46 protein-coding genes and 1 tRNA gene are annotated in these 46744 nt (G+C 61.5%); 22 read left to right on the top strand and 25 right to left on the bottom strand.

The window, feature by feature from the left end; genetic code table 11:
- The 6 genes from L598_RS16040 to L598_RS16015 all read right to left on the bottom strand — a co-directional run.
- Nucleotides 1-1161 (bottom strand): AMP-binding protein (locus L598_RS16040; RefSeq protein ID WP_144864132.1); only part of this gene is annotated, 1161 nt, incomplete at its 3' end.
- A 2-nt stretch (nucleotides 1162-1163) separates the two neighbouring features.
- On the bottom strand, nucleotides 1164-2312 hold the full coding sequence (locus tag L598_RS16035) for an acyl-CoA dehydrogenase family protein (protein ID WP_144864130.1): 1149 nt from the start codon (nucleotides 2310-2312) through the stop codon (nucleotides 1164-1166).
- Nucleotides 2312-3124 (bottom strand): enoyl-CoA hydratase family protein, encoded by an 813-nt coding sequence (locus tag L598_RS16030; protein ID WP_144864128.1) that lies wholly within the window; start codon nucleotides 3122-3124, stop codon nucleotides 2312-2314. The genes L598_RS16035 and L598_RS16030 overlap by 1 nt, the downstream gene beginning before the upstream one ends.
- On the bottom strand, nucleotides 3121-3597 hold the full coding sequence (locus L598_RS16025; protein ID WP_144864126.1) for a MarR family transcriptional regulator: 477 nt from the start codon (nucleotides 3595-3597) through the stop codon (nucleotides 3121-3123). The genes L598_RS16030 and L598_RS16025 overlap by 4 nt, the downstream gene beginning before the upstream one ends.
- Nucleotides 3591-4349, bottom strand: a complete 759-nt coding sequence (locus L598_RS16020; RefSeq protein WP_144864124.1) for an SDR family NAD(P)-dependent oxidoreductase — start codon at nucleotides 4347-4349, stop codon at nucleotides 3591-3593. The genes L598_RS16025 and L598_RS16020 overlap by 7 nt, the downstream gene beginning before the upstream one ends.
- Nucleotides 4350-4351: 2 nt before the next feature.
- The gene (locus L598_RS16015) at nucleotides 4352-6643 is read right to left on the bottom strand and encodes a bifunctional salicylyl-CoA 5-hydroxylase/oxidoreductase (protein WP_144864122.1); all 2292 of its coding nucleotides are present in this window, start codon (nucleotides 6641-6643) and stop codon (nucleotides 4352-4354) included.
- Between the two features lie 167 nt (nucleotides 6644-6810).
- On the opposite strand from L598_RS16015, the gene L598_RS16010 reads away from it, so the two are divergent.
- The 6 genes from L598_RS16010 to L598_RS15985 all read left to right on the top strand — a co-directional run bounded on the left by L598_RS16010 (nucleotide 6811) and on the right by L598_RS15985 (nucleotide 11056).
- A complete protein-coding gene (locus L598_RS16010; protein ID WP_144864120.1) occupies nucleotides 6811-7641 on the top strand; it encodes an alpha/beta hydrolase in 831 nt (276 codons plus the stop codon).
- A gap of 38 nt (nucleotides 7642-7679) precedes the next feature.
- Entirely contained in the window at nucleotides 7680-7916 is a 237-nt protein-coding gene (locus L598_RS16005) for an Lrp/AsnC ligand binding domain-containing protein (protein ID WP_144864117.1), read from the top strand.
- A 116-nt stretch (nucleotides 7917-8032) separates the two neighbouring features.
- Nucleotides 8033-8647, top strand: a complete 615-nt coding sequence (locus tag L598_RS16000) for a nucleoside triphosphate hydrolase (protein ID WP_144864115.1) — start codon at nucleotides 8033-8035, stop codon at nucleotides 8645-8647.
- A gap of 183 nt (nucleotides 8648-8830) precedes the next feature.
- Nucleotides 8831-9343 carry a hypothetical protein gene (locus L598_RS15995; RefSeq protein ID WP_246658782.1) on the top strand — a complete coding sequence of 171 codons (513 nt, stop codon included), beginning with the start codon at nucleotides 8831-8833 and terminating at the stop codon, nucleotides 9341-9343.
- A gap of 230 nt (nucleotides 9344-9573) precedes the next feature.
- Nucleotides 9574-9843 carry an acyl carrier protein gene (locus L598_RS15990; protein WP_144864158.1) on the top strand — a complete coding sequence of 90 codons (270 nt, stop codon included), beginning with the start codon at nucleotides 9574-9576 and terminating at the stop codon, nucleotides 9841-9843.
- Nucleotide 9844: 1 nt separating this feature from the next.
- Nucleotides 9845-11056 (top strand): beta-ketoacyl-[acyl-carrier-protein] synthase family protein, encoded by a 1212-nt coding sequence (locus L598_RS15985; protein WP_144864113.1) that lies wholly within the window; start codon nucleotides 9845-9847, stop codon nucleotides 11054-11056.
- Between the two features lie 10 nt (nucleotides 11057-11066).
- On the opposite strand, the gene L598_RS15980 is transcribed toward L598_RS15985, so the two are convergent.
- Nucleotides 11067-11588 carry an Lrp/AsnC family transcriptional regulator gene (locus tag L598_RS15980; RefSeq protein WP_144864111.1) on the bottom strand — a complete coding sequence of 174 codons (522 nt, stop codon included), beginning with the start codon at nucleotides 11586-11588 and terminating at the stop codon, nucleotides 11067-11069.
- Nucleotides 11585-12439, bottom strand: a complete 855-nt coding sequence (locus tag L598_RS15975) for a VOC family protein (protein ID WP_144864110.1) — start codon at nucleotides 12437-12439, stop codon at nucleotides 11585-11587. Before L598_RS15975 ends, L598_RS15980 begins: the two co-directional genes overlap by 4 nt.
- A gap of 297 nt (nucleotides 12440-12736) precedes the next feature.
- Here L598_RS15975 and L598_RS15970 point away from each other — a divergent pair, with 297 nt between their 5' ends.
- From L598_RS15970 to L598_RS15935, 8 genes are all read left to right on the top strand, one after another.
- Nucleotides 12737-14293, top strand: a complete 1557-nt coding sequence (locus tag L598_RS15970) for an ABC transporter substrate-binding protein (protein ID WP_348642768.1) — start codon at nucleotides 12737-12739, stop codon at nucleotides 14291-14293.
- Between the two features lie 66 nt (nucleotides 14294-14359).
- Nucleotides 14360-15334 carry an ABC transporter permease gene (locus tag L598_RS15965; RefSeq protein WP_144864106.1) on the top strand — a complete coding sequence of 325 codons (975 nt, stop codon included), beginning with the start codon at nucleotides 14360-14362 and terminating at the stop codon, nucleotides 15332-15334.
- Nucleotides 15335-15384: 50 nt separating this feature from the next.
- On the top strand, nucleotides 15385-16209 hold the full coding sequence (locus L598_RS15960) for an ABC transporter permease (RefSeq protein ID WP_144864156.1): 825 nt from the start codon (nucleotides 15385-15387) through the stop codon (nucleotides 16207-16209).
- Entirely contained in the window at nucleotides 16206-17858 is a 1653-nt protein-coding gene (locus L598_RS15955; protein WP_144864105.1) for an ABC transporter ATP-binding protein, read from the top strand. Before L598_RS15960 ends, L598_RS15955 begins: the two co-directional genes overlap by 4 nt.
- Nucleotides 17855-19507, top strand: coding sequence for an aminotransferase class V-fold PLP-dependent enzyme (locus L598_RS15950; RefSeq protein WP_210245008.1), 1653 nt, complete (start codon nucleotides 17855-17857; stop codon nucleotides 19505-19507). The genes L598_RS15955 and L598_RS15950 overlap by 4 nt, the downstream gene beginning before the upstream one ends.
- A complete protein-coding gene (locus L598_RS15945) occupies nucleotides 19504-20811 on the top strand; it encodes an FAD-dependent oxidoreductase (protein WP_144864104.1) in 1308 nt (435 codons plus the stop codon). The genes L598_RS15950 and L598_RS15945 overlap by 4 nt, the downstream gene beginning before the upstream one ends.
- Before the next feature lie 20 nt (nucleotides 20812-20831).
- Nucleotides 20832-21305: an L-2-amino-thiazoline-4-carboxylic acid hydrolase gene (locus L598_RS15940; RefSeq protein ID WP_144864102.1), complete on the top strand. Its 474-nt coding sequence runs from the start codon at nucleotides 20832-20834 to the stop codon at nucleotides 21303-21305.
- Nucleotides 21306-21360: 55 nt separating this feature from the next.
- Nucleotides 21361-21951 (top strand): hypothetical protein, encoded by a 591-nt coding sequence (locus tag L598_RS15935; RefSeq protein ID WP_144864100.1) that lies wholly within the window; start codon nucleotides 21361-21363, stop codon nucleotides 21949-21951.
- A 13-nt stretch (nucleotides 21952-21964) separates the two neighbouring features.
- Here L598_RS15935 and L598_RS15930 read toward each other — a convergent pair whose 3' ends face one another.
- From L598_RS15930 to L598_RS15910, 5 genes are all read right to left on the bottom strand, one after another.
- Complete coding sequence (locus L598_RS15930; RefSeq protein ID WP_246658786.1) at nucleotides 21965-22810, bottom strand: carbohydrate ABC transporter permease; 846 nt, start codon at nucleotides 22808-22810, stop codon at nucleotides 21965-21967.
- Between the two features lie 61 nt (nucleotides 22811-22871).
- Entirely contained in the window at nucleotides 22872-23822 is a 951-nt protein-coding gene (locus tag L598_RS15925; RefSeq protein WP_144864097.1) for a sugar ABC transporter permease, read from the bottom strand.
- Between the two features lie 129 nt (nucleotides 23823-23951).
- The gene (locus L598_RS15920; protein ID WP_144864095.1) at nucleotides 23952-25271 is read right to left on the bottom strand and encodes an extracellular solute-binding protein; all 1320 of its coding nucleotides are present in this window, start codon (nucleotides 25269-25271) and stop codon (nucleotides 23952-23954) included.
- 128 nt (nucleotides 25272-25399) lie between these two features.
- Nucleotides 25400-26464, bottom strand: a complete 1065-nt coding sequence (gene ugpC / locus L598_RS15915) for a sn-glycerol-3-phosphate ABC transporter ATP-binding protein UgpC (protein ID WP_144864092.1) — start codon at nucleotides 26462-26464, stop codon at nucleotides 25400-25402.
- 63 nt (nucleotides 26465-26527) lie between these two features.
- Nucleotides 26528-27298 (bottom strand): SDR family oxidoreductase, encoded by a 771-nt coding sequence (locus L598_RS15910; protein ID WP_144864091.1) that lies wholly within the window; start codon nucleotides 27296-27298, stop codon nucleotides 26528-26530.
- A gap of 199 nt (nucleotides 27299-27497) precedes the next feature.
- Between L598_RS15910 and L598_RS15905 the strand changes: the two genes are divergently transcribed.
- The 4 genes from L598_RS15905 to L598_RS15890 all read left to right on the top strand — a co-directional run bounded on the left by L598_RS15905 (nucleotide 27498) and on the right by L598_RS15890 (nucleotide 31616).
- Nucleotides 27498-28511 (top strand): LacI family DNA-binding transcriptional regulator, encoded by a 1014-nt coding sequence (locus L598_RS15905; protein ID WP_144864089.1) that lies wholly within the window; start codon nucleotides 27498-27500, stop codon nucleotides 28509-28511.
- 69 nt (nucleotides 28512-28580) lie between these two features.
- Nucleotides 28581-29558 (top strand): tripartite tricarboxylate transporter substrate binding protein, encoded by a 978-nt coding sequence (locus L598_RS15900; RefSeq protein ID WP_144864087.1) that lies wholly within the window; start codon nucleotides 28581-28583, stop codon nucleotides 29556-29558.
- An 87-nt stretch (nucleotides 29559-29645) separates the two neighbouring features.
- Nucleotides 29646-30116, top strand: coding sequence for a tripartite tricarboxylate transporter TctB family protein (locus tag L598_RS15895; protein WP_144864085.1), 471 nt, complete (start codon nucleotides 29646-29648; stop codon nucleotides 30114-30116).
- Between the two features lie 15 nt (nucleotides 30117-30131).
- The gene (locus L598_RS15890; protein ID WP_144864083.1) at nucleotides 30132-31616 is read left to right on the top strand and encodes a tripartite tricarboxylate transporter permease; all 1485 of its coding nucleotides are present in this window, start codon (nucleotides 30132-30134) and stop codon (nucleotides 31614-31616) included.
- A gap of 13 nt (nucleotides 31617-31629) precedes the next feature.
- Here the strand turns inward: L598_RS15890 and L598_RS15885 are convergent, their stop codons facing one another.
- From L598_RS15885 to L598_RS15845, 9 genes are all read right to left on the bottom strand, one after another.
- On the bottom strand, nucleotides 31630-32376 hold the full coding sequence (locus tag L598_RS15885) for an SDR family NAD(P)-dependent oxidoreductase (RefSeq protein WP_144864081.1): 747 nt from the start codon (nucleotides 32374-32376) through the stop codon (nucleotides 31630-31632).
- A gap of 33 nt (nucleotides 32377-32409) precedes the next feature.
- On the bottom strand, nucleotides 32410-33315 hold the full coding sequence (locus tag L598_RS15880; RefSeq protein WP_144864079.1) for an NAD(P)-dependent oxidoreductase: 906 nt from the start codon (nucleotides 33313-33315) through the stop codon (nucleotides 32410-32412).
- A complete protein-coding gene (gene denD, locus L598_RS15875; protein WP_144864077.1) occupies nucleotides 33312-34283 on the bottom strand; it encodes a D-erythronate dehydrogenase in 972 nt (323 codons plus the stop codon). The genes L598_RS15880 and denD overlap by 4 nt, the downstream gene beginning before the upstream one ends.
- A gap of 95 nt (nucleotides 34284-34378) precedes the next feature.
- Nucleotides 34379-36196 (bottom strand): IlvD/Edd family dehydratase, encoded by a 1818-nt coding sequence (locus L598_RS15870; protein WP_144864075.1) that lies wholly within the window; start codon nucleotides 36194-36196, stop codon nucleotides 34379-34381.
- 172 nt (nucleotides 36197-36368) lie between these two features.
- Nucleotides 36369-37328 (bottom strand): ABC transporter permease, encoded by a 960-nt coding sequence (locus tag L598_RS15865; RefSeq protein ID WP_144864073.1) that lies wholly within the window; start codon nucleotides 37326-37328, stop codon nucleotides 36369-36371.
- On the bottom strand, nucleotides 37312-38253 hold the full coding sequence (locus tag L598_RS15860) for an ABC transporter ATP-binding protein (protein WP_144864071.1): 942 nt from the start codon (nucleotides 38251-38253) through the stop codon (nucleotides 37312-37314). The genes L598_RS15865 and L598_RS15860 overlap by 17 nt, the downstream gene beginning before the upstream one ends.
- The gene (locus tag L598_RS15855; RefSeq protein ID WP_246658780.1) at nucleotides 38250-39464 is read right to left on the bottom strand and encodes an NEW3 domain-containing protein; all 1215 of its coding nucleotides are present in this window, start codon (nucleotides 39462-39464) and stop codon (nucleotides 38250-38252) included. Before L598_RS15855 ends, L598_RS15860 begins: the two co-directional genes overlap by 4 nt.
- A 215-nt stretch (nucleotides 39465-39679) precedes the next feature.
- A tRNA-Ala gene (locus L598_RS15850) sits at nucleotides 39680-39755 on the bottom strand.
- 156 nt (nucleotides 39756-39911) lie between these two features.
- Entirely contained in the window at nucleotides 39912-40301 is a 390-nt protein-coding gene (locus tag L598_RS15845; RefSeq protein WP_144864067.1) for a TIGR02300 family protein, read from the bottom strand.
- A gap of 258 nt (nucleotides 40302-40559) precedes the next feature.
- Here L598_RS15845 and aroA point away from each other — a divergent pair, with 258 nt between their 5' ends.
- The 4 genes from aroA to rpsA all read left to right on the top strand — a co-directional run bounded on the left by aroA (nucleotide 40560) and on the right by rpsA (nucleotide 45200).
- Nucleotides 40560-41900: a 3-phosphoshikimate 1-carboxyvinyltransferase gene (gene aroA / locus L598_RS15840; RefSeq protein WP_144864065.1), complete on the top strand. Its 1341-nt coding sequence runs from the start codon at nucleotides 40560-40562 to the stop codon at nucleotides 41898-41900.
- Between the two features lie 21 nt (nucleotides 41901-41921).
- A complete protein-coding gene (locus tag L598_RS15835; protein ID WP_144864063.1) occupies nucleotides 41922-42626 on the top strand; it encodes an SDR family oxidoreductase in 705 nt (234 codons plus the stop codon).
- A gap of 3 nt (nucleotides 42627-42629) precedes the next feature.
- The gene (gene cmk / locus L598_RS15830) at nucleotides 42630-43274 is read left to right on the top strand and encodes a (d)CMP kinase (protein WP_144864061.1); all 645 of its coding nucleotides are present in this window, start codon (nucleotides 42630-42632) and stop codon (nucleotides 43272-43274) included.
- Between the two features lie 219 nt (nucleotides 43275-43493).
- Nucleotides 43494-45200 carry a 30S ribosomal protein S1 gene (gene rpsA, locus L598_RS15825; RefSeq protein WP_144864059.1) on the top strand — a complete coding sequence of 569 codons (1707 nt, stop codon included), beginning with the start codon at nucleotides 43494-43496 and terminating at the stop codon, nucleotides 45198-45200.
- Nucleotides 45201-45332: 132 nt separating this feature from the next.
- Here the strand turns inward: rpsA and L598_RS15820 are convergent, their stop codons facing one another.
- The 3 genes from L598_RS15820 to L598_RS15810 form a co-directional block, all read right to left on the bottom strand.
- Complete coding sequence (locus L598_RS15820) at nucleotides 45333-45536, bottom strand: SlyX family protein (RefSeq protein WP_144864057.1); 204 nt, start codon at nucleotides 45534-45536, stop codon at nucleotides 45333-45335.
- Nucleotides 45533-45970 (bottom strand): thioesterase family protein, encoded by a 438-nt coding sequence (locus L598_RS15815; RefSeq protein WP_144864056.1) that lies wholly within the window; start codon nucleotides 45968-45970, stop codon nucleotides 45533-45535. Before L598_RS15815 ends, L598_RS15820 begins: the two co-directional genes overlap by 4 nt.
- Nucleotides 45971-45976: 6 nt before the next feature.
- Nucleotides 45977-46744: iron-containing alcohol dehydrogenase (locus L598_RS15810; protein WP_144864152.1), on the bottom strand; the 768-nt coding region annotated here is incomplete at its 5' end.

Raw genomic sequence — 46744 nt, 5'->3', positions numbered from 1 at the left:
CTGGCCACGCGGAACCTCGTTCATGTCCTTGTCGACCACCTTTGCCTCATAGCCGGTCACGGGCCGGCCCGTGGTGGCCGGTGCCATGTCGTCAAAGCGATTGGTGATGAAGATGTGCAGCATCTCGGTCGAGCCGATGCCGTCGAGAATCGGCTTGCCGGTSTTCCTTATCCATTCCTCAAAGACCGGACCGGGTAATGTCTCGCCAGCTGAAACCGCAACGCGCAGCGACGAAAGATCTGCCCCTTCATCCATCGCCGCCAGCATGGCGCGATAGGCGGTCGGCGCGGTGAAGCTCACGGTGGCGCGATAACGCTCGATGATCTCGACCATGTTCGGCGGTGAAGCGTTTTCGAGAAGCGTTGCGGCGGCGCCGAAACGCAGCGGGAAGATCGCCAGGCCCCCCAGTCCGAAGGTGAAGGCGAGCGGAGGCGAGCCCACGAAAATGTCCTCCGGGGTTACCTTCAGCACTTCCCTGGCATAGCCGTCGGCTACGATCAGCAGATCGCGATGGAAATGCATGGTCGCCTTGGGAATGCCCGTGGTACCGGACGTAAAGCCGAGCAGCGCCACGTCGTCGCGGCCGGTCTTCACAGCATCGAAACGCACTGGCTTGTCCAGCGCGATCCTGTCAAGTTCGGCGTCGAAATTCGCTGTGCCGTCAAAGCCCACGACCTGCTTCAGGAAACGGCTTTCCTTGGCGCAGGCGACCAGCTCGTCCTTGATCCGTGTGTCGCAGAGCGCAAGGCCGATCTCCGCCTTGTCGACGATCTTGGCGAGTTCACCCGCGCGCAGCATGGGCATGGTGTTGACGACCACGGCCCCTGCTTTCGTCGCCGCCAGCCAGCAGGCAACCATGGCGGGATTGTTGGCGGAACGGATCAGTACGCGATCGCCGGGCTTGACGTCGTAATTCTCGACCAGGGCATGGGCCAGCCTGCTGGTCCAATCGGCAAGCTCCTTGTAGGTGCGGCGGCGGCCATTGCCGATCAGGGCAATATTGTCGCCGAAGCCGCGTTCGACCATCCGGTCTGTCAGCTCAACCCCCGCGTTCAGATATTCAGGATAGTCGAAGCCTTCGAGAAGGAAATCAGGCCACTGATCCTGCGGCGGGAGATTATCCCGGGTGAAAGTATCGATATGCGCCGAAGGTCCAAGCATGGTCAGCCCCCTGCCATCATTTGCCTTGCAATCACGACTTTCTGGACGTCGGAAGCGCCCTCATAGATCCTGAGCGCGCGAATCTCCCGATAAAGGCTCTCGACAATATGCCCGCGACGCACGCCGTCGCCGCCGTGAAGCTGTACGGCCTTGTCGATAACTGCCTGAGCCTGATCGGTCGCGTAGAGCTTGGCCATAGCGGCCTCGCGCGTGACGCGCTGGGCTCCGGAATCCTTGGTCCAGGCGGCGCGGTAGACGAGAAGCGCGGCCGCATCGACGTCGAGAGCCATTTCGGCGATATGCCCCTGGACCATCTGGAGATCGAAAAGCGGCGCGCCGAAGAGTTGACGGTCGCGCACACGGCTGATGGATTCGTCGAGGGCTCGCTTGGCGAAGCCGAGAGCGGCGGCACCCACCGTCGACCGGAACACGTCGAGGACGGACATGGCGATGCGGAAGCCTTCGCCGGGCTTGCCGATCATCGCCGATGCAGGAATCCGCACATCCTCGAAAGAAAGCCGCGCAAGAGGATGCGGAGCGATGACCTCCAGCCGTTCGGCGATCCTCACTCCCGGCGTGTCGGCGGGCACCAGGAAGGCGGAAATGCCCTTGGCTCCAGAGGCTTCGCCAGTCCGTGCGAAGACGACATAGAAATCCGCGATGCCGCCATTGGATATCCATGTCTTCTCGCCGGAAAGCACGTAACCGTCGCCATCGCGTGTGGCGGCCATATCCATGTTGGCGACGTCCGAGCCGGACCGGGGCTCGGAAAGGGCAAAGGCGGAGATCGCCTTGCCGGCGCGTGTCCTGTTCAGCCATTCCCGCTGCTCCGACGTGCCGAAAAGGCTGATCGCGCCCGTCCCCAGCCCCTGCATGGCAAAGGCGAAGTCCGCCAGCCCGTCATGGCGCGCCAGCGTCTCGCGGGTGAGGCACAGCGTGCGGACATCAAGCGGCTGGGGATCGGCAGGGTCAACGGCGGTCGGCAGGAGAAAGCCTGCCTCGCCCAGCATGGCGACGAGCCGGCGGCAGGCAGCATCGACATCGGAATGGTCAACGGGAAGATTTTTCGCGCACCAATCCTCAAGCCTTCCGGCAAGGTCGCGATGCCGTTCCTCGAAGAAAGGCCAGGTGAGGAAGGAGCGGTCAGGCATCAATTCCCCTCGAAAACCGGTTGCTTCTTTTCGACGAAGGCACGGTAGGCACGCTCGAAATCCTTCGTCTGCATGCAGATGGCCTGGGCCTGCGCCTCGGCCTCGATCGCCTGCTCAATGCTCATGGACCATTCCTGATTGAGCTGGGTCTTGGTGATGCCGTGGGCGAAGGTGGGGCCGGAAGCGATGCGGGCGGCGAGATCGAGTGTCTCTGCCTCGAGCGCCGGAGCGTCCACCAGCCGGTTGTAGAACCCCCAGCGGTCACCTTCCTCCGCGGTCATGACGCGGCCGGTATAAAGCAGTTCGGCAGCGCGGCCCTGCCCGATGATGCGCGGCAGGATCGCACAGGCGCCCATGTCGCAGCCAGCGAGGCCGACGCGGGTGAAAAGGAAGGCGGTCTTGGCTTCCGGCGTGGCGAGCCGGATATCCGAGGCCATGGCGATGATCGCGCCCGCACCGACTGCAACGCCATCAACTGCAGAGATGATCGGCTTTCCGCAACCTAGCATGGCCTTGACGAGATCGCCCGTCATGCGGGTGAAGGCGAGTAATCCCTTCATGTCCATCTCGACCAGCGGGCCGATTATGTCATGCACATCGCCGCCGGAGCAGAAATTGCCTCCATTGGGCAGGAAGACGACGGCATCGACGTCCTCGGCATAGACAAGCGCGCGGAACGTATCGCGAAGCTCGGCATAGGAGTCGAAAGTGAGCGGGTTCTTGCGCTCCGGTCGGTCGAGCTGGACGACGGCGGCGCGGCCCTCCATGCGCCACAGGAAATGTTTCGGCTTCAGGCCAGACATCGACGTCACGTTTCTCTCTCCCATTCGCTTCTGAAGGATTTCAGCATGAAAGTCAGTTGGCGGGCGTCCTGCGGGCTGACGCTCGTCAATAGCTCATCGATCCACGCCTCGTGGGCGGCCGCCATGCGTGCGAAGCTCGTGATGCCCTGGCCGGTCAGGCGCACGATCGACGCGCGGCGATCTCCATCGCGTCTGGAGCGCACCACCAGCCCTTCGGCGACCAGCCGGTCCACGATGCCTGTCACATTGCCGTTGGAGACGAGCAGGAAACGTGAGAGATCGCTCATCGCCATGCCTTCCGGACGACGATTAAGAGCGGAAAGAACGTCGAACCGGGGCAGGGTGGAATCGAATTGCGCCTTCAACCGCCCGCGCAGTTCCGCCTCGATCAGCCGGCAGGCACGCAACAGCCTGATCCAGAGCCGCAGCCGCTCCTTGCTGCCGCTATCGGCATGAAGGGCCGCCAGCGGAGCGTTCACCATGTCTCTCCTCCCGAAAGCGAGATTGCCTGTCCCGTGACCGAGACGGCTCCTTCCCCGACCAGCCACATGACAGCACCCGCCACCTCTTCCGGCTGGATGAAACGGCCCTGTGGATTGGACGCCATCAGGCTTTGGCGGGCTTCGTCGCGGCTTCTGCCGGTCTTGTCCATGATGCGGCGGACCGACTCCTCCAGAAGATCCGTTTCGACGAAACCGGGGCAGACCGCATTCACGGTGACGCCTGTCCTGGCGAACTCGGCGGCAAGGGCCCGCATCAGGCCTATGACGCCATGCTTCGAGGCTACATAGGGCGCGACATAGCCGTAGCCCTTGAGGCCGGCGGTGGAAGCAACGAAGACGATCCGCCCGTTTCCGCGCTTCGTCATGCCTGCAAGCGCCGGCTTTACGGTCAGGAAAGAGCCCGTAAGATTGACGTCGAGCATGCGTCTCCAGTCGTCGAGACTTGTCTTGTGCGCCGGCGCGCTGGAAGCGGCACCGGCATTGGCGACGACAATATTGAAAGGACCGCGCGCGGCTTCGGCCTTTTCATAGAGCCCATTCACCGAAGCCTCGTCCGTGATGTCGGCCTGTTCGGCATGAATATAGCCATTCTCCCCAGCTACGGTCTCAAGCGGTTCAAGACGCCTGCCGCATATGGTGACCGCAATTCCAGCCTCTGCGAGGGCCAAGGCGATCGAACGGCCGACGCCGGAGCCGCCTCCTGTCACGAGCGCATGGCGGGGAGCGGCCATTTCTACACCTTTCCCGTCATCTGCTCCGCGCGTTCGGCAAGACGGTAGAGCTGATCTCGACCAGGCAGATAGGGCGCGGGCCAGCGTACATCCTTGTCCCCGAGAGCCGCCGCCGCGTGCAGCGTCCAATAGGGATCCGCCAGATGCGGCCGGGCGAGGCAGACGAGATCGGCGCGGCCTGCCATCAGGATCGAGTTCACATGGTCCGGCTCGTAAATATTGCCGACCGCCATCGTGGCCATGCCGGTTTCGTTCCGGATGCGATCCGAGAATGGCGTCTGGAACATGCGGCCATAGACCGGTTTTGCCCGGATCGAGGTCTGGCCGGCCGACACGTCGCAAATATCTACCCCGGCGGCCTGCAGCATGCGGGCGATTTCGACCGCTTCGGCCGGTGTCACCCCTTCGTCGCCGACCCAGTCATTTGCCGAGATGCGCACGGATATCGGTTTGTCTTCCGGCCAGACCGCACGAACGGCGCGGAAAATCTCCAGCGGATAGCGCATGCGGTTTTCAAGCGAGCCGCCATATTCGTCCGTCCTGTGGTTGGTCAGCGGCGAAATGAAGGAAGAAAGCAGATAGCCATGCGCCATATGAAGTTCGAGCATGTCGAAGCCGCAGCGGTCGGCCATTTGTGCCGAGGCTACGAACTGATCGCGCACGAGATCCATATCCGCGCGGTCCATCGCTTTCGGCACCTGATTCCGCGGTGACCAGGGAACGGCCGAAGCGGCCAGCAACGGCCAGTTGTCCTCGGGAAGCGGAGCGTCCATCTCCTCCCAGCCGAGCTGCGTCGAGCCTTTCGGGCCGGAATGGCCTATCTGCGCGCATATCTTGGCTTCCGTCTCGCTATGGACAAAATCCGCGATCCGTCTCCAGGCCGCCTCGTGCTCCGGCTTGTAGAAACCGGGACAGCCCGGCGTTATGCGCCCTTCCGGGCTGACACAGGTCATCTCTATGTAGACTAGCCCGGCGCCGCCCTTGGCGCGCTCGCAATAGTGGACGAAATGCCAGTCGGTCGGCGTACCGTCCACCGCCCGATACTGCGCCATTGGCGAGACGACGATGCGATTCTTCAGTTCCATGCCGCGAAGCCGGAACGGCGCCAGCATGGGCGGGCGGTTGGTGTTTGCGGCAACGCCCGCCTGCTTCTGGAACCAGGCCTCGGCATCGCCAAGCCATTGCGGGTCGCGCAGCCGCAGGTTCTCGTGACTGATGCGCTGGGAGCGGGTGAGCAAGGAATAGTTGAACTGGACGGGATCGAGATGGAGATAACGCTCTACTTCCTCGAACCATTCCAGGGAATTGCGCGCGGCCGATTGAAGCCTTAGCACTTCGAGCCGCCGCGCATCCTCGTATTTCTCGAAGGCGGCGGCCAGCGTGGGTTCCGAATGGAGGTAATCGGCAAGTGCGATCGAGCTTTCCAGCGCCAGCTTGGTGCCTGATCCGATGGAGAAATGCGCGCTCGCGGCTGCGTCGCCCATCAGAGCCAGATTCTCATGCGACCAGCGCTCGCACAACACCCGCGGGAAATTGATCCATGCTGATCCGCGGATGTGATTGGCGTTGGACATCAGGTGGTGGCCGCCGAGATGCGCCTGAAAGATCCTTTCGCATGTCGCGATCGAGTCTTCCTTCGACATGTCACCGAAACCGAACCTGGCCCAAGTCGCCTCGCTGCATTCGACGATGAAGGTCGCCGTGTCGGCATCGAACTGGTAGGCATGGGCCCACACCCAGCCATGTTCCGTATTCTCGAAGATGAAGGTGAAGGCGTCGTCGAATTTCTGATGTGTGCCGAGCCAGACGAACTTGCATTTGCGCAGGTCGATATCCGGCTTGAAGACGTCTTCGAAAGCTTTGCGGGCACGTGAATTCACCCCGTCGGCGGCAAGCACGAGATCATATTCGGCCATCAAGGGCTTCGGATCATCGATCTCCGTCTCGAAACGCAGATCTACGCCCAGTTCGCGCGCCCGATCCTGCAGGAGAAGGAGAAGCCGCTTGCGGCCGATGCCGCAGAAACCATGGCCGGTGGAGACGGTGCGAACGCCTTTATGGATGACGGCGATATCGTCCCAATAGGCGAAGTGTTCGCGGATCCTGTCCGCGCTCGGCATGTCATTGGCCGCCAGATTGTCCAGCGTCTCATCGGAAAGGACCACGCCCCAGCCGAAGGTGTCGTCGGCGCGATTGCGCTCGAAGACCGTCACCTGATGAGCCGGATCGCGCAGTTTCATGCAGATCGCGAAATAAAGTCCCGCGGGACCTCCGCCGAGCACGGCGATCTTCATCCGCCACTCCTGCTTGCGTCAAAGGACCTGTCGAAGCATCGCACCGTGCCGAACATATTTCAAGCATGAAATTTTAAGGTTGAAGTATTTTGTCCTTGCGCGGGATGACAGCCGGATCACAAGCCCTTATGCATGGGAAATCAGGTTGCGAGACGGGAGGTTCGGCCTTGATCCATCGACAGGTGAGCGATTGGGACGATGCCTATGCCAACGGCATCAATATTCCGCAGGGTGAACGCTGGCCTTCGGCCTGGGCGGAACCGTCACGGGCTTATCGCGAACGCCTGATCGCAACAGGACGGGCGGAAATCGACATCGCCTATGGCGAGCGGCCACGCAACTGCTTTGACCTCTTTCTGCCGGTAGGCGCCCCGAAAGGTCTGGTCGTCTACGTGCATGGAGGGTTCTGGATGCGGCTCGACAAAAGCCTTTGGTCGCATCTTGCGGCTGGCGCAGTCGAAAGAGGCTATGCCGTAGCCATGCCCGGCTACACGCTTTGTCCCGATATCCGCATATCGGGCATTACCGCCGAGATTGGCAGCGCGATCGAAACCGTTGCAGCCCGTATCGGCGGGCCGATATTCCTGACGGGCCATTCCGCCGGCGGTCACCTTGCCACGCGCATGATCTGTGCCTCTTCGCCTCTATCGCAACCGGTGCGCGACCGGATCGTGAACACGGTTTCCATTTCCGGCGTGCACGACCTGCGACCGCTTATGCGGACGGCGATGAATGCAACGCTGGGCCTCGCCGAAGAAGAGGCCCGGGTGGAGAGCCCGGCCTTGCTGGAGCCGCTCCCGAATGCACGCCTTACATGCTGGGTCGGGGCCGGCGAGCGAGCAGAGTTCATTCGCCAGAACGCATTGCTGGCCAATATATGGATTGGGCTTGGTGCATCGATCGCCGTGGTCGAGGAGCCTGACCGGCACCATTTCAATGTGATCGATGGTCTCGCCGATCCCGATCACCCCTTGACGCGAACGCTGTTGACAGGCTGAAGCGATGCGCGGAATCTCGTTTCGCGCAAGGAGAAGTCATGAGAGCCGTATTCGTCCAGTTGCAATGCCAGCCAGGCAAGACCTATGAGGTCGCCGACGAGTTGTTCAAGCGCGAGATCGCGTCGGAGCTTTATTCGACCAGCGGCGACTATGATCTGCTCATGAAGATCTATATCGAGGACGGCGTCGATATCGGCAAATTCATCAATGACAATGTCGCCAATGTCGCTGGCATAATACGGTCTCTGACCACTCTGACGTTCAAGGCGTTTTAGGATCGATCTTCAGGGAGATCCTGCCTCGAAGGAACTTGCCTGTCCCGTGAGGGTTTGACGAGAAAAGGCAGCCCGGAAAGTCTTGGCGAGCCTATGAGATCCTGAGGGAGGTGCAGGTGTCGGAGATCGGACACATCGCAGCCGAAATATTCCGGCGCGGCCACAGCGCCAGGCGTATGGTTGTCGCCATTGCCGGTCCTCCGGGTTCGGGAAAAACCACCCTCGCGGCTTCCATCCGCGACGCCGTAGCAGGGGGCGGGCAGACTGCCGCGGTTCTTGGTCTGGACGGCTTTCATTTCGATGACGCCCTTCTGGAGGCGCGCGGTTGGCGCTCGCGCAAGGGCGCCCCTCATACTTTTGATTTCGCCGGTTTCAGGCACCTGCTCAGGCGGATACGGTCGGTCGAGGACGAGATCGCTATACCCGTCTTCGATCGGAATATCGAGATCGCGAGGTCGGCGGCGGATGTCATCGGAGCAGACACCCGCATCGTGCTCGTGGAAGGCAACTATCTCCTGCTCGACGATTCGCCTTGGGATTCGCTGGAGGAACTGTTCGACGTGACGGTCTTTCTAGACGTACCGCGTGACGAGCTCGAGCGTCGCCTGCTGCAACGTTGGCGTGAGCACGGCAAATCCGAGGCCGAGGGGCGTGTCTGGGTTTCGTCCAACGACATGTCGAATGTCGATCTTGTTCTGGCGAAGCGACGACCGGCGGACATTGTCATCTAAGCCGGCGAGCGCGTCCCTTGGCTTGCAGGCCAACAGCCATGTTTACGAAGCCCGACGCCTTGATGGCGTCATATCGAGTGCAAGGTTGCGCTACACAATAGTGGGAACTTTCACCTCGGGCAGGTCATTGTGCTATGCAATGGCCGCCTGGCAGAATCCGGAAGACTGGAAGGAGTGGGTTGTATGACCGCTGGTGTGACAAGCGAAGCCGTGTTCCCCGCGATTGCGGACGTCAAGTGGATGCTTATTGTGGCAGCCGCCGCGTTTCTTGCGGTGGTCGCGCCGCAGATGCCGTTGCTTGCCCAGGGATTGGACAACACGGAGGCTATCGACACCATCATCGGCTCCGACGTCAAGACAGAGGAAAAGCGCGTCGAGAACGATCCGGATCGGGTCATAGCAGCCATCGAGAATACGGGTCAGACCATTCCTGCTGTCCGCAAGGCCTTTAACGTAAACGAGGTCGATATCGTCTTCCTGCCAGACCTGGACGAGAAGGGCTCGGAGGTCCAGACGGCTATCGAAAAGCATGGAGCTCAGATCGAAGACCTTCGCAAAGCCATAGAAGGAAGCGCGATGTTCTTCCACGCCGTCGATTCAAGACAGGTTCTGCTGCGCAACGTGGTGGCCCTGGAGTTCGGTGAAAACGAATCGGTGACCATCTTCGTGGCCGGCAAGGACCCATCTTCCCAGTAAGTCTTTTTCCTTGGGCCCACGTTTCAATCGTTCTGCCGTAATTTCCCGATCGCATGACGATCCGCGTCAGCGGCGATATCCCTTGTTGTCGAGTGAGCCGCCTCTGTTTCCACCGGGGCGGCTTGTTCCTGCGCCACAATTGGTTTCTTATAGCCCGTGAGGAACGATGCAATCCGGCGCGCGTTCGGTGCCGGGTCGCGCGGTGCCGCCGGAGAAACTGGGATTTCCGCATGCGGATAGAAAGCAAGAGCGACAAGATCGGAGAGCTCGTTCTGGAGAAGATCAGGACGCATGCGGCAGGGGATCCCAACGAAGTGACCATGGAGACAAAGCTGACGGATCTGGGGATCCATTCGCTGGAATTGACCGAAATTATTTTCGACATCGAAGATGAATTTGGCATTCAGGTGGAAATGAACACGGTCGAAGCTTGGGAAAACCTCCACACGATCCGCGACATCGTAGAGGCCGTCCGCGGACTTATCGACGCCAAGTCCTAATATGGCCCGGCCGCGGATCGTCATAACCGGGCTCGGCGGCATCTGCGCTCTAGGAACCAGTTCCACCGTCATATGGGAGGCGATGCGTGGCGGCCGTGCCGCTATCGGCGAAATCACAACCACCGAGCTCCACGATCTGAAAAACCGTATCGGAGCCGAAATCAAGGCGCTACCGGATCATGGCATGGATCACAAGCGGCTGGTGACGATGGATCGTTACAGTCTGCTGGCGGTGATCGCGGCGGGAGAGGCGCTGCAGAATGCCGGCCTGTCGGCAGAGGCGCTGGACGCCGAGCGCACGGGCGCCATCGTCGGGACCGGCGTCTGCGGCTGGCAGGCAATCGAGGACAATTACCGCTCCATCCTTCTCGAAGGCAAGACGCGGGCCGGCATCTTTACGGTGCCGCGCGTCATGCCCGGCGCACCGGCCGGCCAGGTCAGCATGCAGTTCGGGCTGAAAGGGCCTGTCTTTGGCGCCACTTCCGCCTGTTCTTCGGCCAACCATGCCTTTGCCGTGGCGGTTGACCAGCTCTGCATGGGGCGCGCAGACGTCATGCTTGCGGGCGGTACAGATGCGCCACTCATCTATGGCGTGCTGAAGGCGTGGGAGGCGCTGCGCGTCCTGGCGCCAGATGCCTGCCGTCCATTTTCAGCCGACAGGCTGGGGCTGGTTCTCGGCGAAGGAGCCGGCATGGCCGTGCTTGAAACGCAGGAGCATGCCGAAGCCCGCGGCGCACCAATCCTGGCGGAGCTGGCCGGCGTCGGACTGTCGGCCGATGCGGCGGACATCGTGGCTCCGACCATCGAAGGGCCTGCCAATGCCATGAAGGCATGCCTTCGCGACGCCGGGCTGAAGCCCGAGGATGTCGACTATATAAATGCCCACGGGACGGGCACGAAGGCCAATGATCAGATCGAGACTGCGGCGATCAAGCAGGTGTTCGGCGAATATTCCGGCAGACTTTCCGTTTCGTCGACAAAATCCATGCATGCCCATTGCCTGGGCGCTTCCGGCGCGATCGAGCTCATCGCCTGTGTAATGGCGTTGAAAGAGGGGATCGTTCCTCCAACGGCCGGCTATCGCGAAGCCGATCCCGATTGCGATCTCGACGTGACGCCGCTGGAAGCCCGCAGCCGCACGGTGCGCGCGGCAATCAGCAATGCATTCGCCTTCGGCGGCACCAATGCCGTCGTGGCCGTCAAAGCGCTGTGAAGCTCAGCTCTCAGCTATAGGATGTCGGCACAGCCGTCGTGAATTTCATCTCCTCCATGCTGATCGACGAATTGATCTCGGAAAATTCGAGTTTCGAGATCATTTTCTTGTAGACCGCATCATAGGTCTCGATATCGGGCACAACCACCTTGATCACATAGTCTGTCGCGCCGGTCAGGCGATATGCTTCGACCACTTCCGGGATTTCTTCGATGAGAGAGCGGAAAGCGTTGAGCCAGCTCATCTCATGGCGCGGCGCCTTGATGCCTATGAAGATGGTCATCGAGACATTCATCAACCGCCGATCGACGATAGCCACACGTCGCTTGATGATTCCGCTTTCCTCCAGCCGCTTTATGCGTCGCCAACAGGGCGTGGAAGAAAGATTTACCTCCTCCGCAATGGCGCTGACCGCACGGTCGCTATCCCGCTGGAGGATGTCGAGGATCTTCCTGTCGATTTCATCGAGCCCGCGCCCTCCGGGCGAAATCTTCGCGGCGGGCTTGGATTGGTCACCGCCGCCGTCGCTCATGATTCGATGAACTCTATGCCTGCACCGCTCGCATAGGCGGGCGCAACCACGATGCCAAGGCCGGTCGGAAAGGCCGGGACATTTTCCTCGTCAAGCACGCGCCGCACCTTGTCGAGATCGTCGACCGCGATCTGCAGAACGGCGAAAGCGTTTTTGGGCGTCGCGGACAGGTCTACGCCTTCATAGCGCTGGTCCATTGTCTGCCGCGAAACGAAGGTGAGAGGCGCCGAACCGGTAGATACCTGCCAGCCTCCCTCGACTTCGGTCACTTTTCCGGCGGCAAACAGGCGGGCATAACTCCTGGCCGCCTGTTCCGGATCGGCCGGAGCAGCAACGGCGCCGGCCAATCCTTTCGCACCGTTGCGATGGGCCAGGAGCTCGGGCAGCCAGACAGTCTCGGGCGTGTGATGCTGGCACATGAAGGCCATGCCGACCGGCACCTCCTTCTGATCGAACTGGAGAACGGAAAAGGCGGCAATACCTTCACCTCCTCCGGGCAACGGCACCGGTCGCTCAAAGCTGCGCAATCCGTTGGTGCCGATCCCCAGCTCGCCCAGCTTCTTCCCTGCCTCGGAGACGTCGCCGGCCCGGCAGGCGATCGCGTAAAGCCCCTCGCCATCGCGACGCAGGAGTTCGCGCTTGCCGGCATTTTCCTCCGTAGGCGCCACCATTCCGAGGAGCTCGAAATAGTCCTGCGGAAACATGATCGTATGATTAGCGGAACCCATTGCTGCGCTGTGAAGACCGCGCGGCGACAGGGTGAAGCCCAGTTTCTGAAATTGGGCAAGACTGCGGTCAAGATCCTCGACCAGCAGATAGCAATGATCTATTCCGACGACGGGATGGCTCATGATCTCCCTCAGCTATCAGCATACGGATTTCCATGCGGATCACTCGAGTGCAGGATACTCCAAAATCAGAGTCGTGCAATCTGATCCTCTTACAAAAGCCTATGCAACGAACATTATGCTCAAAATCGCGGCATCTTGCAGCATGAAACTTGCAATACAGTCAAAAATAAGGATTTATTTTGTTGACTTGATCTGGCAAGGATTGCGACGATCAGAGCATCTCATTCATGAACGGATTTGATGGAGAGGACGATGTTGAAACTGTCGCGGTGGCTTGCGCCATCACTCTTGGCCGGAATGGTAGCGGGCAGCGCGATTCTTCCTGCAATTGCGGCTGACGAAGAAATCAAGCGCGGTGGAACTCTATTTTATCACATGGTGTCGGAGCAACGGGTTCTCAATCCGGCTCTGCGTGCTTCCAACGGCGTCTATGAAATAACCGGCAAGATCGTGGAGCCGCTGATCGACCGCACCTATGACGGTTATGTCGGTGTTTTGGCGACAGAGTGGTCGGGTACCGACGATGGGAAGGAGATCACCTTCAAGCTGCGCGAAGGCGTCAAGTGGCATGACGGCAAGCCCTTCACATGCGACGACGTTTCCTTTACCGCCATGAATTTCTGGAAGGAGCTTCTGAACTACAGTTCCACACTGCAGGCCAATCTGGAGGCGGTCGACTGCCCGGATCCCCACACGGCAGTTTTCCGCTATTCGCGTCCCATGCCTCTCAACCTGCTCGTGGCGGCGATGCCGGATCTCGGCCACCCCTTGCCTAAGCACCTTTATGAGGGAACTGATCTCCTCCAGAATCCATACAATGCCGCCCCGGTCGGTACCGGCCCCTTCAAGTTCGTGGAATATGTGCGCGGCCAGTATGTTATCGCCGAACGCAACGAAGACTATTGGCGCGGCGAGGAATATCCCTATCTCGACCGCATCGTATGGCGCTTCATCACCGATCGTTCGGCAGCGGCTGCGGCGCTGGMAGCTGGCGAAATCCAGGAATCGGGCTTCAACGGCATCTCCATGGCTGACATAGCCCGGCTTTCGGAAGATCCGCGCTTCGATGTCGGCACGAAAGGCTACGAGAACAACGTCGCCCACAGCACGATCGAATTCAACCATCGCAACAAGGCGCTGGCGGATGTGCGCGTGCGCCGCGCCATCCACCACGCGCTGGATATCGATCGGGCCATCGAAACGATCATGCGCGGATACGCCAAGCCGGGCCGCGGCCCCATTCCGTCGGCGGGTGGAGACAATTATACCGATGATGTCCGGACCTATGAATATGATCCGGAAAAGGCCAAGGCGCTGCTGGACGAAGCCGGCTACAAGCCCGACGCGAATGGCGTCAGGCTGCGCCTGCGCCATCGTCCTGCTCCATGGGGTGAGTATACGCAACTATGGGCGGAATATTTCGCTCAGTCCATGCGCGAGATCGGAATCGAGGTTACCCTCCTGACCAATGATGCGCCCGGCTTCCTCAACGGTGTCTATCGCGACCACGACTTCGATACGGCCAATGGCTGGCACCAGTTCCGCGCCGACCCGGCTGTCTCCACCATGGTCTGGCTGCGCAGCGGTGCGCCGGTCGGCACGCCTTGGTCCAACCAGTTCGGCTATGAGAACCCGGAGCTCGACAAGATGATCGACGATGCGGCTTCCGAACTCGATCCAGCCAAACGGGCCGAGCGCTATCACGAGATCCAGAAGCTCGCTATGGAGGAACTGCCGGTGATCTTCGCGATCGAACATCCCTTCATCTCGGTCACCAGCAAGACCCTCAAGAACCATCACAACACGCCGCGGTGGAATTCTTCCTCGGCCTATGATCTTTGGATGGATCAGTAGAAGCGGCGAGCCGGCCTGCGCCGTCGGCGCGGGCCGGTTCTCACAGATGGACGCAAATTCCGGCGAATGTCGATGTTGAACTACATGCTCAGGCGGTTGGTCCAGGCGATCCCGGTCATGCTGATCATCATGGTCGGCACCTTTCTGCTTCTCAAGCTGGCCCCTGGAGACACGGTCGACGCGCTTGTCGGCGACATGGGCGGCGCGGATCCCCGGTTCATCGAACGCCTTCGCGCCGAATATGGCCTCGACCAGCCGGTTCTGATGCAGCTCTGGATTTATATGACGAAGCTTGCCCGCTTCGACTTCGGCTGGTCCTTCGTACATGAGCAGCCTGTGATGACCGTGCTCATGGACCGTTTGGGCACAACCCTGCTGCTGATGATCTCTTCGCTCTTCTTTGCCGTCAGCATCGGCTCTCTGCTCGGCGCGATCGCGGCGCGCAAGGCCTATTCCTTGACGGACAACATCATCAGCACGCTCGGACTCGTCTTCTACGCCATGCCGAGCTTCTTTCTGGGGCTGATGATGATCGTGCTGTTTTCCGTCAAGCTCGGCTGGCTGCCGGTCGGGGGCATCCAGACCATCCCGTCCTTCTACGAGGGATGGGACTATGTGAAGGACGTGGCTCTGCATCTGATCATGCCGACCGCCTCGCTGTCGCTGATCTATCTTGCGCTTTATATGCGGCTGATGCGCACCAGCGTGCTCGAGGTCGCCGATCTCGACTATGTGCGCACTGCCCGCGCCAAGGGGGCAGGGGAATGGCGGCTCATGATCCATCACATCATGCGCAACGCGCTTCTGCCGGTTGTCACCCTGCTTGGTGTGCAGTTCTCGACCATTCTCGGCGGCTCGGTTGTCGTCGAAACCGTGTTCTCTCTGCCCGGCCTTGGAGAGCTGGCCTACAAGGCCGTCATCCAGCGCGACATGAACATGCTTATGGGCATCATCTTCCTGAGCTCCATCGTGGTGATCGTGGTGAACTTCCTCATCGACCTTCTCTACGCACGGCTCGATTCGCGGATCGAACTGACATGAGCGTTCTGGAAAGCGAAATCGGCACGGCTCCGCCGTCCGGCTGGAGCGTGATGTGGACGCGCTACAAGCGCAACCGGGCCGCGGTACTCGGGCTCGTCTTGTTGGTGATCGTGCTTGCCATGGCGGCCACCGCCGGCTTCGTCGAGCCGGTCGATCCGCTGCGCCGGGCAGGCGACCCGCTCGTCCCCCCTTTCACCGACTGGGCAACGCCGCTCGGCACCGACCAGCTTGGCCGCGACATCCTTGCCGGGATTTTCCATGGTGCGCGAACTTCGCTTCTGATAGGCATCGTCTCGACCGTTGTGGCGATCAGCATCGGCATTCTGGTCGGCGCCATTTCAGGCTATTTCGGCGGCTGGATCGACGATGTGCTGATGCGCGTGACGGAAGCCTTCCAGACCATACCCAATTTCGTGCTGCTGCTCGCGCTCGTCGCCATTCTCGGCTCGTCGCTGCAGAATATGATCATCGCCATAGGCATCGTCTCCTGGACTGCTCCGGCACGCCTTGTGCGAGCTGAATTCCTCTCGCTGCGCGGACGCGAATTCGTGGAGGCAGCGCGCAATCTCGGTGTCGGCGACGCTGCCATCATCTTCCGCGAGATACTTCCCAATGCCCTGCCGCCGGTGATCGTCTTCGCTTCCGTCATCATGGCGATTTCGATCCTGCTGGAGTCGGCGCTTGCCTTCCTCGGCCTGGGCGATCCGAATTTCGCAAGCTGGGGCAACATGATCGGCGCCGGCAAGGCCGTCCTGCGCAGTGCCTGGTATTGCGCAGCCATCCCCGGTATCGCCATCGTCCTCACCGTGCTTGCCTTCAGCCTGATAGGCGAGGGTCTGAACGAAGCCGTGAATCCACGGCAGAAGAAATCATGACAGCGCACGAAACAACCAGTCCGATCCTCGAAATCGAGAGCCTTCGGATCGCGCTGCCGGAAGGTTCGGATCGTCCGCTGGCGATCGACGGCCTGAATTTGACGGTTCGTTCCGGCGAGATCGTCTGTCTCGTAGGCGAGAGCGGCTCCGGCAAGTCGCTCGCTGCCGGCGCCATCATGCGCCTTTTGCCCGAGCCGCGCGTGCGGGTGGTGGCAGGCACCGTGCGCTTCGAGGGCCAGGATCTCAGCACACTTTCTGCGAAGCAGATGCGCAGCCTGCGCGGCAGTCGGATGGCAATGATATTCCAGGAGCCGATGACGGCCCTCAACCCGCAGAAGCGGGTCGGCTGGCAGATCGAGGAGGTGTTGCGCATCCACACCTCGCTTTCGCGCAAGGAGCGGCGCGCGCGTGTTCTGGAGATACTGGAGCAGGTCCGCATCCCCGACCCGGCATCGGCCGTCAATGCCTATCCGCACCAGATTTCCGGCGGGCAACGCCAGCGCGTGATGATTGCGATGGCGCTTGTCCTGCAGCCGAAGCTCATCATAGCCGACGAGCCGACCACCGCCCTCGATGTGACGACCCAGCTTCAGGTGCTCAAGCTCATCCGTGAATTGCAGGCCAAATTCGGCACGGGCGTGCTTTTCATCACCCATGATTTCGGCGTTGTGGCCGAGATTGCCGACCGGGTAGCCGTGCTCCGGCAGGGTGAACTGGTCGAGCAAGGGACCGTATCGGAAGTCCTGAACCGGCCCAGGCATCCCTATACCCAGGCCTTGATCGCCGCCGTCCCGGGTCTTAATCCGCCTGCTCCGAAAAGTTTCGACACCGCACCGGTGGTCATGCGCGTGGAGGGCCTGCACAAGACGTTCAAGACGAGGGGCGGTATCCTTGCGCCACGGCGCAATGCGGTCGCCGCCGTTGACGATGTTTCCTTCGAACTGCGGCAAGGCGAGACGCTCGGCGTGGTGGGGGAAAGCGGATCGGGAAAGACCACCGTGTCGCGCTGCGTCACGCGCCTTCTCGACGCCGATGGCGGCTCGGTCATGCTCGGAGACACCGACATGCTGAAAGCCACGCGCGGCGAACTGCGCGCAAGGCGGCGCGACATACAGATGGTCTTCCAGGATCCGATGGCATCGCTCAATCCGCGCAAACGTGTGGTTGACCTGATTGCGCAGGGGCCGATCGTCCATGGCGAGAATCCTGAGGCGGCGCGCTCGCGGGCACGCGAATTGCTGGCGCTGGTCGAACTCAGCCCGGCTGCGGCCGAGCGCTATCCGCACGAATTTTCCGGTGGCCAGCGTCAGCGCATCGGCATAGCGCGTGCGCTGGCCCTTAATCCGAAAGTTATCGTTGCCGACGAGCCGGTCTCGGCGCTGGATGTCTCGGTTCAGGCGCAGGTCCTGAAATTGCTGGCGGAATTGCGTGACAGGCTTTCTCTGTCGCTTCTCTTCGTCACGCATGATTTGCGAGTTGCCGCCCAGCTTTGCGATCGCGTGGCGGTGATGGAGAAAGGCAGGATTGTCGAGATCGGCGAGACCGCAACCGTCTTTGCCAACCCAGGCCATCCCTATACCAGAAAGCTTCTCGATTCGATCCCGGGACGGGACTGGACACCTCCTCTCCTTGCCGGGACAGCGGCATGACTATGACGGAACATTCAACCTGGCCGGATATCGATACCCTGCGCGACGGATTGATAGGCGAGGGGATCGCGATCCCCGGGCCGTTCGGCCCAAGGCCTCTCGTCTATGCCGATTACGTCGCCTCGGGGCGGGCGCTCGAGCCCATTGAAAGGGCGATCCGCGACCGGGTTCTCCCCTTCTACGGCAACACCCATACGGAGACCTCCTATACAGGGCGGCATACCACTCGCCTGCGCGAGGCAGCAAGGCAGGCGATCCGCAAGGCGGTAGGCGCGGACGAGAATCACGCGGTCATATTCACCGGCAGCGGCGCAACCGCCGCGGCAGACAAGCTAGTACGCACCTTGCAGCAATATGCGCAAATGCGGGGTTTCAGGCGCCCCGTCGTTTTCGTCGGGCCCTACGAGCATCACTCCAACGATCTTCCATGGCGTGAAAGCGGCTTCGATCTTGTGCGCATCCCGCTCAACAATGCCGGCGGCATCTGCCTGACGTCGCTGGCGACCGCCCTTGCCGAGCGAGCTGAGGCCCCGCTCAGGATCGGCGCCTTCACGGCCGCTTCCAATGTCACCGGCGTCAAGAGCGATCTCGCAGCCCTTGCGCGGCTGCTGCATGCCCATGGAGCACTGTTCGTCTGCGATTTTGCAGCGGGCGGGCCCTATATACCCATCGAGATGGGTGAAAGCGCGCCCGGCGCCGGCGACCGCATCGATGCGGGCTTCTTCTCGCCGCACAAATTCGTTGGCGGTACCGGCGCCTCCGGCGTCCTGGTGGCGGACAAATCACTGTTCGATGGCCCGCGCCCGACCGTCGCCGGCGGCGGTACGGTGAGCTACGTCACGCGCGACAGCCATACCTATGTGTCGGACCCGCAGCGGCGCGAGGAGGCAGGCACACCGGGCATCGTGGAAAACATCCGCGCCGGGATGGTCTTTGAATTGAAGTCACGGATAGGACCGCATCGCATCGAGGTGCGCGAACAGGCGCAGATGGCGCGCCTGGAAGCCGTCTGGTCCAAGATTCCGGAGATCGAGCGGCTCGGCCCCATCGATGCGCCGCGCGTCGGCATTTATTCCTTCAATATCAGGATCAGCGGACGCTTCCTCCACCATAATTTTGTGGTCGCCCTGCTCAACGATCTTTTCGGCATCCAGGCGCGCGGCGGATGCTCTTGTGCCGGACCGTATGGGCACGCCCTTCTGGGCATAGATGACGCCACGGCCCGCGCGCATGAAAGGGCGGTAGCGCGGGGGCTTTCCGCCTTCCGGCCGGGATGGGCCCGGCTCGGTGTCAACTATGTCTTCTCCGACGAGGTGACAGATTACATCGCCGCCGCCGTTGCTTTCATCGCTCGCCGTGGCGCCGATCTCCTGCCTCTGTACCGGCTCGATGCCGAGGCTGGTGTCTGGCGGGCCAATGTGGAGACCCCGGCCCGGCACCAGGAGATCACGCTGGATACCATCTTTACCGGACGGCCGGCATTCGCCGCGCCGGATTTCGCAGCCTGCATGGCGGAGGCAGAGAAGCTGGCCGACAAAGGCGCCGGCTTGAATGCCGAGCCTCTGAGGTTCGATGCCGAAGCGGAAGCCCTGCGCTGGTTCTGGATGCCTCACGAAATGCCGATTGTCTCTTTCAGGAACAGCGCATGACAACTGCCGTTCATTGGCCTAATTCATTATGGGCCGCCGTTACGCCGCCCCGCCAACCCGCGCCGCCGCTGGAAGGCAAGGCGGAAGCCGATGTCGTTGTCGTCGGTGGCGGCTTCTCCGGCCTTTCCACGGCCCTGCATCTGGCAAAACGCGGCCGGCAGGTGACGCTTCTCGAAGGGCAGGCGGTCGGCTGGGGTGCATCCGGCCGCAACAACGGCCAGGTTATTCCCACCATGTCTGCTGCCGAGCCGGATGCCTTCGTTCAGCGCTTTGGCGAGACCGGCGAGCGGCTCGCCCATCTGATCGGGCAGAGCGCCGAAATGCTTTTCCGGCTGGTCGAGGCCGAGGGAATCGATTGCGAGGCGGAACAGACGGGATGGTTCCAGCCCGCCCATTCACCTGGCCGCGTCCGGCTGAGCGAAAAACGCGTCGAGGCCTGGCGGCGGCATGGCTCGCCTGCCGAATTTCTGGACAAGGCCGAGACGGCGCGGCTTCTCGGTTCGGATTTCTGGTATGGGGGCATGCTCAACCCGACTGGCGGTCACATCAATCCGCTGGCGCTGGCACGCGGCCTTGCTGATGCATGCATGCGCCAAGGCGTCACCTTGCACGAGAATTCGGCAGTGACCAGCTATGAACGCGAGCGCGACGGCTGGCGGATACGCACGGATCGAGGCTCAGTGCTGGCGCGTGCGTTGGTGCTCGCCACCAACGCCTATACGGATGCCGTGGTAGACAGGCTCGAACCGCGCATCTCTCGAACCATCGTGCCGATCCTGTCATGGCAGATGGCGAGCGAGCCCATCGGTGACAATCTGCGCGCGACGGTGGTGCCGGGCCGGCAGGCCGTTTCCGACACGCGCGCGGATCTGCGCTTCTTCCGCTATGACGCGCGCAACCGGTTGATCACCGGCGGTTCCGTCCTCGGGGCCTACAATGCCGAATCGCGCGTGGCCGCCCGCACCAGCGAGAATATCGGCAAGGCCTTTCCGCAGCTGGCCGGCATGCGGTTCACCCATATATGGAGCGGACGCATCGGCATCACGCAGGACCGCTTTCCGCATTTCCACAAGCTTGGGCCGGACCTCTGGAGCTGGACCGGCTGCAATGGGCGTGGCGTGGCGCTTTCGGTTTCCCTTGGGCGCGAGCTGGCGGCAGCAGTGGACGGCGTCCCGGCCAGGGAATTGGCCCTGCCGCTGACCGAGCCGGAGCCGATCCCGTTTCATCCCATTGCGAGGCGGATCGCTCCGCTGATTCTATCCTGGTACAAGCGGCGTGATCTCGCCGAATTGAAGCTCGACTGAACATGACGGGAGATGCCCAGATGCAGGAGATGCCGATCCTCCAGCGCCGCCGTATCGAGGCCATGGTGCTGAAACACGTCTATGAGGTGATCCGCGAGCGCTCCGGCGAGGAGGAGGCGCAGGCCGTGATCGGTCAGGCAGTCACTAATGCGGCGATTGAGCACGGCAAAGGATTTGCCGAAGCTCTGGGCCGCAAGCCGGACCTGGAGGACTTTCTTGCGATCATGCCTCTGTGGACGAAGGATGACGCGCTGCAGATCGAAGTGCTTGAGGCGAGCAAGGACAAGCTGGACTTCAACGTCACGCGCTGCCGCTATTCGGAAATGTACAAGGAGATGGGCCTCGGCGATATTGGGCATCTTCTGTCATGCAACCGCGATGGCGATTTCTGCATCGGCTACAATCCCGACATGGAGTTGACGCGCACCCAGACCATCATGAAGGGCGCGAGCCACTGCGATTTTCGCTATCGTATGAAATCGAAGACAGGCTAGGCATGTTCATGTCGCTATAGGGGTTCTATGCTCTCCGAGCTTCGAAGGAGGGAGTATGGAAGCACCGGCGCCGCACCCGGATCAATTCGTCCATATTCGCATCATTCTAGGGGTCGTGATGGGGCTCAGCGTCACGCGCCTGTTGACGGGTCTTGCGCGTTTCGTGCAGCATCCCGGCCGCGACCAGATCTATCCGGTTCATCTTGGCTGGGTCGCCTTCCTCCTTTCCGCGGTCATCCACTTCTGGTGGTTCGAGTTCGGGCTTGTGCATGTCGATCGCTGGACCTTCCCGCTTTACGTTTTCGTGATCTGCTACGCCGCTCTGTTCTTCTTCATCTGCGCAATGCTTTTTCCGGACCGCATGGATGACTATGCCGGCTTCGCCGACTATTTCCATTCGCGTCAGAAATGGTTCTACGGTTTGCTTGCCGGCCTTTTCGCCATCGACGTCGTCGACACTTTGCTGAAAGGCACGGCGCACTTCCAGGCCCTGGGGATCGAGTATCCGATCCGCCAGGGGCTTCTGGCTCTGCTCGCGGTGATTGCGATGTTCGTCAGGGACTGGCGTTACCATGCGGCCCTGGTCAGCTTCGCATTGGTCGCCCAGATTTCCTGGATCCTGCGCTATTACGACGTGCTGTCGTAGCCCAAGTTGAACGCTACTCCTTCACCGCTCCCGTCATCGACGAGACGTAGTAGTCGACGAAGAAGGAATAGAGAATAACGACGGGAAGCGAGCCGATCAGCGCGCCCGACATCAGACCTCCCCATTCATAAACGTCGCCGCGCACCAGCTCGGTCAGAACGCCGACCGGCACCGTCTTGTTTTCCGAGGAGGATATGAAGGTCAAAGCGTAGATGAACTCGTTCCATGACAGGGTGAAGGCGAAGATCCCCGCCGAAATGAGGCCCGGCACTGCAAGCGGAAGCACCACCTTGGTCAGGATCTGCCAGCGCGAGGCACCGTCCACCAATGCGCTCTCCTCCAGCTCGAAGGGGATGGAGCGGAAATAGCCCATCAGCAGCCAGGTGCAGAACGGAATCAGGAAAGTCGGATAAGTAAGGATCAGCGCAAGACGCGAGTCGTAGATCCCGACCTGGAAAACGATGAAGGCGAGCGGAATGAACAGGATCGAGGGCGGTACCAGATAGGCGAGAAAGATCAGCAGGCCCGTCACGCGCGCTCCGGTAAAGCGCACCCGCTCGATCGCATAAGCGGCGAACACGGCCGCCGCCAGCGACAGGATGGTGGAGAAGACCGCCACGATCATCGTGTTCCAAAGCCAGCCCGGATAGGAGGTCTCGAACAGAAGATAACGGACATGCTGCAGCGTCGGCTCGACCACCCAGAACGGGCTGTAGGTTTCGTAGTTGGTGAGCTGATGGTTGGGCTTTATGGCGGTGATCGCCATCCAGTAGAACGGAAACAGAAGTACGAAAACAAAAACCGCAAGCGGCAGATAGAGCACGACCAGCCTGCGCGGCAGGGTATTGTACTGCTCCATCCCGACAATGTCGTCCTGCACGGTCTCGGGCGCGGCTGTGTTCCGACTCATCTTGTCCTCCCTAATCGCGCCCACCCTGCTGCCATTTGCGGCGTTGCAGGCCGAAGAAGCTGAACAGGATCGCTGCCAGCAGGAATGGTATCATCGCCACCGCGATCGCCGCGCCTTCTCCGAGTTGGCCGCCCGGAATGGCACGCTGGAAGGAAAGCGTTGCCATCAGGTGCGTCGCGTTCACCGGCCCGCCACGCGTGAGCACATAGATGAGCTGGAAATCGGTAAAGGTGAAAAGCACCGAGAAAGTCATCACCACGGCGATGATGGGTGTCAGAAGCGGCAGCGTAATGCGCCGGAACCGCTGCCAGGGCGTTGCCCCGTCAAGTGCTGCGGCCTCGTGCAGGGACTGGGGAATGGTCTGCAGTCCGGCGAGCAAGGATATGGCCACAAAGGGAATTCCGCGCCAGACATTGGCGGCGATGACGGATGCTCTCGCATTGTTGGGCTCGCCGAGGAAGTTGATCGGCCCGGATATCAGGCCGAGTTCCATCAGCACCCAGGAAAGGATGGAAAACTGGGAATCGAAAATCCACCAGAAGGCAAGAGCCGACAGAACCGTCGGGACGACCCAGGGCAGGAGGATGATCGCCCTGAAGAAATTCTTGAACGGCATATGCTCGTTGAGGATCAGCGCCAGCCAGAGGCCAAGCCCGAATTTCAGCACCGATGCCACCACGGTGTAGAGCATGGTGTTGAAAACCGACAGCCAGAACACGGAATCGTTCCAGAGCCATATGTAATTTTCGAGCCCGATGAAAATTCCCGGACGGCCGATGGATGTGTCGGTAAACCCTAGCCAGACCCCAAGGCCAAGCGGATAGGTCAGGAAGCAGAGAAGAAAGGCCGCTGCAGGCAGCATGAAGAGAAAGCCGAGGCCGTTGCGGCTCTGCACGATCCGCTCCAGCACGGACGGCCTGTTCTGAACCGAGGGCTGGTCAGCAATGGAATGGCTGGACATGCTTCACCGGTCTCCATTCATGATGCAACGAAACTCCGCTATCGGCGCGTCCGTCGGCAAACGGGTTTCGACTGCCGGCGGTGAATGGTCGCCACTCCGCCGCGGGGGCGAAGTGGCGTTTCGCGGCCGCTAGACGCGATAGTAGCGATTCGCCCGCCGCTCGGCATTGGCAGCCGCTTCCTCCGCACTGCGCTGGCCGGTAACGGCCTCGGCGAACATGTCGACGAGCACATAGTCGGCCATGACGCCGGCGGAAGCAGCCCCGAGCGGGCCGGCATAGCCATTGGGCCGCAGGCTCTCCGAAGCATGCGAATATGGCTCGTGTATCGGGTTCGAGGTCCAGACCGGGTTGTCCGCGAAGGCCTTCAGCGGCTGACAGCAATAGGCGCTGGCCCCCTCGATCCAGGCATTCATCTTGTCGGCCTGGTACATGAAGGCGAGATAGGCTTTCGCCGCCTCCGGATATTTCGTGTGGTTGAAGACGGAGAGCGTCGAGGTCTGATGCAGCTCCACAGACTTGCCGATTGGACCGATGGGCAGCGTGACGGAGCGGATGTCCTCCGCCATCTCTGCCATGGCCGGGTCGTTCTTGGCTGCATAGTAGAGCGAGACGCCGTTGGCCGTGAGCGACACCTGGCCTGCCATGAAGGCGCGGTTGTTGTTGATGTCGAGCCAGCTCTCCGTGCCCGGAATGAATGTGTCGTAAAGCTGCTTGGCATATTCGATGGCCGCCAGGGTTTCCGGGCTGTTGATGGTCACCTTGCCCTGGTCATCGACCATCTGCCCCCCATGGCTCCAGAGCAGCCAATGGGCATAGTTGTTGGCGTCGCCGACGGCTTTGCCGTGCGGGAAGCCGGCGGGTGTGCCTTGGGCCTTGAGTGCCTTGCAGAGCTCGAGGAATCCCGCCGTATCCTTTGGGAATTCCGAGAAACCGGCCTTTTCCATATGGCTCTGGCGATAACAGATCGCATTGCCGATAGCGCAAAGCGGCAGGGCGATGAACTGGTCCCCGCGCCTGGCGTAGCCTTCCAGCCCCTCATACCATCCGCCATGAGCCTGACCGAGTGCGACCCCGAGATCGGTGAGGTCGAGGAGCTTGTCGGGATACTGGTGTGCATCATCGAACCATCCCATGACCATGTCCGGGCCGGAGCCGATATTGGCCGCAACGGCAGCCTTGGGACGGACATCCTCCCAGCTTTCCTGATCGATGCGGACTTCGACCCCAGTCGCCTCGGTGAAGGCCTTCGTATTGGCGTTCCAGGCCTCTTCCTCGGCTTCGACAAAGGGCACCCAGCGCAAGAGGCGAAGGCTTGCCCCTTCCTCCGGAGTGAAGGTCGGAATTCCGTCCTGAGCAAGAGCGTTCCCTATGCCGAACTTGCCGCCCAAAGCGGTAGCGGCTGCAAGGCCGGCGGTTCCTGCAATTACCTGTCTGCGGTTGATAGACATGCGTTTCCTCCTTTGTTCGCATCGTCTGCGTCACGCGGTGGCCTCCTTGTCACCGCTTCTTGTTCCACCAGAGGTCCTCCGCCTCTTGGCGATCCTCCCGACAGCGCCACGCTGTCATTTACGGCGCTTCAGCCCGCCAGGCGCATCCCCGTCTTGGCATCGAATAAATGAACGGCAGCGGGATCGATCGAGACATTCATGGCCTGATCGGGTGCAGCCGATATCCGCTCTCTGAAAACGCAGGTGATTTCCGTTGAGCCGAGCATGCCGACGACCTGGCTTTCCGAGCCGGTCGGCTCGACCACGACGATCTTCACCTCGATCGGTCCGCCAAGGGCTATCGCCTCCGGCCGAACGCCATAGACGAGATCGCGCCCCCTGGCGTCTTCCCCCGGCGGCGTGACCGGCAGCGCCACGCCGTCTTTGGTCAGGAAACGGGCCGGATCGTTCGGATCGAGCTTGCCCGGGAGCATGTTCATGGCAGGCGAGCCGATGAAGCCCGCGACGAAAAGGTTGTCGGGACGGTCGTAAAGCTCGAGTGGCGCGCCGATCTGCTCGACGATGCCGTCATGCATGACGACGATCTTGTCGGCCATGGTCATGGCCTCGATCTGGTCATGCGTTACATAGACGGTCGTCGTGGCAAGGCGCTGATGGAGGTTCTTGATCTCCGTGCGCATGGAAACGCGCAGCTTGGCGTCGAGATTGGAAAGCGGCTCATCGAACAGGAATACCTGCGGATCGCGCACGATGGCGCGCCCCATGGCGACGCGCTGGCGTTGGCCGCCCGAAAGCTGCCGGGGATAGCGGTCGAGCAGATCGGAAAGGCCGAGGATCGCGGCAGCCGGCTTCACGCGTTCGGCGATCTCCGATTTGGAGGCTCTCTTCAGAACAAGCGAGAACGCCATGTTTTCAGCGACGGTCATATGCGGGTAAAGAGCATAGTTCTGGAAGACCATCGCGATGTCGCGGTCCTTCGGCGGCAGGTCGTTGACCACACGCTCGCCGATGCGGATTTCGCCCGAGGTGATATGCTCCAGCCCTGCCAGCATGCGCAGCAGCGTCGACTTTCCGCAACCGGAAGGTCCGACCAGAATGACGAATTCGCCGTCCGCTATGTCGACGCTTACTCCCTTGATCACCTGATGCGATCCGAAGGATTTGCGCACGTCGGCGATTTCGACTGACGCCATAAATACTCTCCTCCCAAATTTCCGAACGCGGCCTTGATTCGTGCCCTTCGCCCGTCTGTGAACTCACCCCCTCCCGACGAACGGCATCTGGTTCGCCATCACTGTCATGGTCAGTACATTCGCATTGAGCGGCAGGCCCGCCATGTAGACGACCGCTTCCCCGACGATACGCGGGTCGATGGTGGGTTCCGCCGCTATCCGGCCATCGGCCTGGAGGACGCCCTTCGCGATCGTCGTCGTCATGTCGCTGGCGGCATTGCCGATGTCGATCTGTCCACAAGCGATATTGAAGGCCCGGCCCTCAAGTGAAGTGGCCTTTGTCAGCCCTGTGATCGCGTGTTTGGTGGCTGCATATGGGGCGGAGTGCGGCCGTGGCGTGGTTGCCGAGATGGAGCCGTTATTGATGATCCGCCCGCCTTGCGGATTCTGGCTCTTGAAGATGCGGACCGCTTCCTGGGTGCAGAGAAACGCGCCGGTAAGATTGGAGGCCACCACGGCATTCCAGTCGTCGAAGGAAACCTCCTCTAGGGGCAGAGGCGGCGCGTTGATGCCGGCATTGTTGACAAGCACGTCCAGGCGCCCGAATCGCGAAATGATCTCCGCAAAAAGCGCCTTCACCGAAGAAGGATTGGCGATGTCGGCCTGAATCGGCACGACCGTGCGGCCGTTGGCGGATATCTCGGCGGCCGCCTTTTCCAGTACCTCGGCGCGCCTGCCTGTAATCACCAGCCTGTGGCCCGCCGCGGCGAGAGCTTCCGTGATCGCCCGGCCCACACCCGTGCCGCCACCGGTAACCAGGGTAACCGCACCTGTGTCCGCCGACGCTTCATTCATGTCCACACAACCTCCCTGAGCTTTGGGCTTTTTGCCGTTCGGCGGGGCGCTGTGCCGGAATGGCAGCGCTGCCTTCAATCGGTAACCCATAGGTCATGACCTGGCAAGCCGTATTTGGCAGCGCTGCCAACTTGGTATAGAACGATTCTCTCCCGCCTCCTTGAGCGGGATGCTGAAGGAGCTTTTGGGAAAGCCGCGCATGTCGGAAACGGCGAGAAGTTCCAAGGGAGGAAAGTCGGTGACGCTGCGTGAAGTCAGCGAAGCCGCCGGACTTGGAATGAGCACGGTCTCGCGCGTCATCCGCAATCACGGCTCCTTCTCGGCAGAGACGCGAATGCGCGTAATGGAGGTCGTGGAGCGGTTGGGCTATGTACCGAACAGGCTTGCCGGCGCCCTGGCTTCTTCCGGCTCGAATCTCGTAGGCATCGTCATCCCCTCCCTGCACAATATCGTCTTTCCCGATCTTCTGAGCGGCGTGGCCGCGGCGCTTGATCCCGTCGGCTACCAGTCGGTCATCGGCGTGACCGACTACGATCTCGCCCGCGAGGAGGCCCTGATCCAGTCGATGCTTGCCTGGCGGCCCGCGGCTTTCCTGATCGTGGGTCTTGAGCACACTGACCGCACGCGGTCCATGCTGGCCGCCAGCGGCATCCGCACGGCGGAGCTTTTCGATACCGACGGAGAAGGCATCGACATCGTCGTCGGTTTCTCACAGCGTGAGGCAGGCGCGGTCAGCGCGCGGCATCTCCTCGCCAAAGGGTATCGCTCGATCGGCTATGTCGGGCCGGATTTCGGGACCGACCCCCGTTCGGCAAAGCGGTATAACGGATTTCGGGCCGTGTTGTCGGAAAATGGTCTCGATTTTGTCGACCAGGAGCTGCTCGCCGGCACGTCGTCCACCGAGGCTGGCCGCGCGGCGCTGGAACGTCTGCTCGCACGCGGCTGGAAGCTCGACGCGGTCTATTTCTCCAATGACGATTTCGCGATGGGCGGCCTGTTCCATTGCATCGCGTCGGGCATAGAGGTCCCGTCGCAGCTTGCCATCATGGGATATAACGGCCTCGACATAGGTCGCTTTGCGCCGCAACCGCTGACCACGGTGCTCACCCCGCGGGCGGAAGTAGGAGAAATCGGCGCCAGACTGATACTCGACGGATCCCCCTCGACCGTCGTCGAGACGGCGTTCAAGCTGGTCGAGGGGGCGACGACATAAGTTCAGCGGCTGCGGAGGAGTGAAATCCCGGCCGGAGGCAATTTCAGACTGAAGCGAAGGAGGAGAAGAATGCTTCGAAGATCATTTATGGGACTGATCGCTGCCGGAATCGCGGCTGCGTTTGCTTCAACATCGCCTGCCATGGCCCAATACCCCGACCGGCCGATCACGATCGTCGTGCCTTGGGGTGCCGGCGGCGGAACGGATGGCACGGCCCGGATCATTGGCTCGCTGCTTGAAAAGGAGCTGGGTCAGCCTGTGAGCGTGGTCAATCGCACCGGTGGCTCGGGAGTCGTCGGCCATTCGGCCATCGCCGAGGCGGAACCGGACGGCTACACCTTGGGAATGGCAACCGTCGAGATCGGCATGATGCACTGGCAGGGCCTCACCGATCTGACATGGGAAAACTACACTCCGCTTGCCCTTATGAACGAGGATGCCGCTGGCGTGCAGGTGGCAGCGGACTCCGAATATGAAACGCTGGAGGCATTGCTCGAAGCCATCAAGGCTGGCGGGGCAGGGTCTTTCCGCGCATCGGGAACCGGACAGGGCGGTATCTGGCATCTGGCGATCGCCGGCATGCTGAATGACCAGGGGATCGATCCGGGCAATGTGTCCTGGGTGCCCAGCGAGGGTGCCGCGCCGGGGCTGCAGGATCTCGTGGCGGGCGGCGTCAATATCGTGCCTTGCTCGCTCGTCGAAGCCCGTTCGCTGATCGAGGCAGGCCGGGTGAAATCCCTTGCCGTCATGGCTCCCGAACGCAGCCAGCTTTTCCCGGATGTGCCGACGCTGAAGGAAACAACCGGTTCCGACTGGCAAATCGGCGCCTGGCGCGGCATTGTCGGCCCCAAGGGGTTGCCGGAAGATGTCTCGGCAAAGCTGATAGAGGCCCTGAAAGCCGTCTATGACAGCGAAGATTATCGCGGCTTCATGGCCAAGCAGGGCTTCGGGACCCGCTGGGCTGCCGGCGAGGAATTCGCCAGCTTCATGGACCAAAGCAATCAGGCCCTCGGCAACACGATGAAAGCCGTAGGACTGGCAAAATAGCGGAACTTGTCATGGCGCGGCCGGCGGCGGAGGTCTGGCACCTCCTGTCTGCATGGTCGCGCCGGTTTTTACCTGCAGGTGGACTTGATGCGTTTCAGCGACACCATGTTGGGCGTCCTGCTGCTGGTCTTCGGGCTGGCGGTCGGTTTTTATGCCCAGACCTTTCCTGCCATACCCGGCCAGAAGTTCGGGGCCGCAGTTTTTCCAACGACCATCGCCGTCGGATTTGCCCTTTGCGGGCTCGTGATGCTGATACGCGGATTACGCTCTGCCGGAGCACCGCTGATCATGCGAACGGAATGGACCCGCAAGCCGGGCGCCATGATCGCTGTCCTGATCACCATTCTGTGTGTGGTGGCCTATATTCTGCTTTCGCGTCCCGTGGGCTTCATTCCGGTAACGACTCTCATCCTGATCGTGCTTTTCCGGCTTCTGCGGCTGCCCTGGTGGCAGACGATCCTCTACGCCGTTGCCGCAGCCTTGATCATCGATTTCGTCTTCCGAAGCATTCTCCTGGTGCCGTTGCCGCTCGGCATCATGCCGCGTCTGCCCTGGTAGAGCTGAGAAAAAATCATGAACCCTATCCTCGCCGCCTTCGAACTCGTCGCCAACTGGCAGGTCTTTCTCACGCTCGTCTCAGCTGCGCTGTTCGGGCTGCTGGTTGGGGCTGTTCCCGGGCTTACGGCCACCATGGCCACGGCGCTTCTGGTGCCGCTGACCTTCTTCATGGATCCGATTCCCGCTGTCGGTGCCATGGTCACCTGTGCGGCGATGGCGATCTTCGCCGGCGACATTCCGAGCGCCCTGCTACGCATGCCGGGAACGCCTGCCTCTGCGGCCTATACCGACGAAGCCTATGCCATGACGCGCAAGGGTCAGGCGGAAACAGTGTTGGGGGCATGTGTTCTGTTCTCTGCGATCGGCGGTCTTTTTGGGACTGCAGTCCTGATCTTCGCCGCTCCCGCGCTCGCCGAGATCGCCCTCAAATTCTCCTCGCCTGAATATTTCTGGATGGCGCTGCTCGGGCTAACCTGCGCGGCCTTCATCGGCGCTTCATCACCGCTGAAGGGGGCGGTGAGCCTCCTCATCGGACTGTTCGTGGCCACCATTGGCCTCAACAACCCTGCCGGCGTCCCCCGCTTCACCTTCGGTTCGACCGAGATGCTTTCCGGCATTGATTTCATTCCGGCCATGATCGGTCTGTTTGCCGTTTCGGAAGTGTTCCGGACGATCGCCGCAGGCGCTCCGCCATGGGACAGCGTCCAGAGCCAGGTGGGCAACATCTTCCGCAATTGGGGCGGCATGGTCGTCACCTATTGGCGCCAGCAGGTTCGCGGTAATGTACTGGGTACCTTGATCGGTATTCTGCCTGGCGCCGGCGCCGATGTGGCGGCCTATGTGAGCTATGCAGTCAGCCGGAAGCTGTCCAGGACTCCGGAGAAGTTCGGCACCGGCCATCTCGAAGGAATCGTGGAAAGCACGTCGGCCAACAATTCTTCCCTGTCGAGTGCCTGGGTTCCTGCCCTGGTGTTCGGCATTCCCGGCGACACCATCACCGCGATCGTCATCGGAGTGCTTTATGTCAAGGGGCTGAATCCGGGCCCGACCCTGTTCCTGTTCAACCCGCAGACCATCTATGCGGTTTTCATCATGTTCATAATTGCAAATCTGCTCATGGTTCCGCTCGGCTGGATGGCGATCAAGCTGGCGAAGCGTCTGCTTCAGGCCCCGCGCGCGGTATTGATGCCCATCATTCTCGCCTTCTGCATTGTCGGCGCATTTGCCTCCAACAATACGGCCTATGGGATCATCGTGATGCTGGTATTCGGTGTGCTCGGCTTCTTCATGGAAGAAAATGACATTCCGATCGCGCCATGCATTCTCGGCATAGTGATCGGCCCGATTCTCGAGCGGAACTTCGTCACCACCATGATCAAGACCGACGGATCGATCATCGCTTTCTTCGATCGGCCGATCGCCGCCGCTCTCGGTATCTTCCTTATCCTCTTGTGGATATTGCTTCTGGCGGGCGCATGGCGGCGTCGTGCTGCCACCTGATGCGCTCAGGGCATCAGTAGACTGCCCGCCCGCCGGAAATGTCGAAAACGGCTCCCGTCGAAAAGGAACAATCCTCCGAGGCCAGCCAGGCGATCATGGCAGCGATTTCGGCTGGTTCGACGAACCGGCCGAGCGGTATCTTGGAGAGCATGTAGTCGATATGCTCCTGGCTCATCTGGTCGAAGATGGCGGTGCGCGCAGCGGCAGGTGTGACGCAATTGACGAGGATGCCGGAACCGGCAAGTTCCTTGCCCAGCGATTTGGTGAGGCCGATCAGGCCGGCTTTTGAGGCCGAATAGTGGGAAGCGTTCGGGTTGCCTTCCTTGCCCGCGATCGAGGCGATATTGATGATCCGCCCATAGCCCTTCTCCATCATCATCGGCACCATTGCGCGACAGGTCAGGAAGGGTGCGATCAGGTTGACCTCCACCGTCTTGCGCCAGATTTCCGGGCTCAGCTCCCAGGTTTTTCCGTTGCCGCCCGTAATTCCGGCATTGTTCACCAGGATGTCCACTTTGCCGGCTTCGCCGAAAGCCTGCCTGGCCGCTTCGTTCACCGCTCTTTCGTCGGTGAGTTCGACCACACGGCCACTGGCTTTGGGGCCGAGCCTGGCGACTGCTTCATCTATCGCCGTCCCGTCCATGTCCCATATGATTGCCGACGCGCCGCTTGCCAGCATCCGCTCGACGGTAGCAAGTCCTATGCCGCGGGCCCCGCCTGTCACGACCGCAACGCGCCCTTCGAGATCGATCCGGTTCATGCTTCTGCCTCTCTCAATTGACCTGCCTGCTGATCAGGACGGTGTTTCGCCGGCTTTTGAAATTCCGTTCAACTCCGCCACGATATCGGAGAGGAAAGGCACGAAGTCGTCTCCGCGCCCGATCGCCTCCGCGGTCGCGAACCCGTTCTTGACGCTTGACGAGACATGTGAGGCTATCCCGCTCTCATTGGCGAGCGAGACGAGATACCGCATGTCCTTGTGCGCGTTGCGCAGCGTGAACTTGTGAGCATCGCGATCCCGCTCGATCACGTATTTCATGAAGGTCTGGTAGAATCCGCAATCCATTCGGCCGCCCTGGATGACGCCGTGGAATGTGTCGGCACTGATGCCGTTGCGGGCGCCAATCGCCAGTGCCTCCGCGTAGATCGCCGCATAGCCCAGCGAGACGAAATTGTTGAGAAGCTTCATGGTGTGGCCGGCCCCTGTATCGCCAACACGGACAATCTTGCCCGCCCAGCATTCGAACAAGGGGCGCAGGCGTTCCAGGTCGTCCTCGGTCGCGCCGACCATCGTGTCAAGCGTGCCTTCCCAGGCTTCCTTGGGCGTTCTCGACAAGGGCGCGTCGATGAATGTGACTCCCGCTTTGCGGCATGCGGCGGCCAGCGCGCGGGTGGAGACCGGATTGCTCGTAGAGCAGTCAACGATGGTCTTGCCGGAGCACTCGCCCGCAAGGATGTCGCCGACGACAGCCTCGACCTGGGGACTGCCGGGCAGACACAGGAATATCGCGTCGGAAGCGGCGGCGAGGGCCGCGACATCGTCTACCTCTGTGGCCCCCCGCGACTTAAGGTCCTCGACGGGCTCGCGGTTCCTGTGGGCGAGAACCGTCAGCGGATAGCCCGCTTCCACCATATTCTTTGCCATGCCGTGCCCCATCAGCCCGACGCCGATGAAGCCCACGCGGGGACGGGCGGTCATGATTGTCTCCTTTTCTCCTCGTCGGCGATATGGGCGCGGATGATCGAGTGGAAGTCGGGATCCGCCCTGAAGCCGGCCTCCAGAGCCCGGTCGGCGGAGAAGTTCCGCGGCCATCCCGCGACGATCGTCTCGATGACAGGATCGCGTTCGCGACGGATGAGACGGGCAACCTCCTCGCCGGCCACGTCGCGAAGGGCCTCGATCATTTCGCCGACCGTGACCGACAGGCCGGGCATGGTGAGCGAACGGCGAGGACCGAGCTTGGCGGTGTTCATCGTCGCGGCATGCAGAAGGAAACCGACGGCCGCCGCCGGGCTTGCCACCCAATGGCGCACATCTTCGCTTACGGGAAGAATCGCCTCCTGGCCGTTCAGGGGTTCCCGGATAATGCCGGAAAAGAAGCCGGAGGCGGCCTTGTTCGGCTTGCCGGGACGCACGACGATGGTCGGCAGGCGAATGCCGATGCCGTCGAGAAAACCCTTTCGCGTATAGTCGGCGAGGAGGAGTTCCCCGATTGCCTTTTGCGCGCCGTAGCTCGTCAGAGGCGCTTGCAGAAAAGTGTCCGTGATTGGTTCTTCGAATGGCGCCCCGAAGACGGCGATGGAGGAGGTGAAGACCAGACGCGGGTGGTAATCATCGCCCTGCTTTCGTATCGCCTCCAGAAGGTGATGGGTGCCGTCGAGATTGACGCAGTAGCCCTTGTCGAAATCCGCCTCTGCCTCGCCAGAAACGATCGCAGCCAGGTGGAAAATCATGTCTGGGCGCTTCGCCACGAGCCGGTCGATCGTCGCGGCATCTGAAATGTCTCCCCCGCTTGCCGCAACCCGCCCGTCGGCGAATGCCGGCTCCACCACATCGAAGGCATCAATCGCCTCGATCCGGCGGCCGGAAAGGGTGCCTTCCGCCAGCAGCGCATCTGTCAGCTTGCGACCGATCATGCCGGCAGCACCGAGTATCAATATCCTCATCAACATCCTCCAGTCAGGCGGCCCCGAAGGCTCCACCGATTGCGATCATGGTTATCAGGCTCCGGACGGCCGCTTGTACGGCAAGACCACTTGCATCAGTGATTGTCGCGCGGCACCTTCGCGCTCTTGCCGTCCACGCCGCCCTGAGCGAGCCGGCGATAGGCGACAGCAGGCTCAAGCACCATGCCGGTCTCGAGCTGCGAGACGATACCGCGCTGGATCTCCTGCCATGGGGTCTGATGGGCGGGGTAATGATAGCCGCCCGCCTCCGCCAGCGCCGCCCGGCGGGCTTCCAGCTCCTCGTCCGGGATCAGTATGTCGGCCGAGCCGCGTCCGAGATCTATGCGAACCCTGTCTCCGGTCTTCAGCAGCGCCAGCCCTCCGCCCGCCGCTGCTTCCGGGGAGGCGTTGAGGATGGACGGCGATCCGGAAGTTCCCGATTGCCGCCCGTCGCCGATGCAGGGAAGCGATGTGATGCCGCGCTTGATGAGATAGTCGGGCGCACGCATGTTCACGACCTCGGCTGCACCGGGATAGCCGATCGGCCCGGCGCCGCGCATGAAAAGGATCGAGGTTTCGTCCATCTCCAGCGACGGGTCATCGATACGGGCGTGATAGTCCTCCGGCCCGTCGAACACGATCGCCCGCCCCTCGAAGGCCATCGGGTCATCCGGATTCGACAGATAGCGCTCGCGGAATTCCGGCGAGATCACCGACAGCTTCATGATCGCGCTGTCGAACAGGTTGCCGCGCAGGACCCGGAAGCCGGCATGGGTCTTCAACGGCTGGTCGATCGGGCGAATAACCTTTTCGTCGACAATTTCGGCACCCCGGCAATTGTCGCCGATCGAGCGTCCGTTGACCGTCAGCGCATCTTCGGCGATGAGGCCCTGGCGCATGAGCTGATTGACCACGGCGGGAACGCCGCCGGCCCGATAGTAGTCTTCTCCGAGATATTCGCCAGCCGGCTGAAGATTGACCAGAAGCGGTATGTCTTCCCCGTAGGTCTGCCAGTCGTCGATCGTAAGCTCGACACCGACATGCCGGGCAAGCGCGTTCAAATGGATCGGCGCGTTGGTGGAGCCGCCGATCGCCGAATTGACCCTGATGGCGTTTATGAAGGCATCGCGGGTCAGGATATCCGACGGTTTCAGGTCCTCGAACACCATGTCGACGATGCGCTTTCCGGTGAGATAGGCCATTTCCTGGCGGTCACGATATGGCGCGGGTATGGCCGCCGAACCCGGCAATTGCATGCCCAGGGCTTCGGCCAGGGAGTTCATCGTGGTGGCCGTGCCCATCGTATTGCAATAGCCCGTGGACGGCGCGGAGGAGGCGACCAGCTTGACGAAGCCCGGATAGTCGATCTCGCCTGCCGCCATCAGTTCGCGCGCCTTCCAGACGATCGTTCCGGAGCCGGTGCGCTCGCCACGGAACCAGCCATTGAGCATGGGTCCCACGGACAGGGCGATCGCGGGAATATTGACCGTCGCCGCGGCCATGAGACAGGCGGGCGTGGTCTTGTCGCAGCCGATGGTCAGCACGACGCCGTCGAGCGGATAGCCGTAAAGAACCTCGACCAGTCCGAGATAGGCGAGGTTGCGGTCAAGCGAAGCGGTTGGACGCTTGCCCGTTTCCTGAATCGGATGCACCGGAAATTCGATGACGATGCCACCTGCCTCGCGGATGCCATCGCGAACACGTTTGGCAAGTTCGAGATGGTGACGATTGCAGGGCGACAGATCGGATCCTGTCTGGGCGATGCCTATGATCGGCTTGCCGGACTGCAATTCCTCCTGGGTCAAGCCATAGTTCAGATAGCGCTCCAGATAGAGTGCCGTCATGTCGGGATTGGACGGATTATCGAACCATGCGCGGGAACGAAGATTGGTGAATTTTGTATCGCGGGTCATGGCAACTCCGAATGGCCTGCAGGCAGGCGAAAGAGATTTGGCAGCGCTGCCATCGACCTATACAGCTTATTACCGGACGCTCAAACTCTAATTCATTCGGAGAATCCGATTAACGCGAGTCGGCCCGGCCAAAAGCCGGGCCGACCTGTCATTGCCCCAAGGTGTGATACCCCTACGGCCGTATCTCCTGCCTCTGGAACGACACATAGGCGATCGTGAACAGGACCAGGAAGGCTGCGATCATCGACGACAGTTGCGGCCAGATCAGCATAAGGCTTTGGGAGACCGGCAGCGGCGCGCCCATCAAGGCCTGGCTCACCTGGCTTGGGAAAAGCAGCCCGAAGGTCCGCGTTTCCGGATGGAGAAGCCCCAAGGTCATCTCGCCATAGAGGACGTTCGGGGAGATGCGAGCGATCGCCTGCTGCACTTCCACCTGATGCACTGCGGTCATCGGATCGAGCGGATCGATCGGCGCCAGGACACCGGCGAGAAGCGGCGCAAGCATCGACCAGAAGACCGTCATCAGGAGCCATACCGTCAAAGTGGCAAGTGCGGATGTGGCCGGTGTCCTGAACAATGTCGAGAACAGCAGTGCCACTGCGAGCCACACGCCGGCATAGGCGAATGCGGCAAACAGATAGGCGATCCCGCGCAACACCTCCTCCCCGCTCGGGGGAAGGCCGAGCAGTAATATGCCCAGACCTGTCATGAGCAGCCACAGGACGAGCAGGCACATGCCGATGATGATCAGCCCGCCGACGAATTTTCCCGTCAGCAGGGCATCGCGATAGATCGGCTGTGACAGGACACGCGGTAAGGTCCGCCTGTTATACTCGCCGTTGATCGAATCGAATCCGAGGGCGATGGCTACCAGCGGAAGAAGAAAGCCGAGAAACGCCACAAAGGACGGAAGAGGCTCCCTTGCCGTCGTAAACAGCCGCAGGAACAGGAATGCGTCCTCGCCAACCGTCTCCTTGATCTGCCCTATGGCCGCGTAAACGGAGCCAAGCGCCGTCAGGAGGATCAGCAGCATGACGAGATGGACGCGCATGCTCGTCATGTGATCGGCGGCCTCCTTGAGCGCCACCACTGCCAGGCCCCGGAATGGGGACCCTTCACGCTGCCTGAACATTTGCCGCCTCCTCGAAATACCGGACATAGACATCGTCGAGGCTGGTCTGGCGGATCGACATTCTGCGCAGCTCCCCGCCCGCAGCTATGATGTGACGCGCGATTTCGGGCCTCACATCGGCATCGGTGTCGACCCGCCAGTTGTTCTGCCGGTCCTGGCGCACCCGCATCACATGCGGCTTGCCGGCAAGTATCTCCTTCAGATCAATTCCGGCGGCATCGACCTCGACCGTATGCGTGCCGCCCATCACGTCGCCCATGAGCGTCTCGACCGGCCCACAAAGCCCGATCTTTCCGCGGTTGAACAAGGCGACGCGATTGCAGATCGACTGCACCATATCGAGCAGATGAGAAGACAGGACGATCGTCATCCCGCCGCGCGCGAGATCGCCGATGAGCGTCAGGAGCTCGTGAGTGGATTGCGGATCGAGGCCTGAAGTGGGCTCGTCGAGAATGGCGATTTCCGGCTGCTTCAGGATGATCTCGGCAATGCCGAGCCGCTGGCGCATGCCGCGCGAGAACGTGCCGACGCGGCGGTCCGCGACCGCTTCCAGCCGCACCCTGGCCAGGGATTCATCGATGCGGCGATGGGCCATGCCGGATTCGATGCCGGCAAGCCGCGCAGTGTAGACCAGATTCTCACGTGCCGTAAGCTGGTCATAGAAACCGACCTGATCGGGCAGGAAGGCGACGCGCTGCTTGACGGAAAGCGGGTCGCGCAACGGGTTCAGCCCGAGAACGCTCACCGTGCCCCCGCTGGGCTCTGTCAGGCCCAGCAAAAGCAGGATGGTGGTCGTCTTGCCGGATCCGTTCGGGCCGAGAAGGCCGAATACCTCGCCCCTCTCGATCGTGAGATCGACCCCGTTCACCGCGACATGCCCGCGGTAGCGCTTGACGAGGCCTTTCGTCTCTATAACCACGCTCATCGCCGGCCATACCGTGATATGGCGAAGCCAAGCACAGCCACCGCGGCCGCGATGACGCCAAGACCGGCAACTCCCCAGACCGTCGACGTCTCGACCGTCACGCGGAAGCTCGCATTGTCGGATGCGCCATCGCCATTGGCGCGCAGCGAAACCACGTAGTCGCCGGCTATCGCCTTCTCCGACGGGGTCATCTTGACCTTCACTTCCGCTGTCTCGCCGGATGGAAGCTCTTCGATCTGCTCGGGCTCGAAGGCGACCTCCCATCCCGAAGGCGGGCTCGACGAGAACTCGACCTGTTTTGCCGGGGCCGTGCCGCGATTCTCGATCGTGAAGGTGAAGCTGCGCTCTTGTCCCGCGACCGCATTGCCGGACAGGCGCCCGCCGGGTCCGGCCAGAGCGAGTTCGGGCCGGCCGGTGATGTCGAGCACCAGTTGGGACTGCGCCGTCGCACCGTCTCCCGAGGCGGCGATCTGCACCGGATACTGGCCGGCCTTCATGCTTTCAGGCGGCTTCACGCCGACGGAGAGGTTTTTCGATTCCCCGGCCTTGAGCGGCAGGCTGGTCAGCTCGTTGCTTCCATACCGCTCCTTGAACGTCACCTCGAAGCCGGAGGGCGCTTCGGCAAGTAGATTGACGACGGTGTCTTCTTGGCCGTCATTCTTGATCTCCACCTGGAAGTCGAAGGTGGAGCGGACCGTGCCGCGCAGGGCCGGCAGTTCAGGCTCAAGAGTAAGCTGTGCCGGTTGGGTCTCCGTAAGGGTCACTGCGATGGGCAGAACGATATCCTGCGAGCCGCCCGTCGCCGTGACCTCGAATTCGTACACCCGCTTTTCGGCATCGGCCAGCGGCGTGATCTTCAAGGTCATGTCCCGTGTCGAATCAGGCGAGGCCATGGCCGCGCCGATCTGGCGGCCGCCGCCGGTTACTTCATATGTCCAGCCCTCCGGCAGCCCGTCGATGCCGATGGTTACGCGCTGCGGCGGCAGACCTTCATTGGTGAGGCTGAGATCGATCGAGACCTCTTCGCCCGCCTGGGCGGACAGCATCGGATAGGGGGTCGTCAGCCAGAGGCCTTTAGGCGGACCCGAATCCGATGCGGAAGGCGGTTCCTGCGCATGGGCCGGACCCGGGCCGACGAAACCGGTCGCAGGACCCATCGTGAGCAATGCGGCTAAAGCAAGCGAGGCGGGAAACGCATGCGCGAATTTCATCATGTCCTCCGATGATGAAGCTCTGTGTGGAATTTGCCGGCATCTCGGGCAGGCAACGGCTCACAGAAAATTTCGGAATGAGGCAAGAATTCGGCAGCTATATTACGATCTTGTAATGTATGTGATCGGCCGCGATTGCGGCGTCAAAAAGCTGCCGACCGCCTGTTCTGTCGGAGGCGCGTGGCGTGTTCAGGAATCCTGAAATCGGAAGGAAATGGTGGAGCCAAGGGGAGTCGAACCCCTGACCTCTTGAATGCCATTCAAGCGCTCTCCCAACTGAGCTATGGCCCCACACCTGGCCCTGTCTGGGCCATCGCCTTGCGGCGAAGAGGTCGTGCGCGGAACATCGCCGCGCCATGATGCTGGCGGCTTCTAGACCCGCCCGCATCGAAGATCAAGACCTTGCATGCGCCAAATTTTCTTATGCCGCATGCAAGACCGCGAGCATCAGTGTTCGTCGTCCTCGTCGACGCCGCCGATGATGTCCTTCACATCGTCGTCTTCATCCTCCTCGTCATCTTCGAGGAAGGTGTCGTCATCGTCATCGCCGAGATCGACGTCATCGTCATCCAGATCCGGCAGGGTCTGTTCGTCTCCCTTGGCTTCGTCGTCCGCATCCTCGAGAGAGATGATTTCCGTGTCCTCATCCTCGTCGTCGGTCTCGCGATCCTCGACATCCTCTTCATTGTCGATGGCGCCTTCATTGCCGGCATCGAAATAGCTGCGAGGATAGGATTGGCCCGTATAGGGCGACACGATCGGATCCTTGTTCAGATCGTAGAACTTCCGGCCCGTTTCCGGGCAAATGCGTTTCGTACCGAGTTCGGGTTTGGCCACCTTGCTGCCTCATGGTCTCTTAAAGCCGGCTTCGCCGGCTCCCGAACCGTCATCAAGCCGGGATCGGGAAGCTTTCTTGTCCTGGAATTTTCGTCCCCATAACCACAACGGGCGGCGCTGTCAAAGCCTATTGAAACTTGAAGTGCAAAGGCGTTTGGCGCGCGCCGGAAAGGGTTGCGGCAAGGGGATGACCAGCCCCATGCGCCGTGCTAGGAAGCCGCCGCTATTGTCCGGCAAATGCCGCTGCCCGAGGATTCCATGAGCCTTCAAGAAAACATGCGGCCAGCAACCGCCCGAAAATCCGCCGAACTTTCGGGAACGGTGCGGGTGCCAGGCGACAAGTCGATCTCTCACCGCGCCCTGATGTTTGGCGGCCTGGCTTCGGGTGAAACCCGCGTGACCGGGCTCCTCGAAGGCGAGGACGTCTTGCGCACTGGCGAAGCGATGAAGGCAATGGGCGCACGGATCGTCAGAAACGACCGCGAATGGATCATTCAGGGCACGAGCAACGGATGCCTGCTCGAGCCGGACGGCGCGCTCGATTTCGGCAATGCCGGTACCGGCGCGCGCCTGACGATGGGACTGGTCGGCACTTATGACATGGCGACGAGGTTCGTTGGCGATCCGTCGCTTTCCAAGCGGCCCATGGGACGTGTCCTGGATCCGCTGCGGCAGATGGGTGTGCAAGTCCTGGAATCGGCCCCCGGTGATCGCCTGCCGATAGTGCTTAGGGGCCCCAAGCATGCCGCGCCGATCACCTACCGGGTGCCGATGCCCTCGGCACAGGTGAAGTCGGCCGTGCTGCTGGCGGGCCTGAACGCGGCGGGGGTGACGACTGTCGTCGAGCCTGTCATGACGCGCGACCATACGGAAAAGATGCTGGCGGGTTTCGGAGCGAATATCGAGATAGTGACGGACAGGGAAAAGGCCCGGCATATCCGCATCGAGGGCCGCGGCAGGCTGGCCGGGCAGGTGATCGATATTCCGGGGGATCCGTCCTCCGCTGCCTTTCCGATCGTCGCGGGCCTGATCGTGCCGGGTTCGGATATCGTGGTCGAGAATGTTCTGATGAACCCCACCAGGACGGGCCTGATCACGACCCTTCTCGACATGAATGCCGACATGGAGATCATCAACAGGCGTTTGGCCGGCGGCGAGGAAGTGGCCGACCTGCACGTGCGTGGATCAGAGCTGAAGGGGGTGACCGTGCCGGCGGACCGTGCCCCGTTCATGATCGACGAGTATCCGGTCCTGGCTGTGGCCGCCGCTTTCGCCGAAGGGCGCACGGTGATGGAGGGGCTGGAAGAACTTCGTGTCAAGGAATCCGACCGGCTGTCTGCCGTCGCAAACGGGCTGAAGGCCAATGCGGTCGAATGCGAAGAAGGCGCGGCTTCGCTGGTGGTGCATGGCCGGCCAGGCGGCAGGGGGATCGGCGGAGGAACGGTCGAGACCCATCTCGATCACCGCATAGCCATGAGCTTTCTCGTCATGGGGCTGGCGACGGAGAAGCCCGTGAGCATCGACGATCGGACCATGATCGCGACGAGCTTTCCGGAATTCATGGATCTCATGGGCGGCCTCGGCGCCGCGATCGAATAAAGGCAGACCAGGAGACGGGAAATGGCGGAAACCAAAGTGGCCATGATCATCGGCGGCGGCAGCGGCATGGGTGCTGCGGCGGCGCGCAAGCTCGCATCCGACGGCTATTCCGTCGCAGTCCTGTCCTCCTCCGGCAAGGGAGAGGCACTGGGAAAGGAACTGGGTGGCCTCGGTTTCACGGGTTCCAACCGTTCGGTGGAAGATCTGGAGCGTTTCACGAAAGCCGTGCTCGACCGGTATGGTCGCGTGGATGCCGTCGTCAACAGTGCCGGGCATGGCCCGAAAGGCGCGATCCTTGAGATTTCCGACGCAGACTGGCAACTGGGCATGGAGTTCTATCTCCTCAATGTCATTCGCATAGCGCGTCTTGTCACACCGCTCATGCAGGCGCAGAAATCGGGTTCCATCGTCAATATCTCCACCTATGCGGCGTTCGAGCCCGAGGACACCTTTCCGACGTCGGGCGTCTTCCGCTCGGGGCTTGCCGCTTTCACGAAGCTTTTCGCGGACAAGTATGCCGCCGACAATGTGCGCATGAACAATGTCCTGCCCGGCTTCATCGACAGCTTGCCCGAGAAGGAAGAGCGCCGCAGCCGCATTCCCATGCGGCGCTACGGAACATCGGAGGAGGTCGCCGAGCTCATTTCGTTTCTCGCCTCGGACAGGTCGGGCTACATTACCGGCCAGAACATCCGCATCGACGGCGGAATTACGAGATCGGTGTGAAGGATGCCAGATCCGCTAATCATCGCGATCGACGGGCCGGCTGCTTCCGGCAAGGGCACGCTGGCACGCCGGCTGGCCGCCCATTACGGACTGAATCACCTCGATACCGGCCTCACCTATCGCGCAGTTGCCAGGGCTTTGCTGGCCGAAGACCTTCCTCTTGACGACGAACAGCTTGCAGCGGGCGCAGCCCGGAATGTCGATGTTGCCGCGTTGGACCGTCGCGCACTGTCGGCCCACGGCATTGGCGAGGCAGCTTCGCGCGTGGCTGTGATGCCAACGGTGCGGCAGACGCTGGTCGAAAAGCAGCGCGCTTTCGCGCAAACGCCGCCGGGTGCGGTCCTCGACGGCCGCGACATCGGTACGGTCGTCTGCCCGGATGCTGCGGTAAAGCTCTATGTCACCGCCAGCGCTGAGGTGCGTGCCGCGCGTCGCTTTCGTGAGATTGCCGATGGCGGCGGCAGCGCAACCTACGAGGAAATCCTCGCCGATATCCAGCGCCGGGACGCGCGCGACATGAGCCGTGCGGACTCGCCCTTGAAGCCGGCGGAAGACGCGTACTTGCTTGATACCAGCGAAATGGATATAGAAGCGGCGTTTCTGGCGGCGAAAGCCTTGATCGACCAGTCACTGGCCGAAAAGAAATAGCCGCGAGGAGCAGGGTTGAAAGCGGCGGCGCTTGCCTTTCCCTTTGAGGACGGCTGGCCGCCTTTTGATTTCCAATCCGACGAGCCGGTCTGCCAGCATCTTCATGCGCCGGAACTGCCGCTTGGCGGCACAAGAGCCACAAGCTCGGATGAAGGCAGACCAGACGCAACACGAACCACCGGCGCCGCCCCTGCAGTGTGGGGCTTTCCAGGAGCATAAATGTCGAAATCAAATCCGTCTCGCGAGGATTTCGCGAGCCTTCTCGAAGAATCCTTTTCGGCCAGCGAGGCCGTCGAAGGCAGCGTCGTTAAGGGTACCGTCACCGCCATCGAAAAGGACATGGCGATCGTCGATGTCGGCCTCAAGGTCGAAGGGCGTGTCGCTCTGAAGGAATTCGGGGCCAGCGCCAAGGACCTGAAGCCTGGCGATACAGTCGAAGTCTATGTCGAGCGCATCGAGAACGCTCTCGGCGAGGCCATGCTGTCGCGTGAGAAGGCGCGGCGCGAGGAGAGCTGGGTCAAGCTCGAAGAGAAGTTCAGCAAGGGCGAGCGCGTCGAAGGCGTCATCTTCAATCAGGTCAAGGGCGGCTTCACCGTCGACCTCGACGGCGCCGTGGCCTTCCTGCCGCGCAGCCAGGTCGATATCCGGCCGATCCGCGACGTCAGCCCGCTCATGCATACGCCGCAGCCGTTTGAAATCCTCAAGATGGATAAGCGCCGCGGCAATATCGTCGTTTCGCGCCGTACCGTGCTCGAGGAGAGCCGGGCCGAGCAGCGTTCCGAGATCGTCCAGAACCTCGAAGAGGGTCAGGTGGTCGAGGGCGTGGTCAAGAACATCACCGACTACGGCGCGTTCGTCGATCTCGGCGGCATCGACGGCCTCCTGCATGTCACCGACATGGCATGGCGCCGCGTCAACCATCCGACCGAGATTCTCAATATCGGCCAGACGGTGAAGGTGCAGATCATCCGCATCAACCAGGAAACCCACCGCATCTCGCTTGGCATGAAGCAGCTCGAGGCCGACCCGTGGGAAGGCATCGGCGGCAAGTATCCGCTGGGCAAGAAGGTGAATGGCACGGTCACCAACATCACCGACTACGGCGCCTTCGTGGAGCTGGAGCCGGGGATCGAGGGCCTTATCCACGTGTCCGAGATGTCCTGGACCAAGAAGAACGTCCATCCGGGCAAGATCCTCTCGACCACCCAGGAAGTCGAGGTGGTCGTGCTCGAGGTCGATCCGGTCAAGCGCCGCATCTCGCTCGGCCTCAAGCAGACGCTGGAGAATCCGTGGGAGGCTTTCGCCCGCAACCATCCGGTCGGCTCGGTCGTCGAGGGCGAGGTCAAGAACAAGACCGAATTCGGTCTGTTCATCGGACTTGACGGCGATGTGGACGGCATGGTCCACCTCTCTGATCTCGACTGGACCCGTCCGGGCGAGCAGGTGATCGAGGAGTACAACCGCGGTGACATGGTGAAGGCGCAGGTTCTCGACGTCGATGTCGAGAAGGAGCGCATCTCGCTGGGCATCAAGCAGCTCGGCCGTGACGCCATCGGTGATGCCGCCGCCTCCGGCGAACTGCGCAAGGGTGCGGTCGTCACCTGCGAGGTCATCGGCGTCAAGGATGGCGGCCTCGACGTGCGGCTTGTGGATCACGATATCGAGACTTTCATCAAGCGCTCGGACCTGTCGCGCGATCGTGACGAGCAGCGTCCGGAACGCTTCGCCGTTGGCCAGAAGGTCGATGCGCGCGTCACCCAGTTCGACAAGAAGACACGCCGTCTCACCGTCTCGATCAAGGCGCTGGAAATCGCTGAAGAGAAGGAAGCCGTGGCTCAGTACGGCTCGACCGACTCCGGTGCCTCGCTGGGCGACATTCTTGGCGCCGCGCTCAAGAAGCAGGGGGCCAAGGAAGGCGACGAATAGTCGTCCCGGACCCTCGATGATCATCGGCCCCGCGACGGAGACGTCGCGGGGTTTTCTTTTGACTGCTCGTCCGCCATTCATCTTCAAGCGATTCCATTTGAAGATGAACGGCTCTGGATCGCGGAAACCGGATCAGTAGTGCGGCGGCTTGGTCACCGGAATTTCCGGCGCCGACCTCTCTTCCAGGGCCACGAAACGTTCGCCGAGCGCTTCCAGCGCCTTCTGCATCCGCTCGATCACCTTCCATTGCTCGGCGATCTGGTCGGAAAGCTCCTCGATCGTCTTTTCCTGTTCGGCGGCGAGGATTTCCAGCTTCGTCAGCCGGTCTTCGCTCATGGGGTGATCCCTTCCAGTGCAGCTCGAAGCCGCTCGTTCAGCGGCATTGGCCTGCGGCTTTCACGGTCGACATATACATGCACGAAAAAACCCTCGGCGGCTGCCTGCGATTCGTCGTTGCGGAAGAGCCCGACCTCGTAGCGAACCGACGACGTGCCAAGTCTTGCAACCTTCAGGCCGGCGGTAACAATATCGGGGAAGGCGATTTCGGCGAAATAGCGGCAGCCGGTCTCGACCACCAGTCCGACCTGGCCGCCGCGATGGATATCGAGCGCCCCTTGCTCGATGAGCCAGCCATTCACGGCCGTGTCGAAGAGCGAATAATGCACCACATTGTTCATGTGGCCGTAGATGTCATTGTCCATCCAGCGCGTGGTGATGGTGCGGAAGGCGCGATAGTCGCCGCGCGAGGAGGGTGCGGGGCGTTCAGGCATTGCTGCTCACCATGCCGCCCGGTAGATCGCCAGCGCATCGGCTTCCGACACTTCGCGCGGATTGTTGACCAGCAGGCGCGTCTGCTTCATCGCATCGGCCGCCATCTTGGCCAGATGCTCCTCGCCAATATTCACCTCGCGCAACCGAGTCTGCATGCCGAGCTTCTTTGAAAGTCCGGCCAATTCCTCGATAAAGGCTGCACAGCGTGCCTGCGTGCCTTCCTCGCTCGCCAGATGCGGGAAGGCATCCGCCGCGATCTCCGCATACAGTTGCGCGGCACAGGGCGCGTTGAAGCGCAGCACATGCGGCAGCACGAGCGCGTTCGACAGGCCATGCGGCACATGGAACGTGCCTCCGATCGGATAGGCGAGCGCATGGACGGCCGCGACAGGCGAATTGGCGAAGGCCTGGCCGGCAAGCATGGAGCCAAGCAGCATGGCCCCACGCGCGGCAACATTCCTTCCGTCGAACACCGCCGTTTCGATATTGGCCCCGAGAAGCCGCAGCGCTTCCCGGGCCAGCACCCGTGAGACCGGATTGTTGTTGGCCGATTTCGACGCATAGGCCTCGATCGCATGGACCATGGCGTCGACACCGGTGGCGGCGGTGATTGCCGGCGGCAGGCCGATCGTGATCCCCGGATCGAGAATTGCCAGATCGGGCAGGATCAAGGGAGAGGAGACGCCACGCTTTTCCTCATCGCCTACCGTGATGATGGAAACGGGCGTGACCTCCGAGCCGGTTGTCGGCACAAGCACCAGCGGCAGGCGCGG

The organism is Mesorhizobium sp. J18 (genome assembly GCF_007829525.1).
Taxonomy (GTDB): Bacteria; Pseudomonadota; Alphaproteobacteria; order Rhizobiales; family Rhizobiaceae; genus VLJP01.
Note: the sequence above shows the minus strand (reverse complement) of the source record. Positions and strands in the feature narration are given on the sequence as shown.

What these genes read in the sequence shown, in the direction of transcription:
- L598_RS15965 (WP_144864106.1), top strand. Translation starts at nt 14,360, where the DNA reads ATGTCGATGTTGAACTACATGCTCAGGCGGTTGGTCCAGGCGATCCCG.
- ugpC (WP_144864092.1), bottom strand. Translation starts at nt 26,464, where the DNA reads ATGGCGTCAGTCGAAATCGCCGACGTGCGCAAATCCTTCGGATCGCAT.
- L598_RS15905 (WP_144864089.1), top strand. Translation starts at nt 27,498, where the DNA reads ATGTCGGAAACGGCGAGAAGTTCCAAGGGAGGAAAGTCGGTGACGCTG.
- L598_RS15835 (WP_144864063.1), top strand. Translation starts at nt 41,922, where the DNA reads ATGGCGGAAACCAAAGTGGCCATGATCATCGGCGGCGGCAGCGGCATG.
- L598_RS15895 (WP_144864085.1), top strand. Translation starts at nt 29,646, where the DNA reads ATGCGTTTCAGCGACACCATGTTGGGCGTCCTGCTGCTGGTCTTCGGG.
- L598_RS15985 (WP_144864113.1), top strand. Translation starts at nt 9,845, where the DNA reads ATGGCCCGGCCGCGGATCGTCATAACCGGGCTCGGCGGCATCTGCGCT.
- L598_RS15940 (WP_144864102.1), top strand. Translation starts at nt 20,832, where the DNA reads ATGCAGGAGATGCCGATCCTCCAGCGCCGCCGTATCGAGGCCATGGTG.
- L598_RS16005 (WP_144864117.1), top strand. Translation starts at nt 7,680, where the DNA reads ATGAGAGCCGTATTCGTCCAGTTGCAATGCCAGCCAGGCAAGACCTAT.
- L598_RS15925 (WP_144864097.1), bottom strand. Translation starts at nt 23,822, where the DNA reads ATGTCCAGCCATTCCATTGCTGACCAGCCCTCGGTTCAGAACAGGCCG.
- L598_RS15960 (WP_144864156.1), top strand. Translation starts at nt 15,385, where the DNA reads ATGTGGACGCGCTACAAGCGCAACCGGGCCGCGGTACTCGGGCTCGTC.
- L598_RS15860 (WP_144864071.1), bottom strand. Translation starts at nt 38,253, where the DNA reads ATGAGCGTGGTTATAGAGACGAAAGGCCTCGTCAAGCGCTACCGCGGG.
- L598_RS15890 (WP_144864083.1), top strand. Translation starts at nt 30,132, where the DNA reads ATGAACCCTATCCTCGCCGCCTTCGAACTCGTCGCCAACTGGCAGGTC.
- L598_RS15870 (WP_144864075.1), bottom strand. Translation starts at nt 36,196, where the DNA reads ATGACCCGCGATACAAAATTCACCAATCTTCGTTCCCGCGCATGGTTC.
- L598_RS16035 (WP_144864130.1), bottom strand. Translation starts at nt 2,312, where the DNA reads ATGCCTGACCGCTCCTTCCTCACCTGGCCTTTCTTCGAGGAACGGCAT.
- L598_RS16025 (WP_144864126.1), bottom strand. Translation starts at nt 3,597, where the DNA reads ATGGTGAACGCTCCGCTGGCGGCCCTTCATGCCGATAGCGGCAGCAAG.
- L598_RS15900 (WP_144864087.1), top strand. Translation starts at nt 28,581, where the DNA reads ATGCTTCGAAGATCATTTATGGGACTGATCGCTGCCGGAATCGCGGCT.
- L598_RS15885 (WP_144864081.1), bottom strand. Translation starts at nt 32,376, where the DNA reads ATGAACCGGATCGATCTCGAAGGGCGCGTTGCGGTCGTGACAGGCGGG.
- L598_RS16020 (WP_144864124.1), bottom strand. Translation starts at nt 4,349, where the DNA reads ATGGCCGCTCCCCGCCATGCGCTCGTGACAGGAGGCGGCTCCGGCGTC.
- L598_RS15880 (WP_144864079.1), bottom strand. Translation starts at nt 33,315, where the DNA reads ATGACCGCCCGTCCCCGCGTGGGCTTCATCGGCGTCGGGCTGATGGGG.
- L598_RS15975 (WP_144864110.1), bottom strand. Translation starts at nt 12,439, where the DNA reads ATGAGCCATCCCGTCGTCGGAATAGATCATTGCTATCTGCTGGTCGAG.
- denD (WP_144864077.1), bottom strand. Translation starts at nt 34,283, where the DNA reads ATGAGGATATTGATACTCGGTGCTGCCGGCATGATCGGTCGCAAGCTG.
- L598_RS15955 (WP_144864105.1), top strand. Translation starts at nt 16,206, where the DNA reads ATGACAGCGCACGAAACAACCAGTCCGATCCTCGAAATCGAGAGCCTT.
- L598_RS15820 (WP_144864057.1), bottom strand. Translation starts at nt 45,536, where the DNA reads ATGAGCGAAGACCGGCTGACGAAGCTGGAAATCCTCGCCGCCGAACAG.
- L598_RS15815 (WP_144864056.1), bottom strand. Translation starts at nt 45,970, where the DNA reads ATGCCTGAACGCCCCGCACCCTCCTCGCGCGGCGACTATCGCGCCTTC.
- L598_RS15865 (WP_144864073.1), bottom strand. Translation starts at nt 37,328, where the DNA reads ATGTTCAGGCAGCGTGAAGGGTCCCCATTCCGGGGCCTGGCAGTGGTG.
- L598_RS15935 (WP_144864100.1), top strand. Translation starts at nt 21,361, where the DNA reads ATGGAAGCACCGGCGCCGCACCCGGATCAATTCGTCCATATTCGCATC.
- L598_RS15920 (WP_144864095.1), bottom strand. Translation starts at nt 25,271, where the DNA reads ATGTCTATCAACCGCAGACAGGTAATTGCAGGAACCGCCGGCCTTGCA.
- L598_RS16015 (WP_144864122.1), bottom strand. Translation starts at nt 6,643, where the DNA reads ATGAAGATCGCCGTGCTCGGCGGAGGTCCCGCGGGACTTTATTTCGCG.
- L598_RS15910 (WP_144864091.1), bottom strand. Translation starts at nt 27,298, where the DNA reads ATGAATGAAGCGTCGGCGGACACAGGTGCGGTTACCCTGGTTACCGGT.
- L598_RS15930 (WP_246658786.1), bottom strand. Translation starts at nt 22,810, where the DNA reads ATGGAGCAGTACAATACCCTGCCGCGCAGGCTGGTCGTGCTCTATCTG.
- rpsA (WP_144864059.1), top strand. Translation starts at nt 43,494, where the DNA reads ATGTCGAAATCAAATCCGTCTCGCGAGGATTTCGCGAGCCTTCTCGAA.
- cmk (WP_144864061.1), top strand. Translation starts at nt 42,630, where the DNA reads ATGCCAGATCCGCTAATCATCGCGATCGACGGGCCGGCTGCTTCCGGC.
- L598_RS15995 (WP_246658782.1), top strand. Translation starts at nt 8,831, where the DNA reads ATGACCGCTGGTGTGACAAGCGAAGCCGTGTTCCCCGCGATTGCGGAC.
- L598_RS15990 (WP_144864158.1), top strand. Translation starts at nt 9,574, where the DNA reads ATGCGGATAGAAAGCAAGAGCGACAAGATCGGAGAGCTCGTTCTGGAG.
- aroA (WP_144864065.1), top strand. Translation starts at nt 40,560, where the DNA reads ATGAGCCTTCAAGAAAACATGCGGCCAGCAACCGCCCGAAAATCCGCC.
- L598_RS15945 (WP_144864104.1), top strand. Translation starts at nt 19,504, where the DNA reads ATGACAACTGCCGTTCATTGGCCTAATTCATTATGGGCCGCCGTTACG.
- L598_RS15855 (WP_246658780.1), bottom strand. Translation starts at nt 39,464, where the DNA reads ATGAAATTCGCGCATGCGTTTCCCGCCTCGCTTGCTTTAGCCGCATTG.
- L598_RS15950 (WP_210245008.1), top strand. Translation starts at nt 17,855, where the DNA reads ATGACTATGACGGAACATTCAACCTGGCCGGATATCGATACCCTGCGC.
- L598_RS15980 (WP_144864111.1), bottom strand. Translation starts at nt 11,588, where the DNA reads ATGAGCGACGGCGGCGGTGACCAATCCAAGCCCGCCGCGAAGATTTCG.